The 57,671-nt window shown below is 46.2% G+C and carries 48 protein-coding genes and 1 pseudogene (1 of these 49 running past the window's edge); 19 read left to right on the plus strand and 30 right to left on the minus strand.

All coding sequences use genetic code 11. The features are described 5' to 3' along the window. Positions 1-1,003: 1,003 nt before the first annotated feature. Together R7P35_RS19465 and R7P35_RS19470 are read left to right on the plus strand one after the other, a co-directional pair. Positions 1,004-2,575: an ABC-F family ATP-binding cassette domain-containing protein gene (locus tag R7P35_RS19465; RefSeq protein WP_203346148.1), complete on the plus strand. Its 1,572-nt coding sequence runs from the start codon at positions 1,004-1,006 to the stop codon at positions 2,573-2,575. Beyond that, positions 2,572-3,719: pseudogene (locus R7P35_RS19470) on the plus strand (MFS transporter). Before R7P35_RS19465 ends, R7P35_RS19470 begins: the two are co-directional and overlap by 4 nt. A gap of 74 nt (positions 3,720-3,793) precedes the next feature. On the opposite strand, the gene fis reads toward R7P35_RS19470, so the two are convergent. The 9 genes from fis to R7P35_RS19515 form a co-directional block, all read right to left on the minus strand. Further along, a complete protein-coding gene (gene fis / locus R7P35_RS19475) occupies positions 3,794-4,090 on the minus strand; it encodes a DNA-binding transcriptional regulator Fis (RefSeq protein ID WP_000462885.1) in 297 nt (98 codons plus the stop codon). Positions 4,091-4,113: 23 nt separating this feature from the next. After that, positions 4,114-5,082 (minus strand): tRNA dihydrouridine synthase DusB, encoded by a 969-nt coding sequence (gene dusB / locus R7P35_RS19480; protein ID WP_005382505.1) that lies wholly within the window; start codon positions 5,080-5,082, stop codon positions 4,114-4,116. 139 nt (positions 5,083-5,221) lie between these two features. Further along, the gene (gene prmA / locus R7P35_RS19485) at positions 5,222-6,109 is read right to left on the minus strand and encodes a 50S ribosomal protein L11 methyltransferase (RefSeq protein WP_047010245.1); all 888 of its coding nucleotides are present in this window, start codon (positions 6,107-6,109) and stop codon (positions 5,222-5,224) included. A gap of 165 nt (positions 6,110-6,274) precedes the next feature. Beyond that, a complete protein-coding gene (gene accC / locus R7P35_RS19490; protein WP_005382509.1) occupies positions 6,275-7,618 on the minus strand; it encodes an acetyl-CoA carboxylase biotin carboxylase subunit in 1,344 nt (447 codons plus the stop codon). A 14-nt stretch (positions 7,619-7,632) separates the two neighbouring features. After that, positions 7,633-8,094 carry an acetyl-CoA carboxylase biotin carboxyl carrier protein gene (accB, locus tag R7P35_RS19495; RefSeq protein ID WP_005386355.1) on the minus strand — a complete coding sequence of 154 codons (462 nt, stop codon included), beginning with the start codon at positions 8,092-8,094 and terminating at the stop codon, positions 7,633-7,635. A 61-nt stretch (positions 8,095-8,155) separates the two neighbouring features. Further along, on the minus strand, positions 8,156-8,605 hold the full coding sequence (aroQ, locus tag R7P35_RS19500; RefSeq protein ID WP_005382360.1) for a type II 3-dehydroquinate dehydratase: 450 nt from the start codon (positions 8,603-8,605) through the stop codon (positions 8,156-8,158). 303 nt (positions 8,606-8,908) lie between these two features. Further along, positions 8,909-10,861, minus strand: a complete 1,953-nt coding sequence (acs, locus tag R7P35_RS19505) for an acetate--CoA ligase (protein WP_054575311.1) — start codon at positions 10,859-10,861, stop codon at positions 8,909-8,911. A 237-nt stretch (positions 10,862-11,098) separates the two neighbouring features. Continuing rightward, positions 11,099-11,728, minus strand: coding sequence for a 3'-5' exonuclease (locus R7P35_RS19510; protein WP_213905014.1), 630 nt, complete (start codon positions 11,726-11,728; stop codon positions 11,099-11,101). A gap of 33 nt (positions 11,729-11,761) precedes the next feature. Continuing rightward, a complete protein-coding gene (locus tag R7P35_RS19515) occupies positions 11,762-13,588 on the minus strand; it encodes a DUF294 nucleotidyltransferase-like domain-containing protein (RefSeq protein ID WP_258458396.1) in 1,827 nt (608 codons plus the stop codon). A 233-nt stretch (positions 13,589-13,821) separates the two neighbouring features. Between R7P35_RS19515 and R7P35_RS19520 the strand changes: the two genes are divergently transcribed. Together R7P35_RS19520 and R7P35_RS19525 are read left to right on the plus strand one after the other, a co-directional pair. Further along, positions 13,822-15,009: a 3-phenylpropionate MFS transporter gene (locus R7P35_RS19520; RefSeq protein WP_053307400.1), complete on the plus strand. Its 1,188-nt coding sequence runs from the start codon at positions 13,822-13,824 to the stop codon at positions 15,007-15,009. A 135-nt stretch (positions 15,010-15,144) separates the two neighbouring features. Then, positions 15,145-18,576 carry a PAS-domain containing protein gene (locus R7P35_RS19525; RefSeq protein ID WP_171343369.1) on the plus strand — a complete coding sequence of 1,144 codons (3,432 nt, stop codon included), beginning with the start codon at positions 15,145-15,147 and terminating at the stop codon, positions 18,574-18,576. Between the two features lie 91 nt (positions 18,577-18,667). Here the strand turns inward: R7P35_RS19525 and R7P35_RS19530 are convergent, their stop codons facing one another. From R7P35_RS19530 to R7P35_RS19550, 5 genes are all read right to left on the minus strand, one after another. Continuing rightward, on the minus strand, positions 18,668-20,053 hold the full coding sequence (locus R7P35_RS19530; protein ID WP_171343370.1) for a class II fumarate hydratase: 1,386 nt from the start codon (positions 20,051-20,053) through the stop codon (positions 18,668-18,670). Positions 20,054-20,070: 17 nt separating this feature from the next. After that, positions 20,071-20,448, minus strand: coding sequence for a hypothetical protein (locus tag R7P35_RS19535; protein WP_005382370.1), 378 nt, complete (start codon positions 20,446-20,448; stop codon positions 20,071-20,073). 199 nt (positions 20,449-20,647) lie between these two features. Further along, positions 20,648-21,130, minus strand: coding sequence for a hypothetical protein (locus R7P35_RS19540; protein ID WP_005382371.1), 483 nt, complete (start codon positions 21,128-21,130; stop codon positions 20,648-20,650). A gap of 108 nt (positions 21,131-21,238) precedes the next feature. After that, the gene (locus tag R7P35_RS19545; RefSeq protein WP_005382372.1) at positions 21,239-22,966 is read right to left on the minus strand and encodes a sodium:solute symporter family protein; all 1,728 of its coding nucleotides are present in this window, start codon (positions 22,964-22,966) and stop codon (positions 21,239-21,241) included. 12 nt (positions 22,967-22,978) lie between these two features. Continuing rightward, positions 22,979-23,242: a DUF4212 domain-containing protein gene (locus R7P35_RS19550; RefSeq protein WP_005382373.1), complete on the minus strand. Its 264-nt coding sequence runs from the start codon at positions 23,240-23,242 to the stop codon at positions 22,979-22,981. A 520-nt stretch (positions 23,243-23,762) separates the two neighbouring features. On the opposite strand from R7P35_RS19550, the gene R7P35_RS19555 reads away from it, so the two are divergent. Next, positions 23,763-25,514, plus strand: coding sequence for a potassium/proton antiporter (locus R7P35_RS19555; protein ID WP_005382374.1), 1,752 nt, complete (start codon positions 23,763-23,765; stop codon positions 25,512-25,514). On the opposite strand, the gene R7P35_RS19560 is transcribed toward R7P35_RS19555, so the two are convergent. The 4 genes from R7P35_RS19560 to aspA form a co-directional block, all read right to left on the minus strand. Further along, positions 25,511-26,140 carry a response regulator gene (locus R7P35_RS19560; RefSeq protein ID WP_005382375.1) on the minus strand — a complete coding sequence of 210 codons (630 nt, stop codon included), beginning with the start codon at positions 26,138-26,140 and terminating at the stop codon, positions 25,511-25,513. The two genes, R7P35_RS19555 and R7P35_RS19560, sit on opposite strands and share 4 nt — an antisense overlap. A gap of 194 nt (positions 26,141-26,334) precedes the next feature. After that, complete coding sequence (locus tag R7P35_RS19565) at positions 26,335-28,164, minus strand: protein-disulfide reductase DsbD (protein WP_171343371.1); 1,830 nt, start codon at positions 28,162-28,164, stop codon at positions 26,335-26,337. 161 nt (positions 28,165-28,325) lie between these two features. Further along, the gene (locus R7P35_RS19570; protein WP_005382378.1) at positions 28,326-29,633 is read right to left on the minus strand and encodes an anaerobic C4-dicarboxylate transporter; all 1,308 of its coding nucleotides are present in this window, start codon (positions 29,631-29,633) and stop codon (positions 28,326-28,328) included. 176 nt (positions 29,634-29,809) lie between these two features. Continuing rightward, positions 29,810-31,261, minus strand: coding sequence for an aspartate ammonia-lyase (gene aspA, locus R7P35_RS19575; RefSeq protein ID WP_005382379.1), 1,452 nt, complete (start codon positions 31,259-31,261; stop codon positions 29,810-29,812). Positions 31,262-31,692: 431 nt separating this feature from the next. On the opposite strand from aspA, the gene R7P35_RS19580 reads away from it, so the two are divergent. Then, the gene (locus tag R7P35_RS19580; protein WP_005386383.1) at positions 31,693-32,211 is read left to right on the plus strand and encodes an FxsA family protein; all 519 of its coding nucleotides are present in this window, start codon (positions 31,693-31,695) and stop codon (positions 32,209-32,211) included. 70 nt (positions 32,212-32,281) lie between these two features. Here R7P35_RS19580 and trmL read toward each other — a convergent pair whose 3' ends face one another. From trmL to R7P35_RS19600, 4 genes are all read right to left on the minus strand, one after another. Then, a complete protein-coding gene (gene trmL, locus R7P35_RS19585; RefSeq protein ID WP_025768811.1) occupies positions 32,282-32,761 on the minus strand; it encodes a tRNA (uridine(34)/cytosine(34)/5-carboxymethylaminomethyluridine(34)-2'-O)-methyltransferase TrmL in 480 nt (159 codons plus the stop codon). A gap of 136 nt (positions 32,762-32,897) precedes the next feature. Further along, a complete protein-coding gene (locus R7P35_RS19590) occupies positions 32,898-33,506 on the minus strand; it encodes a superoxide dismutase (RefSeq protein WP_005382382.1) in 609 nt (202 codons plus the stop codon). Between the two features lie 174 nt (positions 33,507-33,680). After that, entirely contained in the window at positions 33,681-35,075 is a 1,395-nt protein-coding gene (cpxA, locus tag R7P35_RS19595; protein WP_005382383.1) for an envelope stress sensor histidine kinase CpxA, read from the minus strand. Beyond that, complete coding sequence (locus R7P35_RS19600) at positions 35,075-35,764, minus strand: response regulator (protein WP_005382384.1); 690 nt, start codon at positions 35,762-35,764, stop codon at positions 35,075-35,077. The genes cpxA and R7P35_RS19600 overlap by 1 nt, the downstream gene beginning before the upstream one ends. A gap of 190 nt (positions 35,765-35,954) precedes the next feature. Between R7P35_RS19600 and R7P35_RS19605 the strand changes: the two genes are divergently transcribed. From R7P35_RS19605 to pfkA, 3 genes are all read left to right on the plus strand, one after another. After that, positions 35,955-36,467 (plus strand): CpxP family protein, encoded by a 513-nt coding sequence (locus R7P35_RS19605; protein WP_005386388.1) that lies wholly within the window; start codon positions 35,955-35,957, stop codon positions 36,465-36,467. 111 nt (positions 36,468-36,578) lie between these two features. Further along, entirely contained in the window at positions 36,579-37,487 is a 909-nt protein-coding gene (fieF, locus tag R7P35_RS19610; protein ID WP_025768809.1) for a CDF family cation-efflux transporter FieF, read from the plus strand. 283 nt (positions 37,488-37,770) lie between these two features. Further along, positions 37,771-38,733, plus strand: a complete 963-nt coding sequence (gene pfkA, locus R7P35_RS19615; protein ID WP_005381521.1) for a 6-phosphofructokinase — start codon at positions 37,771-37,773, stop codon at positions 38,731-38,733. 90 nt (positions 38,734-38,823) lie between these two features. On the opposite strand, the gene R7P35_RS19620 is transcribed toward pfkA, so the two are convergent. Continuing rightward, positions 38,824-40,206: an MATE family efflux transporter gene (locus tag R7P35_RS19620; protein WP_053307396.1), complete on the minus strand. Its 1,383-nt coding sequence runs from the start codon at positions 40,204-40,206 to the stop codon at positions 38,824-38,826. A gap of 240 nt (positions 40,207-40,446) precedes the next feature. On the opposite strand from R7P35_RS19620, the gene R7P35_RS19625 reads away from it, so the two are divergent. From R7P35_RS19625 to R7P35_RS19640, 4 genes are all read left to right on the plus strand, one after another. Next, a complete protein-coding gene (locus tag R7P35_RS19625) occupies positions 40,447-40,737 on the plus strand; it encodes a co-chaperone GroES (protein WP_005381516.1) in 291 nt (96 codons plus the stop codon). A 77-nt stretch (positions 40,738-40,814) separates the two neighbouring features. Beyond that, positions 40,815-42,461: a chaperonin GroEL gene (gene groL, locus R7P35_RS19630; RefSeq protein ID WP_005381509.1), complete on the plus strand. Its 1,647-nt coding sequence runs from the start codon at positions 40,815-40,817 to the stop codon at positions 42,459-42,461. Positions 42,462-43,583: 1,122 nt separating this feature from the next. Next, positions 43,584-45,248 carry a group II intron reverse transcriptase/maturase gene (gene ltrA / locus R7P35_RS19635; protein WP_144361825.1) on the plus strand — a complete coding sequence of 555 codons (1,665 nt, stop codon included), beginning with the start codon at positions 43,584-43,586 and terminating at the stop codon, positions 45,246-45,248. A 732-nt stretch (positions 45,249-45,980) separates the two neighbouring features. Beyond that, positions 45,981-46,544, plus strand: coding sequence for a VC2662 family protein (locus R7P35_RS19640; protein ID WP_005381507.1), 564 nt, complete (start codon positions 45,981-45,983; stop codon positions 46,542-46,544). Between the two features lie 100 nt (positions 46,545-46,644). Here the strand turns inward: R7P35_RS19640 and R7P35_RS19645 are convergent, their stop codons facing one another. After that, positions 46,645-47,142 (minus strand): MgtC/SapB family protein, encoded by a 498-nt coding sequence (locus R7P35_RS19645; protein WP_005381504.1) that lies wholly within the window; start codon positions 47,140-47,142, stop codon positions 46,645-46,647. A gap of 95 nt (positions 47,143-47,237) precedes the next feature. Beyond that, positions 47,238-48,260 carry an EF-P beta-lysylation protein EpmB gene (gene epmB, locus R7P35_RS19650; RefSeq protein WP_005381502.1) on the minus strand — a complete coding sequence of 341 codons (1,023 nt, stop codon included), beginning with the start codon at positions 48,258-48,260 and terminating at the stop codon, positions 47,238-47,240. A gap of 32 nt (positions 48,261-48,292) precedes the next feature. Here epmB and efp point away from each other — a divergent pair, with 32 nt between their 5' ends. Together efp and R7P35_RS19660 are read left to right on the plus strand one after the other, a co-directional pair. Next, on the plus strand, positions 48,293-48,859 hold the full coding sequence (efp, locus tag R7P35_RS19655; RefSeq protein WP_005381500.1) for an elongation factor P: 567 nt from the start codon (positions 48,293-48,295) through the stop codon (positions 48,857-48,859). Positions 48,860-49,125: 266 nt separating this feature from the next. Beyond that, entirely contained in the window at positions 49,126-50,529 is a 1,404-nt protein-coding gene (locus tag R7P35_RS19660; protein ID WP_005386397.1) for an SPFH domain-containing protein, read from the plus strand. A gap of 102 nt (positions 50,530-50,631) precedes the next feature. On the opposite strand, the gene frdD is transcribed toward R7P35_RS19660, so the two are convergent. The 4 genes from frdD to frdA are packed head-to-tail and all read right to left on the minus strand — an operon-like array spanning position 50,632 to position 53,964. Then, positions 50,632-51,009, minus strand: a complete 378-nt coding sequence (gene frdD, locus R7P35_RS19665; RefSeq protein WP_005381493.1) for a fumarate reductase subunit FrdD — start codon at positions 51,007-51,009, stop codon at positions 50,632-50,634. Positions 51,010-51,020: 11 nt separating this feature from the next. Then, complete coding sequence (frdC, locus tag R7P35_RS19670; RefSeq protein ID WP_005381491.1) at positions 51,021-51,404, minus strand: fumarate reductase subunit FrdC; 384 nt, start codon at positions 51,402-51,404, stop codon at positions 51,021-51,023. A 2-nt stretch (positions 51,405-51,406) separates the two neighbouring features. Then, complete coding sequence (locus R7P35_RS19675) at positions 51,407-52,165, minus strand: succinate dehydrogenase/fumarate reductase iron-sulfur subunit (protein WP_005381489.1); 759 nt, start codon at positions 52,163-52,165, stop codon at positions 51,407-51,409. Beyond that, a complete protein-coding gene (frdA, locus tag R7P35_RS19680; RefSeq protein ID WP_005381487.1) occupies positions 52,165-53,964 on the minus strand; it encodes a fumarate reductase (quinol) flavoprotein subunit in 1,800 nt (599 codons plus the stop codon). Before frdA ends, R7P35_RS19675 begins: the two co-directional genes overlap by 1 nt. Positions 53,965-54,399: 435 nt before the next feature. Between frdA and epmA the strand changes: the two genes are divergently transcribed. The 4 genes from epmA (at position 54,400) to R7P35_RS19700 (ending at position 57,513) form a co-directional block, all read left to right on the plus strand. Further along, the gene (gene epmA / locus R7P35_RS19685; RefSeq protein WP_042523714.1) at positions 54,400-55,371 is read left to right on the plus strand and encodes an elongation factor P--(R)-beta-lysine ligase; all 972 of its coding nucleotides are present in this window, start codon (positions 54,400-54,402) and stop codon (positions 55,369-55,371) included. 9 nt (positions 55,372-55,380) lie between these two features. Then, the gene (locus R7P35_RS19690; protein ID WP_017635567.1) at positions 55,381-55,755 is read left to right on the plus strand and encodes a VanZ family protein; all 375 of its coding nucleotides are present in this window, start codon (positions 55,381-55,383) and stop codon (positions 55,753-55,755) included. Between the two features lie 21 nt (positions 55,756-55,776). Then, a complete protein-coding gene (locus R7P35_RS19695) occupies positions 55,777-56,412 on the plus strand; it encodes a TetR/AcrR family transcriptional regulator (RefSeq protein ID WP_005381480.1) in 636 nt (211 codons plus the stop codon). A 144-nt stretch (positions 56,413-56,556) separates the two neighbouring features. Beyond that, entirely contained in the window at positions 56,557-57,513 is a 957-nt protein-coding gene (locus R7P35_RS19700; RefSeq protein WP_033907181.1) for an acetyltransferase, read from the plus strand. A 75-nt stretch (positions 57,514-57,588) separates the two neighbouring features. On the opposite strand, the gene R7P35_RS19705 is transcribed toward R7P35_RS19700, so the two are convergent. Beyond that, positions 57,589-57,671 carry the 3' end of a murein hydrolase activator EnvC family protein gene (locus tag R7P35_RS19705; RefSeq protein ID WP_005381476.1) on the minus strand. It continues 1,063 nt past the right edge of the window, so only the last 83 of its 1,146 coding nucleotides appear in the window; its start codon lies off the right edge, out of view; its stop codon occupies positions 57,589-57,591.

Below are 57,671 nucleotides of genomic sequence, written 5' to 3' on the forward strand. Positions count from 1 at the left end.
AGTTGGTTAGAATACCGGCCTGTCACGCCGGGGGTCGCGGGTTCGAGTCCCGTCCACTCCGCCACTTATATTAAGCCCCAGTCGAAAGACTGGGGCTTTTTTCGTTTTGGTTCCCCGACTTACCTTAAACCCACTTTCGTATTGAAACCTTGCATCGAGAGGCCGGCTTCCCTCTGGCGATGCTTTCTAAGCCCTATATGAGTGAAGTGGAACTCAGTTTTGTGTGGTTTCTACTGAACCGGGTCCTAGTATCGAGCGCTAGTTCTCAGCCCTTGTGCTTACTTACCAAAGCTTCCTTTATTATTACCTGGAAAATTTATTCACTAGGTTATGTTATTTTCGGGGGAGATTTCTCTGCTTTAGATGTTTTGATTTAGCCATAGGCGCTTATTAATATAAACTCAGCGCATTTAAAACTTTCCAAACATGGATTTTGTTTTGTCGACCTATTTAAGCCAGTGTCTTAAAGTATATTCGCTACTTCTTCCCTCTAACCCTCTCCAACCTTCAAAGCCACCACTACGTACGTATAACGTGAGCGGTATAGGTGCTTTCATAGCTGTGTTTGCTGAGTAAGCAGTTCACCTGGCACATTGACTGAGGAAAAGTCTTCTTTCTGTGGACCTTCGTGTAAGTCACGATAGTTTTAATAATTATCTGGTACTTTTTATTCTAAAGGTGTACGCTTCACATCGAATATTTTTTCGACAGTAAATCATGTTATATCTCTTGTTTAAAAGCTTTGTAAGAAGGCTGAACTCCATGCAAAAAACGCGATGAAGTGTTGCTCGGAGTCTTAAATTAATCTTCATCAGGTGTTTTATGTGTGGGTAGCTTCGCTGAAGTTATACGCAGGAGCTTGTACACCTGATAAAAGAGAAGAGATGGCCGGTGATATTTCATCATCGGCCTTTTTGTATCTGTTAAGCAGCTACAAAGCATTACCCAGTATTGAAATAAGGGCCGGTATTGATCACCGGCCCTTTTTTATTTGGTTGAAAACATGAGTATTTTACAAGTTAAAAATTTGTCTTATCAGATAGCTGATAAGACGTTATACAACAACGTAACCTTTCGTATTAACGTGGGAGAGAAAATAGGTATCACCGGAGCGAATGGTGTTGGAAAAAGCACCTTATTAAAATTGCTTATTGGTGAATTATCTGCAGATAAGGGCTGCATTGACTGGTTACCAAACCTTGAGGTGGGGTATTTAGAGCAACATTTTAAGATGGATAATGCGCTGACGGTTTATGAATGCTTAAAGAGTGCTTTTGAGAACTTATACGCTGCCGAGCAGAAGCTTTGGACTTTGTATCAGGCGATGACCGAGTCTCACTCTACATCTCTTTTAAGCCAAGTCGCTCGGCTACAGGCATATTTAGAAGATGAAGACTTCTATGCAATTAATACCAAAATTGAACGAGTTGCTGTAGGTCTTGGTATTTATCAATTTGGCTTAGATACACCGCTTGTCTCGCTAAGTGGTGGTCAAAGACACAAAGTCCTTTTAGGCAAGTTGTTACTTCGCAACCCCGATGTGTTAATTCTTGATGAGCCGACAAACTATCTTGATGCTCCGCACATTGAATGGCTAGTCGCGTTTCTCAATGATTACATTGGCACCGTTTTACTGGTTTCTCATGATATTGATTTCCTTAATCAAGTAGCGACCAGTGTTTGTGATATTGATTATCAAACGGTTCGAAAATACAGCGGTACTTATGTCAAAGCAATGCAGCAAAAGCAGCACGACGGTGCTTTATTAGAAAAGCAATATAAGGCTCAGCAAAGTGAAATTCGAAAGTTAGAGAAATTTATTGCCCAAAATGGTGCAGGAGTTAACGCCAGTCTTGCTAAAGGGCGTAAGAAGAGACTGGATAAAATCGAACGTATTCAACTGAATCATGTAGAGAAAGTATCGACGTTTGACTTTGCTTACCAGCCCATTGAGCAACCGAATGTGGTTGAGGCAAAAGCGTTGATGATCGGTTATCAGCAGCCTCTGCTTCCAGTATTTGATATCACGTTAGCGCGCGGGGAAAAGTTGGTTGTTGCTGGCTTTAACGGCGTGGGTAAGTCGACCTTACTTAAAACCCTGATGGGGAAGATCGAGCCACTCTCTGGTGAGGTGGTATTGGCAAAAGGTGCAATGATTGGTTATTTTTCTCAAGATTTGTCTTGGCGCCATCCTCAGAACACGCCTGAACAGGAGCTGTGCTCTTGTGCGCCAACAATCTCAAGCAAAGAGTCACGCAAGCTATTAGCTCGCTTTGGGATTACGGGGGATAAGACGCAGCGCCACTTAGATACATTGAGCGGTGGTGAGCAAACTCGGGTGAAGTTGTGTTGTTTATCGGTTCAGAAATGCAATGTTTTGCTGTTGGACGAACCAACAACACATTTGGATAGCAGCAGCAAAAATGCGCTTAAAGAGGCTCTCCAGCGCTTTTCCGGTAGCGTGATTGTGGTATCTCATGAGAAGGCATTTTTGCAATCTTGGCCTGATAGAGTTTTAGATATTTCGTTGCTCACTTGTGCTGAATCGAAAACAGAACAGGAGGTGGAGCTATGATGCAGTCCATGATCCTATTTCTCGTTGCTTTTCTTGTTGGTGCTGATGAGTTGATGCTTGGATCTATTCTTGAACCTATCGGAAATGATTTAAGTGTTCAACCGAGTCAGGTGACCTTATTTATTACGGCATATAGTTTAGCCATAGCAATTTTCGCTCCTTACTTGGGCCGTTTATCAGACCGAGTTGGGCGTATTCGAATCATGGTGCCTGCTCGCTTTGTATTTGGGGTTGCGTCTATTACGACGGGCATAGTTCATGATTTTGAACTTGCTATTGCAACTCGAGTGATCACTGGTATTGCAAGTGCAGGCATGTTGCCAATTGCATTCGCGTTAGCGGGAGACGCGAAGGGTAATAGAGCGATGCGTCAAATTGTGATGGTTCAGGCGGGATTAACGCTAGGTATGATAACCAGCCCGGCGCTCGGAGCATTGTTGACCCAGCTTTTATCATGGCGTGCCGCTTTTATTATTTTGGGCGTTGCGGCTCTTCTTGTCAGTGCCATGAGCGTAGTGTTCATGAACAACAAGCATAATGAGTCCAAGAAGTCAGATACTCTGCCACCTATCGCAGACGTCATTCATCTTCCAGGCGCGTTGAGAGCGATTCTAGCGATGTGTTTAGGCCTAGGGGGAGGTATTACCTGATAGGCCTCCATATTCGAGATACCAGCGAGTTGGCGCTCGGTTGGGTGGGCGCTATTTATGCTGCTCTAGGGATCGTGAGTGTGGTTGGAAATATGTGCGTGGGGAGAGCTTGCCGTTGGCTTGGTAGCTCTCGAGCTGTTATGCGAGTGGCTTTAATGGTGTGCATACCTTGCAGTGCATGGGTGTTCTCAAGTGAGATGAGTACGGTTACCGCTTATCTTCCAGCTCTAGTGCTCTGGTCTCTTGCTGGAGGGGTTGGTTCTTCGGCATTACAAGCACATATCGCAAGCTTATCTGATGAATATCGAGGTGTGTTAATGTCTTTTGGAATGAGTATGATGCACTTTGGTGTCGCGATTTGGTCTGCCTTGGCGGGCTTCGCGTATTCTGTAGGCAATGAATGGGTCGCTTTCGTGGCTTTGCTATTGTTTGGCTCAGCAGTAGTTATCTTAAAGCCAGTTGGTAATACTGAACAAAGTGAGCGTTATTCGTAGTGTTTTAGTAGATAAAGAAAAGCCGTTACCTAAAAAGGTAACGGCTTGTTCCAAATACTTTTTGAAAAACGGTCTTAGTTCATGCCGTATTTCTTAAGTTTCTTGCGAAGAGTACCGCGGTTGATACCCATCATAGTTGCTGCGCGAGTTTGGTTACCGCGAGTGTACTGCATGATAGTATCTAGTAGTGGCTGTTCAACTTCAGCTAGAACTAATTCGTATAGTTCTGTTACTTCCTGGCCGTTTAGTTGAGCAAGGTAGTTTTTAAGAGACGCTTTAACAGAGTCACGTAAAGGCTTCTGAGTAATCTGGTCTTGTGACGTTACTGTAGTTACTGTTAATGCTTCTGAAGTCAGATTTTGTTCGAACATATTCGGTCTAGCTCTTCTCTTAATTATGATGCAACGTTATCAAAATAACCTTCTAACGCCTCAATTTGCAGCGGAGCTGCGTCGATAGCGTTGAAGGTACGGCGAAACTCACTTGCCTGTTCATGCTCTTTCAGGTACCACCCAACGTGCTTGCGCGCGATACGTGGACCTAAGAACTCCCCATAAAACTCATGCAGAGCATTTACATGACCAAGCATAATGGTTTTCACTTCCTCAGTTGGAAGTTCCTCCATTGTGGTGCCGTTTTCCAAATAGTGATGGATTTCCTGGAAAATCCAAGGACGACCCTGGGCAGGGCGTCCAATCATTAAAGCGTCCGCACCGGTGTACTCCAGTACAAATTTGGCTTTCTCCGGGCTATCGATATCACCGTTCGCGATAACCGGAATTGAAATCGCCTCTTTTACCGCTTTAATGCTGTCATATTCGGCCTCACCTTTGTACATACATGCTTTCGTTCTGCCATGCAGAGCAAGAGCTTGTATGCCGCAGTTTTCGGCTAATTTAGCGATCTGGACACAGTTCTTGTTGTCTGTATCCCAGCCAGTTCGAGTCTTTAACGTTACAGGAACGTCCACTGCATTCACGACCGCTTTCAAAATCTCTTCGATAATGTTTGGGTATTGAAGCAGAGCAGAGCCCGCTAGCTTCTTATTCACTTTTTTTGCCGGGCAGCCCATGTTGATGTCGATGATTTGTGCACCGTTCTCAACACTGAATTGAGCTGCGTCCGCCATAAGCTGTGGATCGGAACCTGCAATCTGTACAGAGCGAATGCCCGATTCGCCCTCGTGTACCATGCGCTGTTTCGACTTTGACGTTCCCCATAGTTTTGGGTTAGCGGACATCATTTCACTGACGGCCATTCCCGCACCATAGCGAAGACACAACTCGCGAAACGGTCTATCCGTTACACCAGCCATAGGGGCTACGATTAGATTGTTCTTAAGTTGATAGTTTCCGATTTTCAAAACGTCATCACAGTTCTGTACCAGCAAGGGCGCGCATTTTACGCATTTTTTCACTGCGTGAAAAGACTAATATTTGAGCATTTACAAATTGTTTTTGTAAATTGTATGAATTTCAAACAATTAGCTCTGAAAACCTTGTCTAGCCTTGCTTACGACCAGAGATGCGACACCATTCACTTTGCTCAACAATCGGGTCAATGTGAAGCTCGTCACGGTAATAGTTCGCAACATCTTCAGCTTGAGTGTCTAATACGCCGGACATAGCGAGGTCGCCATTTGGCTTAACTAGCCCTTTGATGATAGGTGCAAGTTCACGTAAAGGTCCCGCAAGGATGTTGGCCACAACGACGTCAGCGACGAGACCTTCAGGTTGATTTTGCGGTAAGTAAACTTCTAGTTTGTCTGCAACGCCATTACGCTCAGCATTGTCTTTTGAAGCAAGCAGGGCTTGAGGATCAATGTCGATCCCTATCACTTTTTCAGCGCCCAGTTTGATCGCTGCGATCGCAAGAATACCTGAGCCACAACCGAAGTCGATAACGGTCTTACCGCTTAAGTCCATGCTTTCTAGCCACTCAAGACAAAGTGCTGTTGTAGGGTGAGTACCCGTACCGAATGCAAGGCCTGGATCCAACATAACATTAACAGCGTCAGGATCTGGAATGTCGCGCCAGCTTGGACAAATCCATAAGCGTTCACCAAATTTCATTGGGTGGAAGTTTTCCATCCATTCGCGTTCCCAGTCTTTATCTTCAAGCTGTTCTACTTTGTAAGCAAAATTGTCAGCCAGCATGTTGCTCGCTTTAACTTGGTCGATGATGAAGTTAGTGTCTGCTTCTGCATCATACAGTGCCAGAATATCAGTATCGCCCCATAAGCGAGTTTCGCCAGGTAGAGGTTCGAATACAGGTGTATCCTGCGCGTCTAAGAATGTAACAGACAGCGCGCCAGTCTCTTCCATTAGCATATCGCCGATTTGCTCAGCGTTTTCATTGGTCGCGTTGAGTTTGATTTGAATCCAAGGCATTGGTTTTTGCTCTTAAAGTGAATGAAGTGGCGCAGAGTTTACCAGAACTCTACGATTTGTTTGAGTATATACCCAAATAAGCCGATTTATATGTTGAGCCGTTCGCGTACATATAAAACAAAAATGCCCACGGGAGTGGGCATTTTTTAAGACGTTTGCTTAGGCTTATTGTAAGCCAAGCTTCTTCTCTAGGTAGTGGATGTTTGCACCACCGTGTTGGAAGTTTTCGTCATTCATAATGGAGAATTGCAGTGGCACGTTAGTTTTGATGCCTTCGATGATCATCTCACCCAGTGCGTTTTTCATACGTGCAATCGCTACATCACGGTTCTCACCGTAAGTGATCAGTTTACCAATCATTGAATCGTAATGAGGTGGTACTGTGTAGCCTGTGTAGATATGAGATTCCCAACGTACACCCATACCGCCAGGAGCGTGGAAACGCTCGATCTTACCCGGAGATGGTAGGAAGCGCTCAGGGTCTTCTGCGTTGATACGACACTCAATCGCATGGCCACGGATCTTAATATCATCTTGAGTGAATGACAGAGGCTGACCCGCTGCAACACGAAGCTGCTCTTTGATTAGGTCGATGCCAGTAACCATCTCTGTTACTGGGTGCTCTACCTGAATACGAGTGTTCATTTCGATGAAGTAGAACTCACCGTTCTCGTATAGGAATTCAAACGTACCTGCGCCGCGGTAACCGATCTCGATACATGCACGAGTACAGCGTTCACCGATGTACTTACGCATTTCTTCGGTGATACCAGGTGCTGGAGCTTCTTCCACTACTTTTTGGTGACGACGTTGCATTGAACAGTCACGCTCACCAAGGTGGATTGCGCCGCCTTGACCGTCAGCAATAACCTGAACTTCAACGTGACGAGGGTTTTCTAGGAATTTCTCCATGTAAACCATGTCATTGTTGAACGCCGCTTTTGCTTCAGCACGTGTCATTGCAATAGCTTGGATAAGGTCTTTCTCTGCGCGAACAACACGCATACCACGACCGCCGCCGCCGCCAGATGCTTTGATGATTACTGGGTAACCAATGCGCTTAGCAAATGCTTTGTTTTTCTCTTCGTCATTGTCTAGAGGGCCGTCAGAACCCGGTACACAAGGAACGCCTGCTTTCTTCATTGCATTGATAGCAGATACTTTATCGCCCATTAGGCGGATAGTGTCTGCCTTTGGGCCAACGAAGATGAAACCACTGCGCTCAACTTGCTCTGCGAAGTCTGCGTTCTCAGACAGGAAGCCGTAACCTGGGTGGATAGCCACAGCACCAGTCACTTCTGCTGCAGAAATGATGCGTGGAATGTTTAGGTAGCTGTCGATACCACGAGCAGGGCCGATACATACGGTTTCGTCTGCGAGTAGTACGTGCTTAAGATCGCGGTCCGCTGTTGAGTGAACAGCGACGGTCTTAATACCTAATTCTTTACAAGCGCGAAGAATACGAAGTGCAATTTCACCTCGGTTCGCGATGACTACTTTGTCTAGCATAAGGCAAGCCCCGCTTATTCGATTACAACAAGAGGTTGGTCGAATTCAACTGGTTGGCCGTCTTCAGCTAGGATTGCTGTAACAACGCCAGATTTGTCCGCTTCGATTTGGTTCATCATTTTCATTGCTTCAACAATACATAGAGTATCGCCAGCATTTACTTTCTGACCCACTTCTACGAATGCTTTAGAGTCTGGGCTTGGAGAGCGGTAGAAAGTACCAACCATTGGAGAAAGAACTTGGTGACCTGCAGGTGTTGCTGCTGGAGCTTCTGCTGCTGGCGCTTCCGCTACTGGTGCCGCTGCTACTGGAGCAGGTGCCGCCGCTGGAGCTGCTGCGTAGTGAATTGGTGCTTGAGGAGCTGCAGTGCCATGACGGCTGATGCGCACTGACTCTTCACCTTCAGAGATCTCTAGCTCAGCAATGCCAGACTCTTCAACTAACTCAATTAGCTTCTTGATTTTACGAATATCCATCTTTTCTTTCTCTTTTATCTTGTGATTAAGACAACCCTCGTAGGGTTGCAGAGTGTTAGGGTTACTTTGCCTGTAGCTTATTGATCGCTGCAGACAGAGCAAATTCATAACCTTGTGCGCCTAAACCGCAAATCACACCCTCTGCTTTATCTGACAGATAAGAGTGATGACGGAATGGTTCACGTGCGTGCACATTTGATAAGTGCACCTCAATAAATGGGATGGCGACGCCAAGTAATGCATCTCGCAGCGCCACACTAGTATGAGTGAAAGCCGCTGGATTGATGATGATGAAGTCAATCTTGCCATAGGCAGCGTGAATGGCTTCAATCAGTTCGTACTCACGATTTGATTGTAGGTGTTCCAGTTCTACCCCAGCGTTATGGGCTTGCTCTGTAAGAGTATCCACAACTTGAGCTAAGGTACTGTGACCATAGTGTGTCGGTTCGCGCAGACCCAATAGATTAAGATTTGGTCCGTTTAGAACAAGAATCCGTGACTTTGCAGACATTGTGTTGCTATCTTCCCTTATCGTGAGTGGAACGTTTATATTCCCAAATATACGATAGTTCAGCACGATTTTTTTGTTAAAACCGAGCAAATTTTAAAAAATCGACCAAGATTATAGCTAATTCATAGCAATTAGCAGCAATTTACTGGTCTAATCTCCTAATAGCCACTCTCGTTTCTGTAACCAAGTTAACAAAAACAACATAATTGCCATATTTTTTGTGTGGCTAATTTGTGCACTAAAGCAAAAAACCGCCATGAGTGATGGCGGTTTTTAAAGTGCTTTTAAAACAGTTGGTTGAATTTATGCCAATTCTGCTTTCTCTGCGATAAGTTTATCTACAACGCTCGGATCGGCAAGCGTTGATGTGTCTCCGAGGTTGCTGGTATCACCCGTTGCAATTTTACGCAGGATTCGACGCATGATCTTACCAGAACGAGTCTTCGGTAAGGAATCCGTCCAGTGCAGTACATCTGGTGTTGCAATTGGACCAATCTCTTTACGCACCCAATCTTTCACTTCTTTGTGTAGCTCTGCTGACGGGAATTCACCATCGTTCAAGGTAATGTAAGCGTAGATAGCTTGGCCTTTGATATCATGCGGAATGCCCACAATAGCGGCCTCAGCAATTTTATGATGTGCGACAAGAGCCGATTCTATTTCAGCGGTACCCATGCGGTGACCCGACACGTTTAGTACGTCATCAACACGGCCCGTGATCCAGTAGTAACCGTCTTCGTCACGACGAGCCCCATCACTAGTAAAGTACATTCCCTTGAAGGTTGAGAAGTAGGTCTGTTCAAAGCGCTCGTGGTCGCCATAAACAGTACGCATCTGACCTGGCCATGAATCAAGGATCACCAAGTTACCTTCTGCTGCGGTTTCTTCAATGATGTTGCCCATGTTATCAACCAGTGCAGGTTGGACTCCGAAGAATGGTCGAGTTGCTGAGCCTGGTTTTAAATCTGTTGCACCTGGTAGTGGTGCAATTAAGATACCGCCGGTCTCTGTTTGCCACCAAGTATCAACGATAGGCGAGCTCTCGTTACCAATCGTTTTGTAGTACCACTCCCACGCTTCAGGGTTGATAGGCTCACCTACTGAACCCATTACACGTAAGCTTGAACGAGATGTCCCTGCTACCGCTTCGTTACCTTTTGCCATTAGTGCACGAATAGCGGTTGGCGCAGTGTAGAGAATGTTCACTTGGTGCTTATCAACCACTTCACTCATACGAGCCGTGCTTGGGTAGTTTGGAACACCTTCAAACAGAATGGTTTTGGCCCCGTTCGCTAGTGGACCATAAATTAGGTAAGTATGGCCTGTAATCCAGCCCACATCCGCGGTACACCAGAAGGTTTCTCCTGGTTGATAATCGAAGACATATTTAAAGGTCATTGCCGCGTAGACGAGGTAACCGCCTGTAGTATGTAGTACGCCTTTAGGTTTACCTGTCGAGCCAGATGTGTAGAGGATGAACAGCGGGTCTTCGGCTTTCATCTCTTCTGGTGGGCAAACGTCAGAAACGTTGGCTGTTGCTTCGTGCCACCAAACATCACGGTGTTCATGCCATTCAACATCACCACCTGTACGTTTAAGCACGACGACTTTACTGATGGTTTTCACGTCTGGGTTGGTTAGTGCTTCATCCACGTTCTTTTTCAGTGGAACAGCGCGTCCGCCACGTACGCCTTCGTCTGCGGTGATCACGACTTTAGCGTCAGAGTCGATGATACGGCCGGATAGCGCTTCTGGTGAGAAACCGCCAAATACTACGGTGTGAACCGCACCAATACGGGTACAAGCGAGCATAGCCACAGCGGCTTCTGGCACCATTGGCATGTATAGACACACCACGTCTCCCTTGCGTACGCCTTGCTCTTTCAATGCGTTGGAGAATTTACACACTTCTTTGTGCAGTTCGTTGAAAGTGAGTGTTTTGTCGTCGGCTGGATCATCGCCTTCCCAAATGATGGCGACGTCGTCCCCGTGTTCTGCAAGATGACGGTCAATACAGTTAGCCGAGACGTTCAGTGTGCCATCTTCAAACCAGCGAATATCAACATGGCCAGTGTCGAAAGAAGTGCTTTTTACTTTGGTGAAAGGTTTGATCCAATCAACGATTTTGCCGTGTTCGTTCCAGAAGCCCTCTGGATCGGTTACCGACTGCTGATACATGGCTAAGTAAGTATCATTATCCGCGTGTGTATGAGTTTTAATATTTTCTTTTACCGGATAAACGTGGGCTTCGCTCATGGCTTCTCTCCTTGTGCCTTATTTCTCGGCCTTACACCAATCTAGATAAGATTTTGAATATATTTTTGTAGGGCTGTTTTTTGGTTCTAAATAACTTGGTCGTGGTAATGACGACGTTGTGCTTATAACTGTCAGTCACCGCGCGTATTTCCACAATTAGACTTTAGGATGAGAGTGATGGAAGCGCCGGGAAATCGCTGAAACAAAAGTATTTCTGGGAGCTAGGTCAACTGATTTTTATGTATACGGCGCGGTTAGGTTGGGTAAATCGCCTTTCGTTAAGCGGACAAAGACCAAAGCGGCAGAAATCGCGTCTTGCAAGGCGTCGTGTTTGTCTTGGATAGGAAGTTCGAGGTGTTTACAAATGGCATCCAGACTTAAGTCGAAATAGGCATTCGGCAAATGTCGTTCCAACTTATCGTGATAAATCTGACTGACCTCGATGAGTGGGTTAGGAAGTGGGAAGCCAAGTTGCCGCAGACAAGCAAGGTCTAAGATCTTTTTATCGTAACGAATGTGATAGCCCACAAGTGGTCGGTTGCTGATAAAGTCGAGCAGCTCGAGCAGCGCCTCTTTTTCACTGATGCCATCGACTAAGTCTTGGTGGCGAATTCGATGGATCTTGACCGAGCCTGAGTCGAGCGATTGCGGCGCGCGTAAGCGGACTTCAAATGGTTGACTGGTGATGATGCGGTTGTCGATGATCTTGGTGGCTGCAATAGTCACCAGCTCGGCGCGATTTGGGTCAAGGCTGGTGGTTTCGCAGTCAAGAGAGACGTATTCTGTTTTATCTGGCGTGCAAAACAGCGACTGATAAGGCGAGCCTTTCAATTTGTAATGCCAATATTTGCGTTGTAACCAGTTCATTGCTTACGCCTCTGTGATTTATGAAAATCAGGGTTAATCACGAATTTGATAATGGAAGCCTAAAAATTGCTTAAATTTCTTCACCACATGTAAGCTGTGGCGAAGCAAATCACGCTCAGTTCTATCCAGTTGTTTAATATCAATGTTATTCAACGCTTCTTGCTTTTTGAGTTGCTGATTAAGACGAAGTTTAAAGAACAATTTAAGTGCTTCGTTGAGATTATCTGCCGTTTCGGATTCTAAGATGCGCTTATTTCTCAGAGCTTCAATGCGTTCAAACGTGTTCTTCTCTTCAATGGCATACTCCAAAGACAAGGCGCGAATGCCGTGTACAATTGGGAAAATACCGCCGCGTTTAATGTCCAATCCGTCTTTAGCACTTTTTACGTTGCCAAATAGAGTTAGGGGCACCGAAAACTGCAAGGCAGGGCGAGTAAAATCAGACAATATCAACATGCGATCTTTCATTGTGTCACGAAGATGCGCCGCAATTGGAGCCAGCAGCTCGCAATTCCCAGCAACAGCATGGGCGTCACTGAAAATGGCTAAGTCCATGATTTGTTCTGGTTCGGCTTTAGCTATCCAGTGGTTTAGGGTGCTTATCCATTCTTGCTGTGTTTTGACCCATTTCGGGTTGTTAACCATCACTTTACCAGGGCAAAGTGGATAACCGAGCTGTTGTAGGGTGTGTGTGAAGGATTGCATCACTTGTTCGCAATGAGGCCATTCCAGACCATCTTGAATAATCAGGGCATTGTCTTGATCGGTTTTGAGAATTTGCTCTCCTCGGCCTTCAGAGCCGAGTACGATCAAGCAACAATGGTCGTGCAAGGCTGGTGGTATCACTAACTCGAACGCTTTCTCGATAATTTGTTCGTTTACGGCTGAGATAAGCTCCATGATGAAGCGAGTGCGGATGCCGTTTTTCAATAAGCTCTCGACCAATTGACGTTGGCGGTTTGAGGCCAAAGCGAGCTCTTCCACGCTGCTTGCTCGAGCAATACTGAGCGTTAACACGTGAGAGTGGGTTGAGAACGCGCTAAGAATTTGGGTCATATCCAGCATGCCGACAGCTCTGTTGCCTTCACATACCATGAGGCGTTTCATTCTATTTCTGGTCATTGTGATCATGGCGTTGAATAGAAAGTCTCCATCATCAACGTGATAAACAGGAAAGCTCGCGATCTCACCCACTGGTGTGTCGAGCGCGCAACCATCTATCATCACAGAATGCAGCATATTAGTACGAGTCACTATTGCGTACGGGTGGGCTGATGGCCATTTTTCCAATCGTGGATCATCGCCATGGAGTTGAACCAATGCAGCGTCAATCCCATTTTCTTTTAAGGAACGTGTTACCTCGTTAATTGGTGTATTTGGTTCAAGGATCATCGGTGGGTGATAAATGCTGCGGTCAACTTTAGTGAGAATAAACTCCGCTAAGTTTTGCTGTTGATGGGCCGCTTCGATGAGCTCTTGCCGTTTCGATAAATTGTTATCGAAATAGGCTGCAAACTGGCCATTTTCGTTGTAAAGGGCAAGGAAAATTTCTTTCGGCAGTAGGTAAGAGAGCGTGTCCTCAAGCGCGATGTAGTGATGACGTACCTTGTCTTCAAGTAACGAGCGTACATCGAACATATCGTCGTTGGCATAATGTGCGAACACTTCCTGTTGATCGTTGGAGCGCTCTTCTACCGCGCCTTTGATCAGAATATGTAAGTGGGGGTTCTTCTGTCCGCAGGATAAAATAACATCTCGAGCTCGATAGTAGGCGACGTCCAGAGACGATCGCAGTCGCGTTTGTTGTGCTTCAGTTAAGCGATCGAACGGTGGAGATTGCATGTTAAATTTGTCAGGCATGAGAACACCCAATAATGATGGAAGGAACACTCTCTAAGTCTGACAAATTTCTTACCGGAAGCCAGACGACTTTGGTCTAAATTACGATGTTTTCGTTTGAAGATGCCAAATGTCGCAAAGTTAGTATTCCATCGAGGAAACGATAAGTTTCTTATTCTTCCCTTTTTATAATACGCATGGCGATACATAATTCCCGGCTCGAACGTTGGTGTTCCCGTTTTAGGATATTAGTAATGTTGAAACCTTCTCCGTATGGCTGGATTTCCCAGTACTTTCTCGGATTCTTCTTTGCGTATGGCGTGTATCTGCCATTTTGGTCACTTTGGTTTAAGGATCAGGGCGTATCTTCGACAGATATCGGTTTGCTGGTCGGGTTAGGCCTTGCGACACGTTGTGTTGCCAATATCGTGATCACCCCACGAGTACACAAAGTCGAACATCTTATGCCTGCTTTACGTTGGTTGAGTTTCGCTGCCCTCCTTTTTGTTGGATTTCACTTTTTTACGGGTGGTAGCTTTTGGTTAATGGCACTAGCGACAGTGTTGTTCAATCTTTGTTGTGGACCGATTATTCCGTTGTCGGACGCGATGGCAAATTACTACGCTCGCCTGAAAATGCTCGATTATGGCCGCACGCGGCTATGGGGTTCGATCGCCTTTATCGCAGGCTCGACGGCAGTGGGCTACCTGGTGGCTGAATTTGGCTCCGATATGATCTTGTATACTGCGATGTTCGGCGTGTTTATCTCGTTGCTGTTTGCTATGCGACCGACTAACCCAATGCCTGTAACGCACGGTGGGCAAAGCGCAGAACGTCCAAAGCTGACCGCTCTTTTGACCGACAAGCCGATACTAAAATTCTTAGTGTTGGTGTCACTAATTCAGGGCAGTCATGCGGCTTACTACGGCTTTAGTGCGATTCACTGGAAGGCCGCTGGTCACTCGGAAGATGTCATTGGCTACTTGTGGAGCTTAGGAGTAGCCGCAGAAGTGGCAGTGTTTGCACTGAGTAAGCGTTTATTCGTAGGTTGGTCAATACGCGCGCTGTTTATTGCTGCTGCCGTTGGTGTAATGATGCGTTGGGGTATTACGGCGTCGACAACATCAATTATTGCTTTGGTGGTTGTTCAACTATTGCATGGTGTGACTTTTGCTACCGCACACATTGCCGCGATCCAATATATCCAAAACTCCGAAGAAAATAAGATCGTAGCGTTGCAAGCGTTGTATAACGCGATTCCGTTGGGCGCATTTATCGCGTTAATGACCGTATTGAGTGGTTGGGGTTATGAGCACTGGGGACCGCTTGTGTTCTGGGGCATGGCCGCGATGGGGTTATTGGCTCTGTTCATCAAGCTTGATTCACAAGACCCACATCAGGTGGTTGATGTATCAGACAAGCCACTTGAAACACAGAATTAGACTTATGTAACAAAGGTTAAAAACTAAGCTTTGTCTCCGTTATCAAAGCGGTGTTAAATGAAACCTCTCCCTCATGGAGAGGTTTTTTTATTCTCTTGCTTTAAAAGTAGCAAGAAAGGCAAGAAAGGATATCGGATGCAAGGATGGCTGGTGGTTCCCGTTTCTTTAGCGTATTTGGGAGCTTTATTTATCATCGCGTGGTACGGCGACATTCAGAAAAGGTGGCTAGCGCGCTGGCGGCCTTGGATTTATAGTCTTTCCATTGCGGTGTACTGTACATCATGGACCTTCTACGGCACGGTCGGGCAGGCCAGCAGTAATCCTTGGTCTTTCTTGCCCATCTATATTGCCCCCATTTTAGTGTTTACCATCGGATGGCGCGTTTTAGCTCGGCTTATTTTGATTGCTAAACGGGAACACATCACGTCGATTGCTGACTTTATCGGAGCACGCTACGGTAAATCCCAAGGTTTGGCCGTGGTTGTTACGCTCATAGCGGTTGCGGGAATTTTGCCGTACATCGCTTTACAGCTGCGTGGTATCACTATGGGGCTTGAAATTATTGCTCCGGAGCTGGCTACTGATTTTGGTTATCAAAACGATAGCGTGTCGTGGTTTGTTGTGGTCGCATTGGCGATTTTTACGATGCTATTCGGTACCCGCCACATTGATAACACGGAACACCATCGTGGGATGATGATGGCAATTGCCTTCGAATCCATTATCAAACTGCTGGCTTTTTTAGTGGTTGGTGTCTTCATTGTTTGGTTGGCGATGAACTCCGAGAATTTGAGCTTAATTGATGTTGCCGCACAGACGTATCAGTCACCAAATATCCCGACTATATTGATTCATACTGTACTGACCATGCTGGCGATAGTTTGCCTTCCGCGACAATTCCATACGATGGTGGTAGAAAATGAACGTGCTCAAGATTTGCATGTGGCTCGTTGGTTGTTCCCCATTTATCTGATCTTAATGGGGATTTTTGTCTTACCTATTGCGTGGGTAGGGCAAGGTCTCTTGAGTGGCGCTTCGCCTGATACTTATGTCATCAGTGTGCCGATGTCGGTAGGGGCGAGTGAAATCGCCTTGCTTGCGTTTTTAGGCGGTACTTCAGCGGCAAGTGGCATGGTTATCGTATCGACGATTGCCTTAGCGATCATGGTCTCGAATGACTTGGTTATGCCATTGCTATTGCGTCGCATGCGACTGACGCAGCGTAACCATCACCATTTTTCTGAATTATTACTGCGGATCCGCCGTGGTTTGATATTAGTTTTGTTGATTGGTGCGTGGTGTTTCTATCAAGCGTTGGACACTATTCATTCACTTTCTGCTATCGGCTTTCTCTCGTTCGCGGCTATCACGCAATTCGCTCCTGCGCTGGTTGGCGGTATGTATTGGCGTCAAGGGAATAAGAAAGGTGTGTATGTTGGCCTCGCGGTGGGTTTTGCTACCTGGTTGATTACGTTAATGAGCCAAACAGACATGCTTGCCGGAGACGCCAGTAATAACTTCCTGATCTGGTTGATTACGCCACCAGAGGTATTGGCTAGCTTTGATATCGCGATTTCAGATTGGGGGATGATCCTCAGTGTGGTCGCTAATGCAGTGTGTTTTGTTGTGGTTTCTATGGCTACCCGACCAAGCTTAAGTGAGCGCTTACAATCGGCATCATTCGTTGGTACACCGTTGCCTGAAAGCGAAAATATGAGTCTGTACCAGAGCCGCGTTACGGTTGCAGAACTGGAAATGCTAGCGTCCAGATTTGTAGGACGAACGCGAGTTAAAGCGGCGTTTCAAGCCTACTGGAGCCAACAACGAGAAGAGTTAATGCCGAATCAGCAAGCGCCATCTTCTCTGATTCGGCATACGGAGCGTGTGCTGGCAGGGGTATTTGGTGCATCTTCTGCTAAGTTAGTGCTTACTTCCGCTCTGCAAGGAAGAAACATGCAGCTTGAAGAGGTGGCGACTATCGTCGATGAAGCCTCTGAACTGTACGATTTTAGTCGGGGTTTACTCCAAGGCGCGATTGAGCATATTGGACAAGGTATTGCGGTCGTCGATAAGCAACTACGCTTGGTAGCGTGGAACCAACGCTATTTAGAACTCTTTGAATTTCCGCCAGGCCTGATTCAAGTAGGTCGACCGATTGCGGATGTGATTCGGCACAATGCAGAGCAGGGGTTGTGTGGCCCTGGTGACCCTGATGACCACGTCCGTCGCCGTGTTTATCACCTTGAGCAAGGGACTCGGCACACCTCTTCTCGGGTTCGTCCCGATGGTCGCGTGATAGAGGTGCAAGGTAACCCAATGCCAGGTGGTGGCTTTGTGATGAGCTTTACCGACATCACCGTATTCCGTGATGCAGAGCAAGCACTGAAAGACGCCAACGAGACATTGGAAGAAAGGGTACGTCTGCGGACTCGAGAATTAGAACAACTTAACAAGCAACTGGTGGAAGCGACGCAGCGCTCGGATTTGGAATCGAAGTCCAAATCACGGTTCTTGGCGGCAGTAAGCCATGACTTGATGCAACCGCTCAACGCGGCGCGTCTATTCGCTTCTTCACTATCGGAAGTCGCCAAAGACAGCGAAGCCAAAAAGCTGTCAGCACACATTGAAAGTGCTTTAGAGGCTGCCGAAGACTTAATTGGAGATTTGCTGGATATCTCGCGTTTGGAATCGGGCAAGTTGGAAGTCAACGTGCATGGCTTTGCGTTAAATGATGTGTTATCGAATTTGAATGCTGAGTTTAGTGCGTTAGCCAAACAGCAAGGTATAGAGTTCACCATGATTCCGTCCTCACTCATGGTTAAGTCGGATCCCAAACTGCTGCGCCGTGTGGTGCAAAACTTCCTGACCAATGCGTTTCGTTATAACCCGAATGGCAAAGTCGCACTCGGTGTTCGCCGCGTGAAAGGGCGAGTGCGTATTGATGTATGGGATAATGGAGTGGGGATTGAAGAAGAGAAGCAGCAAGAGATTTTTGAAGAGTTTAATCGCGGAACTCAAGTTCGTTCCGACCAAGGTCTCGGACTTGGTTTGGCGATTTCGAAAGGAATTGCTCAGGTACTTGGGCATGAAATTTCGATGCGCTCTTGGGTTGGAAAAGGCAGTGTTTTTTCCATCACCCTAGATAAAGCTGATCATGTTCAGCCTCATCCAGTTCACGTGGCGATGAATAAGCAATCTGAACTTGGTCATCTGAGAATCCTATGTGTCGATAATGAGCCTGACATTCTAGTCGGCATGGAAACCTTACTTTCCCGATGGGGTTGCGATACACGAGTTGCGATTGATTTAGTTGAAAGTCTACAAGCGCTTGAGGATGGTTGGATTCCGGATGTAATTTTCTCCGATTACCGACTTGATGATGGTCGTACTGGTTTAGAAGTGCTACAGCAATGCCGCCTGAGATTAGGCCACAGCTTTGAAGGCGTCATCATCAGTGCAGATCGTACCGATGATATGCTTGATGGCATCAAAGCAAATGGGTTCAGCTTTATTGCTAAGCCAGTTAAGCCGCTTAAGCTGCGTTCGGTGCTCAATCGAGTCGCTTAGGATTGGAGTGTTTGAAAAATCGCTATAAAAAGAGACCTCCGAATGGAGGTCTCGATGTTTGTAATCTTAGTTGATAGGCTGAGTTTGCCGCTTATTCTGCGACGCCGCCTTGAGTCAGTTTGGCTGGATTAAGCAATCGCTCTAGTGTGGCTCTATCCAAATCAGTTTCTTCTTCCGCGACATCAATAATCGCGCGTCCCTGTTTGTAGGCTTTTTTCGCGACTTCTGCCGCTTTTAGGTAACCAATGACCGGGTTGAGAGCCGTGACCAAAATAGGGTTTTTGGCGAGTGCTACATCCAAGTTATCTTGGCGAACTTCAAACGTCGCAATGGCTTTGTCAGCTAAAGCGGTTGCGCTGTTAGAGAGTAACTCGATGCTCTCCAATACGTTATGAGCAATAACTGGCAGCATGACGTTAAGCTGGAAGTTGCCCGCTTGGCCTGCGACGGTAATGGTGGTGTCATTACCAATGACTTGCGCTGATGCCATAGCTGCGGCTTCTGGGATCACAGGATTTACTTTGCCAGGCATGATGGAAGAACCCGGTTGCAAGCCTTGTAATTCAATCTCACCTAAACCAGCCAATGGGCCTGAATTCATCCAACGAAGATCATTTGCGATCTTCATGATCGCAACTGCTGCTGTTTTGAGCTGTCCCGACAGAGCGACGATCGCATCTTGACTGCTTAAATTGAAAAAGAAGTTATCACTGGCCGTGAACTGAATACGAGTTGACTGGGTTAGGTTGCTAGCGAATAAGTCTGCAAAGCGTGGATCGGCATTGATCCCCGTTCCAACTGCCGTACCACCTTGGGCTAAGGCTTTTACAGCAGGAAGAGCTTGTTCAATCGCTTGTTTTGCATGCTCGATTTGGAACTGCCAACTGCCAAGTTCTTGAGCAAAGGTAATTGGCATCGCATCCATTAAGTGGGTGCGACCGGTTTTTACAACATCTTTCAATGCTTGTTGCTTAGACTCTAGTGTTTGGCTTAGGTGTGACAGGGCCGGGAAGAGCTGTTTTTCAATGGCTAATGCTGCGCTAACTTGAATGGCCGTCGGTACCACATCGTTGCTGCTTTGTCCCATGTTGACGTGATCATTAGGGCTGACAGTGCCGCCTAGATGCTGGGAGGCCAGTGTTGCAATTACTTCATTCGCATTCATATTTGAGCTAGTGCCTGATCCCGTTTGGAACACGTCAATTGGGAATTGCTCAATATGATTGCCTTCGATAATTGCTTGAGCTGCGTCAGCGATCGCGTTGGCAATATCTCCCTCAAGCAGCCCTAGCTGTGCGTTGGTGAGTGCCGCAGTCTGCTTGATGTGTGCTAACGCTTTGATAAAACCAGACGGCATTTTATGTTGACTGAATGAGAAGTTATCGACGGCGCGTTGAGTTTGGGCTTGGTAGAGAGCATCTGCAGGGACCGTTACTTCGCCCATACTGTCAGTTTCTATGCGGAATTCGGTGCTCATGGTAGGGATCCTTTTGGTTAATCGAGTGAGATTTGAATCAGGCGTAATTGTTGTTGTAGTGCGAGAAATTTCACGTCGCCTTGTTCAAACTGGTAGTAATAGCGTTTGAGGCAAAATAATGGCGTATGGATAGAATCGAGACAGACACGACGGAAGATACGACTGCGAGTTGAGTCTTGAATTGCGTCTAGTAAATGGAAATAAACCTGACGTAAAAACAGCTCACACAACAATAGATTTTCTTCATCGGCATCGTGTTCATAACAAGAAGACAACACCATTCCCCAATGAATATAGTCATGAATCACGTCTGGCTCAAAGCCATGTGGTGCGGCGAGAAGGAATCTATCTTGGGCTTTAAAAAATGCGTTAAAGATGTCCCGTTTGTTGTCCATAACCACCTCTCATTAAATGTAATGATAATTATTATCAATTAACTTGTGAGTTGGCAACCCTTTTTAGAGTAAGAGGTTGTTGAAGAAAGACTTACTGAAACAAAAGCCGACGCAAAGGCGTCGGCTGAGTAGGAATTCATTTATGCTGAGTGAAACTAAGTCACTGTCGTTTGAATACCGGTGAATTAGCTTGTCACCGTTATTCAGTAAATAAGGTTTCGTACTTCACAAATGCGGTTTGTGTTTCACCATAATACAGTGTACCGCCTGATTGAATGACGACTCTTAACCAGCTTTCTGCAGATGCAGGCTTTGGTAAGGTGATGTACCAGCTTTGGCCTGCTTGATCGGCGGGCTTCATATCAATCGGTTGAGCGTTTTTCTCTTTGTCACTCACAATAGAAACTTTAACACCTTCGAGTGGGTAAGCGGCGTTGAGTGATAATTCTAAGTTATTTTTAGTGAGTTTTTCCGAGCGAAATTTCACTTTAAAATCGCCATTTTCCATATCACACAGACCACTGGTGTAACGACAATTAGACTTACTCGCGAGTTTGTAAGTTTCCCCTTCTTGCGCCGCGTGGGGCTTCTCGCTGAGGGCCATATCGGTACCGAAGTAAGCGATCAAAGAGAGAACTGGCGCAATCAGTAGAGCGAGAATAAAGTGCTTGTTTTTGAACATCTTGGCTTCCTTGCAACGACATACTGCGAATATGGTAACTGAAAAGTGAGAATAAAAAAGCCCCGGACGGCTGGTTCCAAACGGGGCTTTTGTGGTTTTGATTAGTTTTTAGTGATCCACTGCACTACCAGCACCTACTGGCACGCGAACGTGTTCGACTAGGTCTTTTACTTCTTGTGGCGTTTCTGCTGTTACTTTGGAGACAGCGAATGCGACGATGAAGTTAAATAGTGCGCCAATAGCACCAAACGCGTTTGGCTCAATACCCAGGAACCAGTTTGTTCCCCAGCTTTCTAGATATTTCCAATCAGCAACGAAAAGGATGCCTTTGTGTTGGAATACGTAGAACAGCGTAATACTGATACCCGCAATCATACCGGCGATTGCGCCTTCTTTGTTGATGCTCTTGCTGAAGATGCCCATCATCAATGCAGGGAAGATGGATGAAGCGGCAAGACCAAAGGCGAGTGCTACCGTACCTGCGGCAAATCCAGGCGGATTTAAACCGAGATAGCCTGCGGCTGCTATCGCTACTGCCATTGATATTCGACTAGCAAGTAGCTCTTTTTTCTCGGATATGTTCGGATTGATAACCCCTTTGATTAAGTCATGGGAAATAGCTGAAGAAATGGCGAGTAGTAAACCTGCTGCGGTAGATAGTGCAGCTGCAAGACCACCTGCTGCCACAAGTGCAATCACCCAGTTTGGTAGTTTAGCGATCTCTGGGTTAGCCAATACCATGATGTCGTTATCAACGCGCAGTTCGTTGGTGGACGCATCTGAAGTGTATTGGATATTGCCATCGCCATTTTTATCGTCAAAACCGAGTAGTCCAGTTGTTTCCCAGTTTTTGAACCACGCAGGACGCTCGTCATACGCTAGGTGCTGACCCGGAGCTGGATTTACCGTATTCATTAGGTTGAGACGAGCCATCGCTGATACCGCTGGTGCAGTAGTGTAAAGGATTGCGATGAAGATCAGAGCCCAGCCTGCTGATGTACGTGCGTCGCGAACCTTCGGCACGGTAAAGAAACGGATAATTACGTGTGGTAGACCGGCAGTACCAATCATCAGTGACATGGTGTAGACAAACATATTAAGTGTGTCGCCACGTACTTGGGTCGTGTATTCACTGAATCCGAGTTCGGTCACCACTTGGTCAAGCCGATCGAGTAGATAGACATCGGTACCAGCCATGGTACTCCCTAGACCAATTTGTGGGATTGGGTTACCAGTGAGTTGCAGAGAGATAAAGATTGCAGGGATAGTGTAAGCAAGAATGAGTACGCAATATTGAGCAATCTGCGTGTAAGTGATGCCTTTCATGCCGCCAAGAACCGCGTACATGAAAACGATACACATACCAATTAATAGGCCAGTGGAGTAATCCACTTCTAAGAAGCGACCAAACGCAACGCCCACGCCTTTCATCTGACCGATAACATAAGTCACTGATGCGATGATAAGACAAACAACCGCTACGATACGTGCTGTGTTGGAGTAAAAGCGTTCACCAACAAACTCTGGCACCGTAAACTTACCAAATTTGCGTAGGTAAGGCGCTAGCAACAGCGCAAGCAGAACGTAGCCACCAGTCCAACCCATTAGAAATACTGAGCCGCCATAGCCCATGAAGGCAATTAAGCCTGCCATTGAGATAAACGACGCTGCGGACATCCAATCGGCTGCGGTTGCCATACCGTTTGCAATCGGGTTTACACCGCCACCAGCAACATAAAACTCTTTGGTTGATCCGGCGCGAGCCCAAATAGCAATCCCGATGTACAGGATGAACGTGGCGCCAACGACCAGGTAGGTAATAGTTTTCAAATCCATCTGAGTGACTCCTTATTCGTCCACGCCGAATTCACGGTCAATTTGGCGCATCTTCCATGCGTAATAGAAAATAATTCCTAGGAAGGCATAGATGGAGCCTTGTTGAGCAAACCAGAAACCGAGTTTGTAGCCGCCTAGTTGAAATTGATTTAGTACGTCGACAAATAAGATGCCGCAGCCGAAAGACACGACGAACCAGATGACCATTAGGCCGATCATGAGCTTCACGTTTTTGTCCCAATAGGCTTTGGCTCTTTCTTCGCTTTCAAATGCCATTGCCGTCTCCTTACGATTGGTATTGTTGTTAATGAAATGTTTCAATATGTACATTAGCAAGGTGTTGGCAATAACTCTTTTCAACTTTAGTCGGGGTGTTAAAAATGAAGAATCTCCATGCTATGGGCTTTTGCAGCGAATAAAGGGGTAAAATGTTATGTTAATAAACTGTTAAGTTAGCCAAAGGTCTAAAGGTTGATTGGATAAACAAGCATGATTAAGACGGGCCATTAATCTTTTCTTCATTGAATTTGGAGATGCTGTGTAAATATTGGTGGTGATCTTGTGGCTCTTAAAGAGATAAGGCGTAGATAAGAAAGCTCACAAGTAATTTATTTACATAAAGTTTTCGCATCAAATCACCGTTTTAACGCACAATAAAGTAATATAACTGAGTCATTCTCGTACAACCTCGCATTTTGAGACGGTGTAAAGGGGAGGCAGATTAGGGCATTACCTCATTAACGAAGTAGCCTTGCTCATCACAATTATTATCGTTTTTCATTAAGGGAGGGTGAGAATGGACGCAGACACCATTAACAGTTTTTTTCTAATAGGTGCGTTGTTAATCGCACTTAGCGTTCTTTTAAGCCCAGTGTCTTCTAAGTTGGGAATCCCAATTCTTTTGGTATTTTTAGCCGTTGGAATGCTGGCGGGGGAAGATGGCTTAGGCGGCATTTTATTCGATAACTTTTCCATCGCTTATTTGGTTAGTAACCTCGCATTAGCCATCATTTTGCTTGATGGTGGGATGAGAACGCGGGTCGCCAGCTTTAGGGTTGCGTTATGGCCCTCGGTCTCTTTGGCGACATTTGGCGTTGCGATCACCACCATTTTGACCGGGCTGATGGCAACGTGGTTATTCGACTTAGATTTATTGCAAGGCATATTGGTTGGTGCGATTGTTGGTTCCACCGATGCTGCCGCGGTCTTCTCTCTACTCAAAGGTCGTAGCCTGAACGAACGTGTTGGTTCAACGCTGGAAATTGAATCCGGCACCAATGACCCAATGGCGGTGTTTCTGACCGTAACTCTGATTGCTATTTTAGCGAACCCTGGCGCAGATTTAAGTGCGGGCTTTTTGGCGTTCAGTTTTCTTAAGCAGTTTGGTATTGGCGCGTTACTTGGCTTCGCTGGTGGCTGGATCTTATGGAAAGTTATCAATCGCAATCAATTACCAGATGGGCTGTATTCTATTTTAACGGTCAGTGGTGGCTTGCTTATTTTCGCTTTATCTAACACTTTGGGTGGCAGTGGTATTTTGTCGATTTACCTTGTTGGTCTTTTATTAGGTAACCGTCCAACACGCAGCCGCCACTCTATTCTTCATGTTTTAGATGGTATGACGTGGCTAGCTCAAATTGGTATGTTCTTGGTGCTTGGTTTGTTGGTTACACCATCCAATTTACTCTCTATTGCGTTGCCAGGTCTTGCGCTTGCTTTCGGGATGATTTTGTTTGCCCGACCAATCTCAGTTTGGATTGGTTTACTGCCATTCAAGAGTTTCACGCCACGTGAAAAGTGGTTTGTCTCTTGGGTAGGATTGCGTGGTGCTGTACCTATCATCCTCGCGGTATTTCCGATGATGGCAGGGTTGCCAGATGCTCAACTGTACTTCAATTTGGCATTCTTTGTAGTAATGGTGTCTTTGATAGTACAAGGGGGCACGTTGACTAAGGCGATGTCTCTTGCAAAGGTCGAGCTACCTTCTAAGCCTGAGCCAATTTCGCGTACGGGTGTAGAGATTTACCCGACCAGTGAGTGGGAGCTGTTTATCTATAGACTTAAAGCAGATAAATGGTGCATTGGTGAGCCATTACGTAGTCTTTCGATGCCGGAAGGAACGCGTATCGCCGCTGTATTTCGCAGTAAAGAGCTATTGCACCCATCCGGCAGTACGCGTCTTGAGGAAGATGATACCTTGTGTGTATTAGCACAAGAAAAGGATTTAGATGCACTGAGCTTACTGTTTAGTGAAGCCCCAGAGAAAGCGTCGCTAGCGCGATTCTTCGGTGACTTCTTCCTCGATATTGAAGTGAAGCTTGCCGATATTGCCGTGATGTATGGTTTGAATCTGGGGGATGAACCGCTGGATAAAAGTTTGAGAAACCTTGTCGAAGAGCAATTAGGTAGCACGCCAGTATTGGGAGACCATTTCGAGTGGCAAGGTTTGCATTGGATCGTCGCTGATGTTGTTGATCAGCAGGTCACTAAAGTCGGTATCCGATTGCCAAACGAAAAAAGTAAGTCTGACGATAAGACGTCAATCTAGTCGCTCATTTCCGTCAGCATAATCACGGCTTGCGTGCGGTTCTTTACACCGAGCTTACGGAAAATCGCTGTCATGTGCGCTTTTATGGTGGCTTCTGAAACATTCAATTCGTAAGCGATTTGCTTGTTCAGCAAGCCATCGGACAACATTCCCAACACTTTATATTGCTGCGGTGTTAGCGCAGCAATCTTTTCCGCTAAGTCATTACATGCCGCGTTATTGGTGATCAACCCTTCAGGGAAGTATGGGTCGCCATTCAGCACTTGATTGAGCGCGTTCACTAATTCGCGCATGTCGCTGGACTTGGGAATAAAACCAAATGCACCATGGCTTTTCACCTGCGTCACGATCGCCGGCTCTTCACTCGCTGAAACGACGACGATAGGTAAATCTGGATGCTCTGCTCGCAAATGAATCAAGCCAGACATACCATTTGCTCCTGGCATTTTGAGATCCAATAGCACTAAATCTGGCTCTTCCTCTCGCTCCAACAAAGCCAGAAGTGCGTCGAGTGAGTCCGCTTCCAGCAAATTTGCACCACTAATAGCCATGTGGATAGATTGAAACAAGGCGTTCCGGAAGAGTGGGTGATCATCTGCAATAATGATGGTGTAGGTCGAATCCATGACGTTAAACACTTTTGACTATTTCGTTAAATTTATTATTGTCCAGCTTTGAGAGAGTGGACAATATTTATTCGCTAAAAGTCTGAACCAAATCGACTTTTATTAGGAAAATTGCATATAAACGCAATGTTCTTATTCAAATCTGAGCAATAAAAAACGCCAGTGGACATCACTGGCGTTTGAATATCTGGTTATCAGAACTGCTTGATATGCTCTAAGAAAGGCTCAGCTTGCATGAATCCCGTCAAACGAGCGTTTGAAACGTGTTCGCCACTGGCATCCCAAAACTCAATTGTTGGTAAACCAAGTACATTCATGTGCTTCAGTAGTTCGATGTCTTGCACTTGGTTTTTGGTCACGTCCGCTTGCAGAAGAACGAAGTCTTGCAGTTTTGCTTCGACGCTTGGGTCATGGAAGGTGTACTTTTCAAACTCTTTACATGCTACACACCAATCGGCGTAGAAATCGAGCATGACGGGTTTACCTGCCGCTTTCGCAAGTGCCAGTTGTTCTTCAAGCTCCGCCACGTTAGCAATGCGAGTAAAGCTAACAGTGGCTTGCTGAGTTTGTGTTGTGCTGTTGCCAAACCAGTAATTTAAGATAGGTTGTGCTGCGGCTAGCAAACCTAAGACGGCGATTATGCCCACGGCACTTTGTTTCCAGCCACCAAACTCTAGACTGTTTTTGATGTGGTATAGCCAACCAAAAGCAGCAATACCCAGTGCTGACCACAGAATCGTTGACCACATTTCTGGCATGATGCGTTCTAGTAAGAAGATAGGTGCGGCAAGCAGAATAAAGCCGAACAGCGTTTTCACGCGGTCCATCCAACCGCCGGCTTTTGGTAGCAACTTGTTGCCAAATACCGCTACAAGGATCAGCGGAATACCCATGCCCATCGCCAGCGCGTATAACGCGATACCACCGGTAAGCAAATCGCCGCTTTGTGCCACGTAAAGTAGCGCACCAGACAGAGGTGCCGTGGTACATGGTGAGCACACCAGTCCAGAAATCGCCCCCATGGCGAATACGCCTGCACTGCTGCCGCCCTGTTGCTTATTACTTAAGTTATTCAACCATGTTTGAACGTTGCTTGGTAGCTGTAATGAGTACAGACCAAACATAGACAAAGCGAGTGCGATGAACAGTACGCTCAAGCCAATCAGCACATAAGGGTGTTGCATTGCTGCTTGGAACTGCATACCTGCAGATGCCACCACAAGGCCGAGTAGGGTGTAAGTCAGCGCCATGCCTTGTACATAGACAAACGACAAGCCTAGCGCACGGCGCTGACTCAGTTTGCCACTGCCAAGCACGATGCTGGTCAGAATTGGGTACATCGGCAGCACACAAGGTGTAAACGCCAAGCCCACACCAAGCGCCAAGAACAGAAGTGGTGTCCACCAGTTATCAGCAAGGTTGGCTGCAAGGCTATCTTGCTGTGTTACTGGCGCTGATGATGTGTCATCAGACGTAGATGATTGCGCCGCTGGTGGCGTTGCTGTTGGTGCTTGTTCTGCTTTTGGTATTGTCGTCGCCGCTGTTGAATCTGAGTTCGACGAAGTAAACGCGCTGATAGGAATCACGCGAGTTTCTGGCGGGTAACAGAAGCCTGCTTTCGCACAACCTTGGTATTGCACCACCACGCGCGCACCGTCTTGCCAATCATGCATTGGTACATTAACGAAGAGAGGTTGAGTATAGATATGCACGTCACCAAAGAATTCATCTTTATGCGGTGTGCCGTCTTCCATTTGCAGTTCGCCTAGCGATACTTTCTCACCAGCTACAGACAAGCGCTCTTGATATAGGTAGTACCCGTCACGTACCTGCCAATCGAGCATCAATTTGTCATCTTGCTGGTAGAAGTTAAATGGAAACGCCTGATCAACCGGAACAAAGCTGTCGCTGCTACCAAAACTGTTGTTCTGGCTACTGTTAAACTGGTCTTTGCCAAATAAAGCTAAAGACGGAGTGGAAAAGGTAATGAGCCCTAAGAGTAAAACGGAAAGTAATGCGCGCATAAAAGAGTCAATTCATCTTAGATAATTGCCGTTAGTGTAACTCAATCAGACCCGGAGGCGAGTCAATAAGTTTCATGAAAATGAAGATTTATTGAGCATAAATCAAGACAACAGGCAATAAAAAAGGGAGCCGAAGCTCCCCGAGTAAGACTCTGTTTCTACTAGATCAGTAGACCACCGAATGCGAAGCCAAGTGCTACCGCAGAAGCGATGGTTACCACACCAGGTACAAAGAATGGGTGGTTGAATACGTACTTACCGATACGAGTTGAACCCGTGTCGTCCATCTCAACCGCGGCAAGTAGCGTTGGGTAAGTTGGCAGCACGAATAGCGCACTTACTGCGGCGAAAGATGCAACTGCGGTAAGTGGTGCGACACCGATTGCTAGTGCTGCTGGCATCAGCGCAACAGTGGTTGCACCTTGTGAGTAAAGCAGCATTGAAGCGAAGAATAGAACGAGTGCTAGCATCCATGGGTAGTCTGCTAGTAGCGCACCCGCAACTTCTTTGATGCCGTCAACGTGCGCGTTAACGAACGTAGAACCTAGCCATGCCACACCAAGAACACACACACATGCTGTCATACCAGAGCGGAATGTTGCTGCTGCTGGGATTTTGCCAGCATCGATTTTACAGCTCATTACGATAGCTGCCGCAGCTGCTAGCATTACCGTCATGATAGCTTCGTTACGACCTAGAGCAGGGTTCTCGATAAGGCCAACAGAGCCAGAAATTGCTGCTGCGTAACACACGACAAATGCGATTGCGCCTAGGAAGATGAATGTTGCTTTCTTCGCTGTTGGTAGGATTTCGCGTTTTGCTTCTGTATTTAGCTTGATTAAGCCTTTTTCTAGACGCTCTTGGTATTCAGCATCGTCTTTTAGCTCACAGCCCATGAAGTTCGCCACGAACGCACCGATCATGCACGCGATGAACGTCGTTGGGATACAGATTGCTAGTAGTGTTAGGTAGTCAACGCCAAATGGGTGCAGCATTGCCGCGAACGCTACAACAGCCGCTGAGATTGGTGATGCGGTGATAGCGATTTGCGATGCTACGACCGCGATAGACAGTGGACGAGAAGGGCGTACGCCTTGGCCTTTCGCTACTTCTGCAATCACTGGCAAAGTAGAGAATGCCGTGTGGCCAGTACCCGCCATTAATGTCATTAGGTAAGTTACGATAGGCGCATAAAAGGTGATGCGCTCAGGATGCTTGCGCAAAAAGTTTTCAGCAACTTGCACCATCCAGTCTAAACCACCCGCTACCTGCATTGCTGCGATAGCGGTGATTACAGACATGATGATCAAAATTACGTCAACGGGAATGTAAGCTTGGCTTGTTGGTACGCCCAAGATCAAAGACAACGCAATGACCCCAGCACCACCGGCAAAACCAATGCCGATACCACCGATTCTTGCCCCCAAATAGATGAAGAGCAGAACCACGAAGAGTTCGACCATGACCATATTGATACCTCTTTAGTTTTTTATTTGATTCTGATTTTTTGAACACTCAGGAACAGGAGTAAATGCTCAGAGAATGAGAACCTAGTGGTTTAGCGGCAATAAAAGCATATAAAAAATGTGGTTAACCGTATGAGAGCCTAAAAAAGGGGCCTGAGTGGCCCCCTTCGGATTCGTTATTACTCGTAACGTTTTGCTTTGTAAGTAGGATGCATGAAGTTTTCTACTGACAAGATTTCATCAAGCTCCTCTGCTGTAAGCAGACCGCGCTCTAGCACGACTTCACGAACACTCTTACCAGTTTCTGCACAAATTTTACCTACGATGTCACCTTCGTGGTGGCCGATGTATGGGTTTAGGTAAGTGACGATACCGATAGAGTTGTAAACGTAGTTTTCGCAAACTTCTTTGTTCACAGTGATGCCGTCGATACATTTATCACGTAGGTTCACACACGCGTTGTGTAGTAGAGAGATAGACTCAAACACACTTTGTGCGATCACAGGTTCCATAACGTTTAGCTGTAGCTGACCGCCTTCTGCTGCGAAAGAAACCGTGTTGTCGTTACCGAGAACTTTGAAGCAAACTTGGTTTACTACTTCTGGGATAACTGGGTTTACTTTAGCTGGCATGATTGAAGAGCCTGCTTGCATTTCAGGTAGGTTCAATTCATTTAGACCCGCACGAGGACCAGAAGAAAGTAGACGAAGGTCGTTACAGATCTTCGATAGTTTCACTGCTAGGCGTTTTAGCGCGCCGTGAGTCATTACGTATGCACCACAGTCAGACGTTGCTTCGATAAGGTCTTCTGCTGCAACAACGTCAAGGCCTGTTACTTCCGCTAGGTGTTTTACTGCAAGCGCTTGGTAGCCAGTTGGTGTATTTAGACCAGTACCGATTGCGGTTGCGCCTAGGTTGATTTCTAGGAGGAGTTTAGATGTGTAATCTAGAGCACGAATCTCTTCGTTTAGTGTTACCGCCCACGCATGGAACTCTTGACCTACTGTCATTGGTACTGCGTCTTGAAGCTGAGTACGGCCCATTTTCAGTACATCTTTAAACTCAACGGCTTTAAGTTCGAATGCGCCTTTTAGGTACTCAATTGCTTCCATTAGCTTGTGTACGCTGTTGTATACTGCAATACGGAAACCTGTTGGGTACGCACAGTTGGTTGATTGGCTCTTGTTTACATGGTCATTTGGGTTAACAAATTCGTATTGGCCTTTCTCTTTACCCATCAACTCAAGCGCGACGTTTGCGATCACTTCGTTCGTGTTCATGTTAACTGAAGTGCCTGCACCGCCTTGGAATACGTCTGATGGGAACTGATCCATACACTTGCCAGTTTCTAGGATCAAATCACACGCTTCGATGATGTAGTTTGCAACGTCTTTTGGAATAGCGCCAAGTTCTTTGTTTGCTAACGCTGCTGCTTTTTTGGTCATTACCATGCCGCGTACAAATTCTGGTACGTCAGAGATGGTCATATTAGAGATGTTGAAGTTCTCGATCGCACGTAGCGTATGAATACCGTAGTACGCATCTGCAGGGACATGACGTTGACCTAATAGATCTTCTTCAATACGAGTGGCTGGGTTTGCTGTTTTTGGAGCATCAGATAGGGTAGCCATAGCAGGATCCTTAGATGATAATTCTGATAATAAAGTTATTTATTAGCCATTTCTGCAATCTAGAATCCATTCATCAGAATTTTTGGCTGGAAAATCCGTCCTGACTTATGTGGCACATGATACTGCACCTAGCGCATAAAAATAGTAACTAGATCACCTTTTTCGTTTTTCATGAGTCAATAATTTGCAAAGTATGAACGGGTTATTAATAACCCTTTATGGGTACTCGATTTTCCTCGACAAACATGAGTTTTTAGAGTTCGAAATTAGCACTTTAAAAGCACGAAAAAATCGGTATGCAATTGAATGAAACGCGCTCCCGCTACTTTGTCTAAAAAAGAAGGAGACCAGTATGAACACGCTTTTTTACAACGATTCGTTTGAGCTTAGTCTGCTTTTACCATTACACTGAATTAAACAAAGGAGGGCGTGTGTTTCCTATCTTATTATTAGCGTTTATTTTTGTTCCGATCATTGAAATCGGCTTATTTATTCAGGTGGGCGGCTTTTTAGGTTTATGGCCGACCATTGCACTAGTCTTAATCACTGCATTTGTTGGTGCGTCGTTGGTTCGTAGCCAAGGTATACAAACACTGATGTCAGTACAGGGGCGTCTTGAACAAGGTGAAATTCCAGCCCAGCAAATTTTTGAAGGCGTAATGCTAGCGGTGGCTGGCGTGCTACTGTTAACCCCGGGCTTTATGACCGATGCCCTTGGTATGTTGGTGTTGCTTCCTGCGCCACGCGCCGCGATAGCTAAATACTTGATGAGCAAAATGGTGGTGAAAACCATGCATGGCGGTGGCTTCCAAGGTGGTTTCTCTAACCAGGGGCCATTTGAGCAAGACCCGTTCCGTCGTGACCCATTTGATTCCCAGTCAGATAATGGCAAGACCTTCGAAGGGGAATACGAGCGTAAAGACGATGATGATCGCAACAAGCTCAACTGATTGAGTTAGACAGTAAAGAAAACAAAAGGGCGCACCAAGCGCCCTTTTCTGTATTTGGAATTCGTGCTGCTTACAATGCGCCTTCAAAGCCCATTTGACGCCATGCTTCAAAAGCAATGATCGCAACGGCATTCGAAAGGTTTAGGCTGCGCGCATCTGGCATCATTGGAATACGAATACGCTGCTCCATTGGCAAGCTATCGATGATTTCAGCAGGCAAACCACGAGTTTCTGGACCAAACATCAAAACATCACCCGTTTGGTATTGTGCGTCAACGTGGTGACCTGTGGTTTTGGTGGTGCAGGCAAACAATCGGTAGTTACCTTGCTTCTCTTTCTCTAAATATTCTAAGAACGCTTGATAGTTTTTATGACGCGTTACGCGAGCTAAATCATGGTAATCCAAACCAGCGCGGCGGACTTTTTTCTCTTCAAGATCGAAACCCAGAGGTTCAATTAAGTGAAGGTTTGCACCGCAGTTGGCGCATAGTCGAATGATGTTGCCGGTGTTCGGCGCGATTTCTGGTTCGTATAAAGCGATATCAAACATGGTATTGAAATAGAGTTGGTCAAAGAGAGGGGCAGTATATACCCAAGTCACCGAGAGATGCGAGATTCAGCAAAATTGACCTGGGTATGAAAGCAGGCATTAGCGCGGATGTTAATACCGTAAGTATCGATGCTCTTTATAAGAGAGCGTGAGCATAATTTTCTTCAACTGCTCGCCAGTTGACGACGTTCCACCACGCATCAATATATTCTGGGCGACGGTTTTGGTAACTGATGTAATACGCGTGCTCCCATACGTCTAATGCGAGGATTGGTTCACCGCGCACATCCACTACGTCCATCAGAGGGTTGTCTTGATTACTGGTGGACGTAATGTGAATCTCACCATCTTTTACGATCAGCCATGCAAAGCCAGACCCAAAGGTATTGATGGCAGCTTGGGCAAACGCCTCTTTAAATTGCGCAAAGCTACCAAATTTATCGTTAATTGCTTGAGCAAGCGCGCCTTGAGGCTCTCCGCCACCGTTTGGTGACATGCAATTCCAATAAATGATGTGGTTGTAATAGCCGCCACCATTATTACGTACTGCTGGACTGAGCTTAGAGATATTGTCAAAGATCTCGTCTAATGACTGAGTTTCGAGCTCGCTCCCTTCAACGGCATTTACAAACTTATCAAAGTACGTCTTGTGGTGTTTGCTGTAATGCACTTCCATGGTTTTCGCGTCGATGTACGGCTCTAGTGAATCGTACGGGTAAGGCAGAGCGGGAAATGTATGTGACATAGTAAATCCTCCTTAATTGGAAAATTTACTTTAATGCTAACGATAATTATTATCAACTTTGATCTTTGTAAGGGTATTCTAAGAAGCCTCACCAATTTCTAAAGTGAGGGTGGGGCTGTTAATCACTCACTCTAGAAATATGGTGCGAATTATTGTTAGTTCATCAAATTGAGACTAACAATTGATCGGTAAGGTGATACTCATACGCAATCCGCCTAAAGGACTTCGGCTGGCTGCGATCGTGCCACTGTGCTGGCGAATGGCACTTTCGGTAATGGTTAGGCCGAGACCTGTGCCGCCAGAGTGGCGATCGCGTGCCGTGGAAACGCGATAGAACGGGCGAAAAATCGCGGCCAGTTCCTCTTCTGGTACACCTTCTCCATTATCGTCAACCGTGATACGAAGCGTATCGTCATCGGCTTTGATGTCGATTTGTACCTCATCTTTTCCGTAGTAAATGGCGTTACGAACGATATTTTCCACCGCACTCATCAGCAGTTTAGGGTTACCGGAAATATTGCGCTTAGGTAATTCTGAATAGTGTAGCTGTTTGCCCATTTGCTCTGCTTCAAACTGCGCATCTTTAATGATTTCTTCCCATAAACTTTCTAGTGGCTGTGTTTCGCGAGTCATATGACTGTTCGCCTGCATGCGAGAAAGCTCTAATAGTTCGCTGATCATCTGTTCCAAGCGCTGCGCTTCGGTATCGATACGAGTCAGTTCTGGGCTTTCGCCTTGTTTACGCGTCGCTAATGCGCTTGCCATGCGCAGACGAGTTAAAGGTGAGCGCAGCTCGTGAGAGATATCGGATAGCAAACGTTGTTGTCCTGAAATCATTTGATTAACCGCTTCGACCATCTGGTTGAAGCTGCTGCCTGCTTGACGAAATTCCGCCGTACCTTTTTCTAAATTTGGGTCTGTGACAAATTCACCTTTCGCTACACGTTGAGCAGCGGCTTCAAGACGACGTGCAGGCTGACTCAAAGCCCAAGCAAGCCATAACAGCAATGGTGTACTAACCAACATGACCGCAAGCAAGAGCTGGAATGGGTGATCAAACAGACGCAGGAGTAGAGGTGGTGGCTCATTCCATTTGAAACCCACGTACATCAAGATATCGGAACCTGCCAAAGTGATAGGAATTGGACCCGCAATCATGTATCGACCATACAGCTTCTGCTTTGGATTATTGTAATCTTCGATACTGGTGACAAAGTTTTGCATGGCACGCAATTGAAAATTGCTGCGTTTTTCTGTCGTAAGAACATTACCGCTGTAGTCAGAAAAAAACACTCGAGGGCGAGGGTCGTGCTTGCCGTGGCGGTTGCCCTCGATACGAAAAAGTATGCGGCCTAAATCAGTTTGCTGGCTGTATTTTTGTTGGATTGAGTCACGCGTTTCTACCATACGTTTGTAGTGTTCTTCTGGAATATCGCGAGCTTTGCGTGGGTCCAAATGTGGCAGTGATAGCACGGCTATCAATACTAATAACATGGTGAACCAAAAAATGGCAAAGATGCGTCCATACAGGCTATTGATGTTTGGCAGTTTGATGCGTGATAGGCGCATTAATCCTCCTCAAGCAGCATGTAGCCACGACCACGCAGGGTTTTAATTCGCGGCTTGCCATTGCTTTGATCTGGTAATTTTTTACGTAAGTTCGAGACATGCATATCGATAGCGCGATCAAAAGCAGCGAGTCGTTTACCAAGCACATCTAAGCTCAGTGTCTCTTTGGTCAGCACTTGTCCTGGGTTTTGTACGAAGTGGGTGAGTAGCGCAAACTCGGTTGCCGTGAGGTCGAGCAACTGTTGCTCACAATACGCTTCTTGCTTACCGGGATAGAGGCGGATTTCTTGATACTCAATGCAATCGCTGTTTTTGGTATTTTTTTGTGTGCTGCTAGTGCGGCGTAAAATCGCGCGGATTCGCGCTAACAGCTCTCGGTCACTAAAAGGTTTTGGTAAATAATCATCCGCGCCCAGTTCCAAGCCGATCACGCGATCAATTTCTTCCCCTTTAGCGGTCAGCATCAAGACGGGAGTTTCCCAATTTTCACGTAAGCGTTTCAGCGTTTCCATGCCATTGAGTTTTGGCATCATGACATCCAACAAAATCAAATCAATCTTATCATTGATCGCGGCTAAGCCGGCTTCACCGTCATTTGCTTCGCTGACGTCAAACCCTTCGAAACTGAGTACTTCTTTTAATAAGCTGGTTAGCTCGATATCGTCATCGATTAAAAGAATGTTTGCCATGGGGGCACCTATAGTAAGTTACCGATAGCCTAATATTACATTGGAATGATGCGCAACGAAGAGGAGAAAAATCACTCTTTACGATTCTTTACGCTCCCTATACGTCGCTTTACCTAGCGGGTCGTATTCTATACTCAAGCGCTGTGAGAACAGCTCAGAAGAACCACTCACCTGTGTAAGGAATCGTATTATGAAGTCTGCAAAAAAACTTGTGTTAGCTGCTGTTGTTCTACCTCTTACTCTTGGCGCCGCAAGCGCATTCGCTTACGGTGGTAAAAACCATCATAAAGGTCCTCGTGACGAATGCGGCATGGGTATGGACCGAGGTGTCATGCGTCAACTAGACCTGACTGATGCACAAAAAGATCAGCTAAAAGAAATGCGTGAAGCAAACAAAGCAGAAATGAAAGCAAAATTCGCTGATGGCAAAGAAGCACGTATGGCTGAGCGTCAAGCGCATCACGCAAAAGTGCAATCGCTTTTGCTGGCGGATAATTTTGATGAAGCTCAAGCTAGCGAATTAGCAAAAGAGATGGTTGAGCGCCAAACGGAACGTCGCGTGCAAATGCTAGAAAGAAAGCACCAAATGCTTAGCGTATTAACACCTGAGCAGAAAGCGAAATTTGTTGAGCTACAAAATGAACGTATGCAAGAGTGTGGCGACAGAATGCACAAGCGCATGGAAAAGTCGCGCAATAATTAAGTCATGAATTGATGTTATATAAAGAGGCAGCCATTGGTTGCCTCTTTTTGATCTGGTTATTTCATGGTCATTCAATATACTCAACGTATGGTTTTAGTTAACTCTTTGATTATGAAACAGCAATACGCACGTTTAGTTACGACCGCCGCTTGGACTGCAACCATTGTGGCGACGCTTCTTCTGATAGTAAAAGTCATCACGTGGTGGGTAACCGGCTCAGTGAGCTTATTGGCGTCATTGATTGACTCCATGTTAGATATCGCGGCTTCGGTTGTGAATCTTGTGGTGGTTCGTTACGCCTTACAACCGGCAGACCGCGAACATACGTTTGGACATGGTAAAGCTGAGTCCTTAGCGGCCCTAGCCCAAGCAATGTTTATTTCGGGCTCGGCAGTATTTTTGATTCTTAACGGGATTGACCGATTTTTCCGCCCACATGCTTTACACGCACCGGAGTTAGGTGTGTATGTATCGCTGTTTGCGATTGTGGTCACACTTGGCTTGGTGATGTTCCAAAAACATGTGGTTCGCGTGACGGGGAGCCAAGCAATAGCGGCGGATTCTCTGCATTATCAGACTGACTTGTATATGAATGCTGCGATCATGGTTGCTCTGGGGCTCAGTTATTTTGGAGTGACTCAAGCGGATGCTGTGTTTGCGATTGGTATTGGTGTCTTCATTCTTTATAGCGCTTTCAAAATGGTAAGCGAAGCGATTCAAACCTTACTTGATAGAAAGTTGCCCGATGAAGAGCTTGAGCAAATTAACCAAGCTTGTTTGAGCGTAAAAGGGGTATTGGGCGTGCATCAGTTACGCACGCGAATGTCCGGACCGACGCGCTTTATACAGTTGCATTTAGAGCTAGACGATAACTTACGATTAATTGAGGCGCATTACATCGCTGATAAAGTGGAAGATAATTTATTGGCTCTTTTTCCTGATGCGGACGTATTGATCCATCAAGATCCATTGTCTGTCGTTTTCGGACCAGAGAAAGAGCAGAAAGCGCAAGATTGGTAGGCTTGAAAAATCCATCAGTGCCCGACGACAAACAGGTACTTATTGACTATCTTTCCATCAATACTTATTAAGATTCGTGATCCTGATATGAATCAACAAAGTTTTATAGAGAAACTGTAATACTCTTACATAAGTAGAAAAGTTACATAAAAAAGTGCGTTTTCATTGGTAATCCTGTAGAGGAAATGTAACATAACGCACAGTTCTGGATTATGCAGGTTGCTTGGTAACAAGGGGCCTAAAAGAAAATTAAATAATTGATTGCCAAAGATCGAGGGTGAGCATGATTAAGAAGATCGGTGTTTTAACAAGTGGCGGTGACGCACCTGGTATGAACGCTGCGATACGCGGCGTAGTACGTACAGCACTATCCGAAGGATTGGAAGTATTCGGTGTGTACGACGGCTACCTAGGCCTATACGAAGGCCGCATCGAGAAGCTAGATCGTTCTAGCGTTTCAGATGTGATCAACAAAGGTGGTACGTTCCTAGGTTCTGCACGTTTCCCTGAATTTAAACAAGTGGAAGTTCGTGAAAAAGCGATTGAGAACCTGAAAAAACATGGTATCGATGCACTAGTGGTAATCGGTGGTGATGGTTCGTACATGGGTGCGAAGAAACTGACTGAAATGGGTTACCCATGTATCGGTCTTCCGGGCACAATCGACAACGATATCGCAGGTACGGATTACACTGTGGGCTACCTAAGTGCACTAAACACCGTTATCGATGCAATCGACCGTTTACGTGATACTTCTTCATCTCACCAACGCATTTCAATTGTAGAAATCATGGGCCGTCACTGTGGTGATTTGACTCTGATGTCTGCAATTGCGGGCGGTTGTGAATACATCATCACTCCGGAAACTGGTCTAGACAAAGACAAGCTGATCAGCAACATCCAAGATGGTATCGCTAAAGGTAAGAAACACGCGATCATCGCGCTTACTGAGCTAATGATGGATGCTAATGAACTAGCACGTGACATCGAAGCCGCGACAGGTCGTGAAACTCGTGCAACAGTACTTGGTCACATCCAACGTGGTGGTCGTCCAACTGCATTTGACCGCGTACTAGCATCTCGTATGGGTAACTACGCTGTTCACCTATTGATCGAAGGTCATGGTGGTCGTTGTGTAGGTATCGTGAAAGAGCAACTTGTTCACCACGATATCATCGACGCAATCGAAAACATGAAGCGTCCAGTACGCAACGATCTATACAAAGTTGCTGAAGAGTTGTTCTAAGCAAGCTTGAAATAGATAAACAAAACCGCGGCTTTCCGCGGTTTTTTTGTATTTGATAATCAACAAAAAGAAACTAGTGATAGACGAGTGTTAAGACACGCTGCTCTGCTCTATGAGCGTTAATTTGCGCTCGCGCAGCGCAAACAAGTAGCCCAGTAGCCCACCCAACGTATTCCCAACCGCGATACCGATAAACAAGCCTTCAATGCTGTAGATTTGGCTCCCGACCCACGCCGATGGCAAGGTAAAAATGAACAGCCGCATAAAGCTCCACTGGAATGCACGCAATGGCTTGTGCATCGCATTCAAACCACTGACTAACATCATCACGATGCCTTGGAAGCCATAACTAAATGGCACCACCAGTAAATAATGCCAAAGCAGGTTTTTCACCGCATCTTCCTGAGAAAACAGCGCAGCCAGAGGAATGCTCAGCGGTACCATCATCAAGAAGATAAACCCTTGGAATACCACTGCAAAACGCATGCTAATAAATAAACCGGAAAAGGCTCGTTGCGGTTGTTTGGCTCCTAAATTTTGTGCCATAAACGGTGTGAGGGCAGAGGTCAGCGACATCAATACTAGAATCAATATGGACTCAATACGCTGCGCTGCGCCGTAAGCAGCAACCGCCGCTGTACCGTGGTTGGATAACAGCATCATCAGAATGGCACCGGACAACGGATTCATCGCGTTTGATAGCGCAGCAGGGGTACCAATTTTTAGTGTCTGTTGCCAGTCTTGTTTCAGCAAAGCCCATTGGGGTTGAGCAAGCAATTTTTCCCGTTTAATTAGCACATAGAATGAGCCACACAAAGCACCTAACCAGCTAAAGGCACTTGCTATGGCTGCGCCTTGAATGCCAAGTTCCGGAAAAGGGCCATAACCGAAAATCAACAATGGATCGAGCATGCCATTAATCAAACCAGCCAACATCATTACTTTTGCTGGTGTTTTTGTGTCGCCAGTAGCTCGGATAGCACTGTTGCCCGCCATTGGGATCACTAGCAGAGGAATGGTGAGATACCAGACCTGCATATACTGCTCAATAAGAGGGATGAGATCATCAGACGCACCAAGAAAACGAAACAATGGCGAAATGGTGGTAAAGCCAATAGAAGACGCGATAGCCACAAGTAACACGGCTAATAACAAACCGTGGGTGGTGAACCGTGCAGCTTGTGGTGCATGACCTTGCCCAAGCAAGCGACCAATATTGGTCGATAGTCCCATCCCAATCCCCATCGTAATGCAGTTAACCGCAAAGGTGACAGGGAAGGTATAGCTGATAGCTGCTAGCGCTTGAGTGCCAAGCAACGAGATAAAAAACGTGTCCACCAAGTTAAACATCAAAATTGCGATCATGCCCATGGTCATGGGTACGGTCATTTTCCGCAGCGTTTCAGGAATGGGTGCGGTCAACAAACCATGCTTATCGGTCGCTTGGGGTTCCAGCTTGTTATTTTCCTGCATGTGTGACAACTATCTGGTGAGCAAAATGCAAGGATACAAGAAAGCGAGATGCCGAGCGAGTGAGCATTTCTAACGCAAACCGTTGCCTAGTTGTTCGTTATTTTAACTAAGTCACAAAAATTTTGTGCCACCCCCTTGGGATCGCTGCTTCGACCCCTTATATAGGGATCACGTGTCTGGGGCTACAGTCCCTAAGGACAATTATCAAATAAACATGGAAATTTTCAGGAGAGACGACCGATGAACATTCGTCCATTACATGACCGAGTTATCGTTGAACGTAAAGAAGTTGAATCTAAGTCTGCTGGTGGCATCGTTCTGACTGGTTCTGCTGCAGAAAAATCGACTCGCGGTGTTGTTCTAGCTGTGGGTAAAGGCCGCATCCTAGAAAACGGCACCGTACTGCCACTAGACGTTAAAGTCGGTGATACCGTTATCTTCGCTGAAGGTTACGGTACAAAAACTGAAAAAATCGACGGTAAAGAAGTGCTTGTCATGTCTGAAAACGACATCATGGCGATCGTTGAATAATAGCAATCATTGAGTAATTTTTTGCTCAGATTCAATTACGAAATTACACACAAAGAATTTTAGAAAGGAAATCAAAGATGGCTGCTAAAGACGTTAAATTTGGTAATGACGCACGAGTTAAAATGCTGGAAGGTGTAAACGTTCTGGCTGACGCAGTAAAAGTAACACTGGGTCCTAAAGGACGTAATGTCGTTCTAGACAAATCTTTTGGTGCACCAACTATCACTAAAGATGGTGTATCAGTAGCGCGTGAAATCGAGCTGGAAGATAAATTCCAGAACATGGGCGCACAAATGGTTAAAGAAGTTGCGTCTAAAGCAAACGACGCAGCGGGTGACGGTACAACAACAGCAACGGTACTAGCGCAATCTATCGTTAACGAAGGTCTAAAAGCAGTCGCTGCGGGCATGAACCCAATGGATCTTAAGCGTGGTATCGACAAAGCTGTTGCCGCGGCAGTTGAGCAACTAAAAGAGCTTTCTGTTGAATGTAACGACACAAAAGCGATCGCGCAGGTTGGTACTATCTCTGCAAACTCAGACGCAAGCGTAGGTAATATCATTGCAGAAGCAATGGAGCGTGTGGGTCGTGATGGCGTTATCACGGTTGAAGAAGGTCAGGCGCTACAAGACGAGTTAGACGTAGTAGAAGGTATGCAGTTCGACCGCGGTTACCTGTCTCCTTACTTCATCAACAACCAAGAATCAGGCAGTGTTGATCTAGAAAACCCATTCATTCTTCTAGTAGACAAGAAGATCTCAAACATTCGTGAGCTTCTTCCAACGCTAGAAGCTGTCGCGAAAGCATCTCGTCCACTGCTTATCATTGCAGAAGATGTAGAAGGCGAAGCGCTAGCAACATTGGTTGTGAACAACATGCGTGGCATCGTAAAAGTTGCAGCTGTGAAAGCACCTGGCTTCGGTGACCGTCGTAAAGCAATGCTACAAGACATCGCTATCCTAACTGGCGGTACTGTGATTTCTGAAGAGATCGGTCTAGAGCTAGAAAAAGTTGCACTAGAAGATCTAGGTCAAGCGAAGCGTGTTTCTATCACGAAAGAAAACACGACTATCATCGATGGTATCGGTGAAGAAGAGATGATCTCTGGCCGTGTTGCTCAGATTCGTCAACAAATCGAAGATGCAACTTCAGACTACGACAAAGAGAAACTACAAGAGCGTGTTGCTAAACTGGCTGGCGGTGTTGCAGTAATCAAAGTCGGTGCAGCGACTGAAGTTGAAATGAAAGAGAAGAAAGACCGTGTAGAAGATGCGCTAGCCGCAACTCGTGCAGCGGTTGAAGAAGGTGTTGTTGCTGGTGGTGGTGTTGCACTTATCCGCGCGGCATCTAAGATTGCTCACCTAACGGGTGACAACGAAGAACAAAACGTTGGTATCCGCGTTGCACTACGTGCAATGGAAGCGCCAATCCGTCAAATCACGAAGAACGCAGGTGAGGAAGACTCAGTTGTTGCGAACAACGTGAAAGCGGGTGAAGGTAGCTACGGCTACAACGCGGCAACAGGAGAATACGGCGACATGCTAGAAATGGGTATCCTAGATCCAACTAAAGTTACTCGTTCTGCACTACAATTCGCAGCATCGGTTGCAGGTCTGATGATCACAACTGAAGCGATGGTTACTGACCTACCGCAAAAAGACGCGCCAGCGATGCCTGATATGGGCGGCATGGGTGGCATGGGCGGTATGGGCGGCATGATGTAGTGCGACGAGAGTCGCGTAGGTAGCTAGCCGAGCGGGCTACGTCCATAGTAACCACATAATTTTATGTCGTGGTTACTATCCCACCCGCCGAAATAGCAAATAAATAAAACCCGATATTCGGGCTGAACCCAAGCCCGAATATCGGTCCTCGTAAGAGGTCCGATTTTAGGCATGGGCGAAAGTCTGTGTCCCTCGCTTTAGGCGAATGATATACGTTGAAGCAGCGCTACTAGTGTCTGTGAAGTAACGGGAATATTCGTGTCTTATTTAAGCTTGAGCCACCTGCACGGTGCGAAGCTGTTTTCATTATTGTCTTAGCCAATCTCTTACTCGGACGGGTAGGTGATTGGATAGTAAGACCTGTTGTTCAGCCAATAGTAGCCTAGGGATAGTGCATCTGCGGTAACGCTGTGTTCGGAGCTTCCTGACAATGTACCCCCACGCAAGTGGTTAATTTTCGCTGTGAAGTGAAGGTTAAGACAACCGCCAATAGCAGGCGGTTTAGGGGCTAGGCTGAGTTATATGGTTAACGTAAGTGAACTACTGATAAACACCGTCAGCCGCGACGAGCGTAACGCTATTGTCGTGTCGATTAATTGTCCCCTTGGGAGGATTAGCCGTCACCAACGCTCTGACCAAAAGGTATATGGCCGGTTATCTCTTTTACATCTGGGGATACGCTGACTCATGCGCCATCGGTGAATAGGTAGAACCTAAGTAACTCGTGTAATGAAAACGGAACTCGGAAACCCCGTATCTTTGCCCCAATAGGGCAGGCAACTCGTAAGAGGCGCTGTTGAGGATGCGGGCACAGGAGAGCAGAAAAAGCGAAAGTCAGCTTGTAATGAGCTGGATAGAAAGCCAACGTGCTTTCACCGGAAACGGGGCCCACGTCTGCTTGGTCTTTAATTGCGTGAAAATCAGTAAAGCCGTCAAGTTTTACGGTAGTCGAAACTGTCAGAGTCCAATTGTGGGCGTTACCTTTCCTATTTGAGGATCTAGGGTACTGTCAGCAACAAGTTCAAGCCTCATAGGGTAAATCTCTGCCCTATGGGGCACAGATGCGCCTTGTGTTGCTTGTTTAACTTATCGTTAATGGAGGAAAGCAAGGTGCATACTTCAATGCAAATTGACGTATCTGCATCCTCCCACCAGACACAGCAGTGGCACAGCATCGACTGGTCACTAATGTATCGTACGGTGAGAGGGCTACAGGTACGGATCGCAAAGGCAACGAAAAAGTCTGACTGGCGACAGGTCAAAAGACTGCAACGCATGTTAACTCGTTCGTTTGCTGCCAAGGTGATAGCCATTCGGCGCGTCACTGAAAACAGAGGGAAAAACACACCGGGTGTTGATGGAGAAATCTGGAACACTCCTGCCTTGAAATGGGGAGCTATAGACCAACTAATGCGTAAAGGCTATAAGCCAAGTCCGTTGAGGCGAGTCTATATTCCTAAAGCTAATGGCAAGCGTAGGCCGCTGGGAATACCAACCATGCGTGATAGAGCAATGCAGGCACTATACCTGTTAGCTCTTGAACCCATATCGGAAACCACGGCGGATCGAAACAGCTATGGCTTTCGCCCGAATCGCTCTTGTGCTGATGCTATCGAACAATGTTTCGTGAACCTCAGTCGCAAGGCCAGTGCCCGTTGGGTACTGGAGGGTGATATCAAAGGGTGTTTTGACTTTATCAGCCATGACTGGCTTATCGCCAATATTCCTATGGATAAGGCGATACTTAAGAAGTGGCTGAAAGCCGGATTCATGGAATCTGGGAAGTTTAACTCGACGGAGGCGGGTACACCGCAAGGTGGGATTATCTCACCTGTACTCGCCAATATGGCCTTAGACGGACTGGAAACGGTGCTCGAATCCCACTTCGGGAAGAAGAACACAAAAGCCAGTTACAAAACTAAGGTCAACTATGTGCGTTATGCAGATGACTTCATCGTCACTGGGATCTCGAAAGAGCTACTAGAAGATAAGGTCTTACCAATAGTTGAAGCCTTTATGGCAGAACGTGGGTTGCAATTGTCAGCAGAAAAAACGCTGATCACGCATATAGACGACGGGTTCGATTTTCTCGGGCAGAATTTGCGTAAATACGACGGCAAGATGTTGATTAAGCCGTCAAAGAAAAACGTGAAGAATTTTCTGCGCGGTATACGAGATTATCTCAACAGCCATAAAACGGTGCCAGCTTCAGTTGTGATAGCGAAGTTGAATCCGATGATCAGAGGATGGTGCAACTACCACCGCTGGGTATGTGCGAGTGAGACATTCAAGTATATCGACTACCGTATCTGGAAAATGTTATGGCAGTGGTGTCGCCGAATCCATTTGAATCGCCGTAAACGCTGGATTAAAGAAAAATACTTTAAAACAGTGGGTGATAGAAACTGGGTATTCAGCGCACCGAAACCGAAAGGGGAAGATGGTCACTATCGCTTGTTGAGTGCAGCGAAAGTGAAAGTCGATAAACATGTGAAAATTCGGGCAACAGTGAACTGTTACCTACCGGAGGACGAACAATACTTTGAGCGTCTGAAGATGCAAAGATTGAAGAAATCTTTGTCGGGTAACTGGAAGCTATGGAAGATTGTCGAGAGACAAGACTACAAATGTGCGGTGTGTCACCAGCAGTTTCACTCAGAAGATGAATGGGATATTCACCATATCGTCAGAAGAGTGGATGGCGGCACGGACATAAGCTCGAATTTGATGATGTTGCATATTAACTGTCATCGGCAATTACACTCGAAATCACTTGAGTGCAATTAGTTTTATAAGGTAAAGTTATGTTCGTCACCCAGAGAGATTCAGGAGGTTTCCCTTGGAAGCATTTTTGAATGTCTCCAATTCATATATGTGCTAGCACATGTAGTCTTGGCCGAGAGGGGACAAACAAGAAGGTAGCAGGAAGGAGTGGGCTGCGCCCGGCGTGGATAACCTTGTGGGTTTGAAGCTGCCCCGACTCTGACTGCCAGTGCTAGATGGCAGTTTTGACTGGGATGGTTGTGAGGTAGGCCAGGTGAAAATTGAATCCGATCAACCCCTTCACTTACTTTATAACTCATAGACATTAGTTGCTGGTTTGCTTTCTTAAGCAAGCTTATAAAGGCTTGAGCCGTATGCGGGGAAACTCGCACGTACGGTTCTTAGGGGGCGGTGGCGCAGTAATGCGTCTCTGCTACCCGACAGCCAGCTTATCTCATCGCTCTAGGGAAACCTTATAGCGGAAAGATAACCGACCAAACCCTTAAAAGTCGAGGCAGATGCCTCGACTTTTTTATGCGTGTCACCTGAGAAACATGACGTTCTGGTGTGGCTTATCATGAAATTTTTGAGCGTAAAAAGCGCCATTTCAGAAGCAAAAAATCGAAGAGAAATATTTTTTCTTTTGAGTCAGATGGTTAAATCTGACCTATTGCTAACACTTTTTGAACGGGGACAGAGCAAAATCTGAACATTACACTATGTTGTAAATTGTTGCTTCCCATCATGGAGATGAAAATGAAAAAGCTTATGACGTCATTGGCGGTTGCAGCCGCTATCGCATCACCTGTTGCTTTTGCCGACAGTACACCTGTGATGTTCTCTACTATCGATAACACAAACGCACCCTCTAATTCTTCAGTAGGTGGCGTTCGTTTAGCTGTGTTGCATGGGCAGGTAAATGAGGTTAAAGGTGTCGACTTTTCACTGCTTGGTATGTCAGAAACGGATCGTACGACAGGTGTGAACTTCGGTCTGTTTTTTGGTGCAGCAAAAGTAAATCAAGAAATGAAAGGCGCGTCTTTAGGCTTAGTTAACTGGAACCAAGGTCAGACGACGGGTGTTAACTTGGGTGCTGTTAACATTACGAACAACGTAAAAGGCTTGAACTGGAGCGCGGTGAACTATTCTGAAGGCTACACCATGGCGGATGTGGGCTTAGCGAGTATCTCTAAGAAGTCTAATTTCCAGTTTGGTTTCTTCAACATGACCGATCAAATCGATGGCGTGCAAATTGGTCTTTTGAACTGTGCGGATAACGGTTTCTTCAAGTGTTTCCCACTCATCAACTTTGCTAAGTAATCCCTGAGAAAGTCAGAATCTTTATATACAGAAAGCCCTCGATGTTCGTCGAGGGCTCTTTAATTACTGATGAGATGAAGCGAGTTTCTCGGAGCGTTAACTATTTAATTAATCGTGATGAAGTTTTGCGTTGTTGAATTCTTTGATGAACACCGCGGCGTAATGCTTTGATGTGGTTTTCTGCTTTATCCACACCTAACAACACGGTTAGTGTCAGGAGAGTAATAACCACCGACTGCGTTAAATAACCCAAACCTATCATCAAACCTAAACCTGCTAGCACCCATATTACAGCCGCGGATGTTACGCCATGGATTTTTCCATCAAGTGTCATCATAACGCCAGCGCCTAAGAAGCCGACGCCAGTAATGATCTGACCAAGCACTCGTGCTTGATCAAGAGTATTTGGCGATAACGACACTGCCATCGACATAAACAGGTAGGTGCCTGAAATAATTAATATTGCTGTGCGAATGCCAACCGGTTTACCACGAGTTTGGCGCTCTATACCGATCATGAGCCCATTAATGGCGCAGCATAGTAGGGCAGGCCAACTGAATGGGCCAAGATCGAAAATTTGTTCGAATGCTGTATGCATCTTGACCTCCAAAAGTGCGGAGTATGCATAGACTTACCGTGCAAAGCGAACAAAAATAATCAATCTAGACGACAAATTTAATTGAGCGTCAGAGCTTATTCTAAATGCAAATCCAACGGCGTTTTACTTGGCCTGCCACCAATTTCTCGTGTGAGTTTTGGTACCAGATAACCCGATACACGCGTGATGAGTCCGCGCATAATAGCTTTCGCTTCTTCGTCCGAAATAAAGTAGTGCGCTGCGCCTTGCACCTTATCAAGAACGTGGAGGTAATAAGGCAAGATACCCGCGTCAAATAAGGCCTCACTTAACGCCACTTGAGCTTCTACCGAATCATTCACGCCTTTCAGCAGAACGCCTTGGTTTAGAAGCGTAACGCCCGCTCTTTTGAGCTTGAACATCTGTTCAGCAAATTCGTCATTGATTTCGTTGGCATGGTTGATGTGAGTGACGAGGATGATTTGTAACCTTGATGCTTGCAAAAGTTGGCATAGTTCATCAGTGACTCGAGCAGGAATCACCACAGGTAAACGGCTATGAATACGCAGACGTTTGATGTGAGGAATGTGAGCAATGTGCTCTAAAAGCCAATGAATCTCATCGTCTTTTGCCATTAATGGATCACCACCTGAGAAGATGACTTCGTTCAACTCTGGTTGTTGTGCCATGTACTCTAAGCACTTGGTCCAGGCTTGTTTCCCGCTTTTGTTCTCTTGATAAGGGAAGTGACGACGAAAACAGTAACGGCAATTTACCGCGCAGCCACCTTTGACAATCATCAGGGCGCGGTTGCGATACTTGTGTAGCAGGCCAGGGACTTCATTGTCCTGCTCTTCCAATGGATCATTGGAGTAACCCGGATGCACCTCAAATTCGTCGCTCAGTGGTAAAACCTGACGTAAAAGAGGGTCTTTAGGGTTGCCTTTCTCCATCCTATCGACAAAACTTTGCGGTACACGCTGTGCAAACAGCTTGCGCGCGGCAAACCCGTCTTGCCACGGTGAAGGATCAATTTCCAGTATTTCGAGCAATTTTGCAGGATCAGAGATCCCATTCGCCAACTGTTTGAGCCAGTTTTGCTCAACAGATTCGACTTTTCGGGTTATTATGTGCGGCATTGAATTTAGCTCTAAGAATGTAAGAGGAAAAAATGGCTACAGTTAGCACCAATGAATTTAAAGGCGGTCTTAAGTTAATGCTTGATAACGAGCCTTGTGTAATTCTGGAAAACGAATACGTTAAACCAGGTAAAGGCCAAGCGTTCAACCGTGTTAAAATTCGTAAACTTCTTTCTGGTAAAGTGCTAGAGAAAACATTCAAGTCTGGTGACACTTGTGAAGTGGCAGACGTAATGGATATCGACCTAGATTATCTATATTCAGACGGCGAATTCTACCACTTTATGAACAGTGAAACGTTTGAACAGATCGCAGCGGATGCAAAAGCGGTAGGTGAAAACGCTAAGTGGTTGGTAGAAAACAACACTTGTATGATAACTCTTTGGAACGGTAACCCAATTACTGTTACTCCACCAAACTTCGTTGAGCTAGAAGTTGTAGACACAGACCCAGGCCTGAAAGGTGATACTCAAGGTACTGGCGGTAAACCAGCGACGCTATCAACTGGCGCTGTTGTTCGTGTTCCTCTGTTCATCTCAATTGGTGAAGTGATTCGCGTAGATACTCGTACTGCTGAATACGTAGGTCGTGTGAAGTAAGCACTTTATATGATTGTTAGAAAGGTCGCTTCGGCGGCCTTTTTTATTGCCTGTGATTCTTCTCTTTTAATCCCTCTGCGTAAAACATCGATATCCTCCGCAAATTTTTGATGATTTTGTATTATTCGTAAAAATCTTATTTATTCCATGAATCTGTCGATTATTCCTTAATGTAACATTTTGATACATTAGTACTTGTCGCTGAGTTGCATAGCAATCTGATTTTTATCGATTTAACTCAGTAACAATCCAAAAAGGAGAACAAAATGGAAAGCAGAGGTTTAGGAAGGGGTTTAAAGGTGGAAGAAAGACGTCAGTTACTACATAAAGGATTAAAAGCAGCCGTATTTGGCGTACCGCTGTTGGCAATAGGCTTAACGATTAATAGCTCGGTGCTGATGACCGATGCGGGTTACAGCTACGTGCATCAGAATAATATTACTGGTGAGTTGGATGTGTTTACTGAACCTGGCATTCATTTTCGCATGCCATTTCTGTCCAAAATCACCAAGTATGACCAAGTGATCACCGTGTCATTCGGTAACAGCAAGGGCGAAGATTTTTATCAACGCCTTGATGCGATTCAGGTTCGATTTGCCGACACCTATATTGGTCAGATCCCCGTAACATTCCGCTTTAAGCTCAGTAATGATCCTGAAGCGGTGAAGAAGATGCACAAAGAGTTCCGCAACAACAGTAACTTGATCGATGCGCTGCTTGTAAAGAACGCACGTAACGTAACGGTGATTACCGCGACCCAATACACGGGTGAAGAGTTTTTCCAAGGTGGTTTGAACCAGTTCAAATCGAAACTTGGCGATCAGTTACGAGAGGGGATTTATCTGACAGAGCGACGTCAGGTTGAAGTGGAAGAGTTGGATCTTGCGCCTGTTGGGGCGAATCAAGCCAATCCGAACCAATTACAGCGCACCAATCAACTGGTATGGAAAACTGTGCCAGTCGTAGACAAAACCGGGCAACCAATTCGTCAAGACAATCCGTTACAACAATACGGTATTCAAGTGACGCAGGTGACCATTGGTGACCCGCAGCCAGAAAAGCAATTAGATCAGTTATTGGCAGATAAAAAGCGTCTAGTGGCGGATCGTATTCGCGCGATTCAGGAACAAGAAACGTCGAAAGCACAGGCAGAGACCGAGCAGTTACGCAAAGAGATTCAACGAACACGTGAGGTGCAAGACGCTCAGCGTGGTAAAGAACTCGCAATTATTGCTCAGCAAAAAGAAGTGGAAGTTGCACGTCAGATTGCAGAGCGTGAAATCGTTGAAGTGGAAAAAACCAAACGACTTGCTGAAGTCGAGAAGGAGAAAGAGCTAGCTATCGCAGAGGCTAACTTAGCGATTCAAAAAGCGAACGCACTTTCTGCTGAGTTTGAAGCGAAAGCGATATTAGCGAAAGGTCGCGCAGAATCTGAAGTCCTAAAAGGTAAGTATGCGGCGTTAGGAGCAAATCGTGAAGTTTACTTGGCAGAATTGAATCGAGACGTAGCGAACTCGCTGTACAACAATTTGCAAAACTTCCAAGTTCAGATGCCACAAAATTACATTGGTGGAAGTGACGAAACGGGCTTGAAAACAAACCTAGATGTGATTACTGGCTTTGGTGCTCTGGGTCTTATGGACCAGACAAAGAAGGTCGCACAGCAATAAGATCATGGGTGGTCAAAAGCTTAAAAAGCAAAAAGATCATAGGTAACCCAAAGCAATAAAAAAGCTGGCATTTAGCCAGCTTTTTCTTTTTTGGTCAGTCTCTTAAATCATGAAGATAAAGATAACTGCTAGTGCAGTGATGAGGCCTGCAAATGCATAGCATGCAATTTTACCAATCACACCAGTGTGGAATTTAAGGTCGTGCATGCCGTGGTGTACACGGTGCATTGCATGCCACATTGGCAATGCTAGCGTGCCAATGATGAATAGCGCACCGATGATGCTGGTTGCGAAGGCAGAGACACGCTCGTAGCTCATCGCTTCTGCGTCAATCACGCCTAGTGGTACCAAGATACCTAGCACAAGAACGGTGATTGGCGTGATCATCGCGAACCAAGTACCACCTGCGCCAAACAGACCCCACCAGATTGGCTCATCAGAACGTTTTGGTGATGTGTTTACACTATAATTCGGTTTCATTGCTCAGCTCCTTACACCACGATGAGAACGATCAGTGAGATGAACGCAACAGCGGCCCACTGAGTCAATACGATGATCTTCTTGTCCACTGGTTTGCCTTTCAAACGAATTGGCATTACTTGTGGCATCATGCTGAAGAAAGTTTGAGCGTGGAATAGGCTACCGAGTAGTGCAACGATGTTGATTGCGACTACGATTGGGTTCGCCATGAACGCTAACCAACCTTGCCATGCTTCAGGACCTTTCACCAAGCAACCTAAACCGAAAGTTAGGAACAGAGTGAATAGAATTAACGGAAGCACCGTCGCTTCACGTAGCATGTAGAAGCGGTAGAAAGGATGGTTCTTCCACCAAGTGCGTTTTACTTCACGAACGTAAGGTTTACGATTGCTCATCCTTATGCCTCCACTTTCTTTGGTGAACCATCAGGTTTCAACATAGCAATCACGAAGTCCATAGAAGACTCCACTTTGCCTTGGTTTACTGCCGCTGCTGGGTCAACGTTCTTCGGACAAACTTCAGAACAGTAACCAACAAACGTACAACCCCAAGCACCGTTTTCACCGTTGATAAGCTTCATGCGCTCATCTTTACCGTTGTCACGGCTGTCTAGGTTGTAGCGGTGGGCTAGCGTTAGTGCAGCAGGACCGATGAACTCTGGGTTAAGACCAAACTGAGGACATGCGGCATAGCACAGACCACAGTTGATACAGCCAGCGAACTGCTTGTATTTCGCCATCTGTTCTGGCGTTTGCAAGTTCGTACCGTCTTCTGGTTTACGGTCGTTACCAATGATGTATGGTTTGATTGCTTCAAGACGTTCGATAAACGGTGTCATATCAACAATCAAGTCTTTCTCGATTGGGAAGTTTGCTAGAGGCTCGATAGTCACGCCGTCAGGGTAGTCACGTAGGAAGCTCTTACAAGCAAGTTTCGGTACGTTGTTCACCATGATGCCGCAAGAACCACAGATCGCCATACGGCAAGACCAACGGTAAGACAGATCTTTGTCTAGGTGATCTTTGATGTAGCCAAGTGCGTCAAGCACAGACATGGTTTCATCGAATGGTACTTCGAATGTTTGCTTGTATGGTTCTGCATCTTTTTCTGGGTCGTAACGCAGGATGTCTACTTTTTGAATGCGATTTGCTGACATTATGCTTGCTCCTCTGCGTTCTTCTCTTCAGCCGCTGCTTTTTCTGCTGCTTCACCGTATAGACGAGCTTTTGGTTGTGACTTAGTGATGGTCACATTGCTGTAATCGATACTTGGTGCTGACTCTGGCTTGTAGAAAGCAAGTGAGTGTTTTAGGAAGTTCACGTCATCACGCTCTGTACAACCATCGTCTAGACGTTGGTGCGCGCCGCGCGACTCTTTACGTAGAATCGCAGAGTGAACCATCGCTTCTGCGACTTCTAGGCCGTAACCCACTTCGATTGCGTATAGAAGGTCTGTGTTGAACACTTTACCTTTGTCTTTGATGCTGATGCGTTTGTAGCGTTCTTTCAACTCAGTGATTTTGTCGATAGTCGCTTGCATCAAATCTTCTTGGCGGTATATACCACAGCCCGCTTCCATGGTGTGGCCCATTTCTGTGCGTATTTCTGCCCAGTTTTCGTCGCCTTCTTGGTTCATCAGTTTCGCGATGCGCTCTTCAACGGCTTTGACTTGCGCGTCAATTGCCGCGTCGTTCCAGCCTTTGAATTCTGCTGCGCGTTTCACTGCATTTTCACCCGCTACGCGGCCAAATACCACGAACTCAGCCAGTGAGTTAGAACCTAGACGGTTTGCACCGTGAAGACCAACAGACGCACATTCACCCACCGCGAATAGGCCTTTAATGCGAGTTTCACAACCGCCGTCCGTTTCAATACCACCCATGGTGTAGTGAACGGTTGGACGAATTGGAATTGGCTCTTTTGCAGGGTCCACGTTTACGTAAGCTTTTGCTAGCTCACAGATGAACGGTAGACGCTCTTGTAGGTACTCTTCACCAAGATGGCGAAGGTCTAGGTGCACCACGTCACCCAGTGGGTGTTTGATGGTGTTGCCTTTCTGTTGTTCGTGCCAGAAAGCTTGAGAAACTTTGTCACGAGGACCCAGTTCCATGTATTTGTTCTTCGGTTGGCCAACTGGAGTTTCAGGACCCATGCCGTAATCTTGTAGGTAACGGTAGCCATTCTTGTTAACGATGATACCGCCTTCACCACGACAACCTTCCGTCATCAGGATACCTGTACCAGGAAGACCGGTTGGGTGGTATTGAACGAATTCCATATCACGTAGAGGAACGCCGTGACGGTAAGCCATTGCCATACCATCGCCCGTTACGATACCGCCGTTGGTGTTACAGTGGTAAACACGGCCCGCGCCACCTGTTGCTAGAACAACCGATTTTGCTTTGATAGTAACAAGCTCGCCTTCAGACATGTGAATAGCAATCAGACCTTGAACTTCGCCTTCATCAACAAGCAGATCCACCACAAAGTACTCATCAAAACGTTTGATGTTGCTGTACTTCATTGATGTCTGGAATAGCGTATGAAGCATGTGGAAGCCAGTTTTGTCTGCAGCGAACCAAGTACGTTCAACCTTCATACCACCAAAGCGGCGTACGTTGACTTCACCGTTCTCTTTACGACTCCATGGGCAACCCCATTGCTCCATTTGGATCATTTCGCGAGTCGCGTTCTCTACAAAGTATTCAACAACATCCTGTTCACATAGCCAGTCACCACCGCCAACAGTGTCGTTGAAGTGGTTGTCTAAGCTATCTTCATCCTTGATAACTGCTGCTGAGCCACCCTCTGCAGCGACCGTGTGGGAGCGCATTGGATAAACTTTAGAAATCAGAGCGACTTCTAAGTCTGGGTTTGCTTCAGCCGCTGCAATAGCAGTACGAAGACCAGCGCCGCCTGCGCCGATGACTGCGATATCTGTGGTGATAATTTGCACAGTTATCCTCCAGTGTGTGATTGCGGAAATCCGCTTGTTATTGTCATTACGAGGCGCTCTTTAAAAAGAACTCCCCAAAAGTAGTAGGGTTAGTGTAGATGAGCCACATGGCAGAAAAATTGATGTAATTGGGTTTTTGCTTCGGTAATGCACTTAAGGGCATAGAATTTATAGGTTATGTGACTGCTATCACGGCATCGAGGTTTTGGCCCTCAAGCATTAACATTAGGGATGTTAAGCCTGTGTTGCGTGACATTAACCGCATGGATAATAGGATTTTAACTGAGTGTTTTTTGTTCTGCGGCACGAGTAATGCTTGCCTCAGATTGGCGAGCTCATTAGTAAAAAGAAGAAGGGATATTCCTCTCTTCTTGAAGAGTAAAAAGCATGTAGAATGAGACTTTCCTCGCTGAATTAAAGTTTGAGAGATTTGTTATGCAAACCAACTGGCAACCTACTGCTTCCATTGACCAACTTCGTCAACGTGCGACGTTAGTCGCGTCGATTCGACAATTCTTCGCTGACCGACAGGTGATGGAAGTCGATACGCCAGCCATGAGTCACGCAACCGTGACTGACATCCATTTGCATACTTTCCAAACCGAGTTTGTTGGCCCAGGCTATGCCGATGGCAGTAAGCTGTTTTTTATGACCAGCCCAGAATTCCATATGAAGCGCCTTTTGGCTGCGGGTAGCGGTTGTATTTATCAAATCAACAAAGCATTTCGTAATGAAGAGAATGGTCGCTACCACAACCCTGAATTCACGATGTTGGAGTGGTATCGCGTTGGCTTTGACCATCATAAATTGATGGATGAAATGGATGACCTGTTGCAGCTGGTATTGAAGTGTGGCGCAGCGCAGCGCATGACGTATAAGCAAGCCTTCATTGATGTGTTGGGTGTGTGTCCACTGGAAGGCTCGATGACTGAGCTGAAAGCGGCGGCAAGCAAGCTGGGTTTGAGTGACATTGCTGAGCCAGAAGAAGATCGCGATACGCTGCTGCAACTACTATTTAGCGTGGGAGTAGAAAACAAAATTGGTCAGGACGTGCCGGCTTTTGTGTACGACTTCCCTGCATCACAGTCGGCGCTTGCGAAAATCAATCCTCAAGATCATCGCGTCGCGGATCGTTTTGAAGTGTACTTTAAGGGGATAGAGCTGGCGAACGGATTTCATGAACTGGATAACCCGAAAGAGCAATTAGCGCGCTTTGAACAAGATAACGCAAAGCGTATCGAAATGGGTTTAAAACCACAGCCGATCGATTATCATCTGATCTCTGCACTGGAAGCAGGGTTGCCAGATTGTGCAGGGGTCGCGTTGGGTATCGATCGTTTGATCATGCTGGCGCTAGGCTGTGACCACATTGATCAAGTGACGGCCTTTCCATTTCCAATTGCATAAGGACGTCCAATGAACCTGACGGCTGCACGTTTCGTCATCTTTAGCTACGCCATATTGATCGCTTTTTTATCTCTGAGTTCAGGTGAACTGCAAGACTGGGGCAATATCGCGTATCTCGACAAAATGCAGCACGCTATGGCGTATAGCGGCTTTGCGTTTTTAGGTTGTTTTTGTGTGTGGCGTTGGCGTCAACGTTGGGCGGTGGCGATTAGTATTTTGCTATTCAGCGCCGTTATTGAGTGGTTGCAAGGGTATGTAGGGCGACAAACTTCTTGGTTAGACCTTGTCGCCAACTCAACTGGCATCTTAACTGGTCTGTTATGTTACCGTATTTGGAGCCTCTATCGACCTAGGTTGGTGAAGTCGCTATACTCGATTCGTTAATGAAGAGGGAACACGATAACAATGAAAACGCGCGACAAAATCGTCTACGCGGCACTGGAGTTGTTCAACCAACATGGTGAGCGCAACATCACCACCAATCACATTGCCGATCACATCGAAATTAGCCCTGGTAATCTGTATTACCACTTCCGCAATAAGCAAGAAATCGTTCGTGAGATCTTTGCGCTTTATTCAGCAGAACTTTTAGAAAGATTTACCCCTATTCAAGGTTCGCAAGAGAGCCTGACTATGCTGAAGAGCTACCTAGACTCTATTTTTACCTTGATGTGGAAATACCGCTTTTTCTACGCAAACTTACCAGAAATCTTGTCACGAGATGAACAGCTACACGAACAGTACATCGATGTGCAAGAGAAGCTGCAAGCGAACCTCATTGCTATTATGCAAGAGTTCGTAACGATGAAGCTGTTGAATGTCGATCAACAACAGTTGAAGTCATTGGTATGTACATTGCACTTGATTGCGTGTAGTTGGTTGGCGTATCAATCCGCGATGGCTTCAAAAACCAACATTACCGAACAAATGGTGAAGCAAGGGATGTTGCAGATGCTTAATGTCGTTAAGCCATTAGCAACTGAGCAGGGCTTAGAGCAGCTACTGTTATTAGAAGATGCGGTTAGCAATCTACACAGTTAAACGTCAAACTGCTTAATATTTCGAGAGTCACTCTCATTTTCGAGTCGTGGCTCGAGTTGACTTGTCAAATATGCCACGCACAATAGTCCCATACGCTAAAAACCCTTGCAGGGATAATATTCTCGATAAAGGAACTATCGCCCCATGAATTACGACATTTTTAATGGTGATGCTGATGGCATTATTGCTCTTCTGCAATTACGTTTGGCTGATCCTGTCGATGCCCAGTTAATAACCGGTGTAAAGCGCGACATCAAACTGGTGGAAAAAGTAGACGTGCAAGCGGGTGATGAGCTGACTGTGTTAGACATTTCGATGGAAAAGAACATGGCAGGTCTAGAGCAAGCTTTGGCTCAAGGCGCGCACGTCTTTTACGCCGACCATCACAAAGCTGGTGACATTCCTCAGCATGGTAATTTGGATGCGCACATCGATCTCGATGCCAACATGTGCACGGCGTTGATTGTCGATAAGTTGCTTGATGGGCGTTTTCATGACTGGGCGATTACGGCGGCTTATGGCGATAACATGATTGCTAAAGCCAATGAGTTAGCGAATAACGCGGGCTTGTCGCAGCAACAGAAAGAGCAGCTAAAAGAGCTGGGTACTTTAATTAACTACAACGGCTACGGCTCGAAAGTCGAAGATTTACACTTTCATCCTGCGGAGCTGTACCGAGCTTTGCTGAAGTACATGTCACCATTTGAAGCTATTGAAGATACGGCCTCGCCATACTACCAATTGCAATCGGCTTACCAACAAGACATGGAGGCGGCTCTCGCAGTGCCTGCCATGCATGAGGGCGGTAAGCTAAAGTTGTTTGAGTTACCAAACACGGCGGCATCACGCCGAATCAGTGGTGTTTATGGCAACTGGCTGGCAAACCAAAACCCTGACTCTGCGCATGCGGTACTTACTGAAAATGCAGATGGGACTTATACGGTTTCACTTCGTGCCCCGTTAAACAATAAACAAGGTGCCGTGGCCGTGTGTGGTCAGTTCCCGACAGGTGGGGGCCGAGAGGCGGCGGCAGGAATCAACGCGTTAAGCAAAGATGATGTGCATGCTTTTATTGATGCGGTAGAAACCTACTACGCATAGCATTTTCCAAAATATGAATGCAAAAAAAAGGAGCCGAGTGGCTCCTTTTTTATTATAAGTCGATGAGTCAGATAATCAGCGTTTTAACCAAGATTTCGGATTCTGCGCTTCACTATTACGACGAATTTCAAAGTACAGCGATGGCCTGTCTTGACCAC

Source organism: Vibrio sp. Vb0304, assembly GCF_033338995.1.
GTDB lineage: Bacteria > Pseudomonadota > Gammaproteobacteria > Enterobacterales > Vibrionaceae > Vibrio > Vibrio alginolyticus.

What these genes read in the sequence shown, in the direction of transcription:
- ltrA (WP_144361825.1), top strand. Translation starts at nt 43,584, where the DNA reads ATGCAAATTGACGTATCTGCATCCTCCCACCAGACACAGCAGTGGCAC.
- R7P35_RS19545 (WP_005382372.1), bottom strand. Translation starts at nt 22,966, where the DNA reads ATGGATTTGAAAACTATTACCTACCTGGTCGTTGGCGCCACGTTCATC.
- accB (WP_005386355.1), bottom strand. Translation starts at nt 8,094, where the DNA reads ATGGATATTCGTAAAATCAAGAAGCTAATTGAGTTAGTTGAAGAGTCT.
- R7P35_RS19510 (WP_213905014.1), bottom strand. Translation starts at nt 11,728, where the DNA reads ATGAACTGGTTACAACGCAAATATTGGCATTACAAATTGAAAGGCTCG.
- efp (WP_005381500.1), top strand. Translation starts at nt 48,293, where the DNA reads ATGGCTACAGTTAGCACCAATGAATTTAAAGGCGGTCTTAAGTTAATG.
- fieF (WP_025768809.1), top strand. Translation starts at nt 36,579, where the DNA reads ATGAAACAGCAATACGCACGTTTAGTTACGACCGCCGCTTGGACTGCA.
- groL (WP_005381509.1), top strand. Translation starts at nt 40,815, where the DNA reads ATGGCTGCTAAAGACGTTAAATTTGGTAATGACGCACGAGTTAAAATG.
- frdD (WP_005381493.1), bottom strand. Translation starts at nt 51,009, where the DNA reads ATGAAACCGAATTATAGTGTAAACACATCACCAAAACGTTCTGATGAG.
- R7P35_RS19555 (WP_005382374.1), top strand. Translation starts at nt 23,763, where the DNA reads ATGGACGCAGACACCATTAACAGTTTTTTTCTAATAGGTGCGTTGTTA.
- aspA (WP_005382379.1), bottom strand. Translation starts at nt 31,261, where the DNA reads ATGGCTACCCTATCTGATGCTCCAAAAACAGCAAACCCAGCCACTCGT.
- epmA (WP_042523714.1), top strand. Translation starts at nt 54,400, where the DNA reads ATGCAAACCAACTGGCAACCTACTGCTTCCATTGACCAACTTCGTCAA.
- accC (WP_005382509.1), bottom strand. Translation starts at nt 7,618, where the DNA reads ATGCTAGACAAAGTAGTCATCGCGAACCGAGGTGAAATTGCACTTCGT.
- R7P35_RS19600 (WP_005382384.1), bottom strand. Translation starts at nt 35,764, where the DNA reads ATGGCAAACATTCTTTTAATCGATGACGATATCGAGCTAACCAGCTTA.
- R7P35_RS19515 (WP_258458396.1), bottom strand. Translation starts at nt 13,588, where the DNA reads ATGCCTGACAAATTTAACATGCAATCTCCACCGTTCGATCGCTTAACT.
- pfkA (WP_005381521.1), top strand. Translation starts at nt 37,771, where the DNA reads ATGATTAAGAAGATCGGTGTTTTAACAAGTGGCGGTGACGCACCTGGT.
- R7P35_RS19520 (WP_053307400.1), top strand. Translation starts at nt 13,822, where the DNA reads ATGTTGAAACCTTCTCCGTATGGCTGGATTTCCCAGTACTTTCTCGGA.
- R7P35_RS19675 (WP_005381489.1), bottom strand. Translation starts at nt 52,165, where the DNA reads ATGTCAGCAAATCGCATTCAAAAAGTAGACATCCTGCGTTACGACCCA.
- R7P35_RS19640 (WP_005381507.1), top strand. Translation starts at nt 45,981, where the DNA reads ATGAAAAAGCTTATGACGTCATTGGCGGTTGCAGCCGCTATCGCATCA.
- R7P35_RS19560 (WP_005382375.1), bottom strand. Translation starts at nt 26,140, where the DNA reads ATGGATTCGACCTACACCATCATTATTGCAGATGATCACCCACTCTTC.
- R7P35_RS19690 (WP_017635567.1), top strand. Translation starts at nt 55,381, where the DNA reads ATGAACCTGACGGCTGCACGTTTCGTCATCTTTAGCTACGCCATATTG.
- R7P35_RS19550 (WP_005382373.1), bottom strand. Translation starts at nt 23,242, where the DNA reads ATGGCATTTGAAAGCGAAGAAAGAGCCAAAGCCTATTGGGACAAAAAC.
- R7P35_RS19570 (WP_005382378.1), bottom strand. Translation starts at nt 29,633, where the DNA reads ATGGTCATGGTCGAACTCTTCGTGGTTCTGCTCTTCATCTATTTGGGG.
- R7P35_RS19535 (WP_005382370.1), bottom strand. Translation starts at nt 20,448, where the DNA reads ATGGACAACAAACGGGACATCTTTAACGCATTTTTTAAAGCCCAAGAT.
- R7P35_RS19525 (WP_171343369.1), top strand. Translation starts at nt 15,145, where the DNA reads ATGCAAGGATGGCTGGTGGTTCCCGTTTCTTTAGCGTATTTGGGAGCT.
- R7P35_RS19465 (WP_203346148.1), top strand. Translation starts at nt 1,004, where the DNA reads ATGAGTATTTTACAAGTTAAAAATTTGTCTTATCAGATAGCTGATAAG.
- prmA (WP_047010245.1), bottom strand. Translation starts at nt 6,109, where the DNA reads ATGCCTTGGATTCAAATCAAACTCAACGCGACCAATGAAAACGCTGAG.
- R7P35_RS19645 (WP_005381504.1), bottom strand. Translation starts at nt 47,142, where the DNA reads ATGCATACAGCATTCGAACAAATTTTCGATCTTGGCCCATTCAGTTGG.
- trmL (WP_025768811.1), bottom strand. Translation starts at nt 32,761, where the DNA reads ATGTTTGATATCGCTTTATACGAACCAGAAATCGCGCCGAACACCGGC.
- R7P35_RS19530 (WP_171343370.1), bottom strand. Translation starts at nt 20,053, where the DNA reads ATGAGCACCGAATTCCGCATAGAAACTGACAGTATGGGCGAAGTAACG.
- R7P35_RS19625 (WP_005381516.1), top strand. Translation starts at nt 40,447, where the DNA reads ATGAACATTCGTCCATTACATGACCGAGTTATCGTTGAACGTAAAGAA.
- R7P35_RS19540 (WP_005382371.1), bottom strand. Translation starts at nt 21,130, where the DNA reads ATGTTCAAAAACAAGCACTTTATTCTCGCTCTACTGATTGCGCCAGTT.
- R7P35_RS19700 (WP_033907181.1), top strand. Translation starts at nt 56,557, where the DNA reads ATGAATTACGACATTTTTAATGGTGATGCTGATGGCATTATTGCTCTT.
- R7P35_RS19590 (WP_005382382.1), bottom strand. Translation starts at nt 33,506, where the DNA reads ATGTCACATACATTTCCCGCTCTGCCTTACCCGTACGATTCACTAGAG.
- acs (WP_054575311.1), bottom strand. Translation starts at nt 10,861, where the DNA reads ATGAGCGAAGCCCACGTTTATCCGGTAAAAGAAAATATTAAAACTCAT.
- R7P35_RS19605 (WP_005386388.1), top strand. Translation starts at nt 35,955, where the DNA reads ATGAAGTCTGCAAAAAAACTTGTGTTAGCTGCTGTTGTTCTACCTCTT.
- cpxA (WP_005382383.1), bottom strand. Translation starts at nt 35,075, where the DNA reads ATGCGCCTATCACGCATCAAACTGCCAAACATCAATAGCCTGTATGGA.
- fis (WP_000462885.1), bottom strand. Translation starts at nt 4,090, where the DNA reads ATGTTCGAACAAAATCTGACTTCAGAAGCATTAACAGTAACTACAGTA.
- R7P35_RS19660 (WP_005386397.1), top strand. Translation starts at nt 49,126, where the DNA reads ATGGAAAGCAGAGGTTTAGGAAGGGGTTTAAAGGTGGAAGAAAGACGT.
- R7P35_RS19565 (WP_171343371.1), bottom strand. Translation starts at nt 28,164, where the DNA reads ATGCGCGCATTACTTTCCGTTTTACTCTTAGGGCTCATTACCTTTTCC.
- R7P35_RS19695 (WP_005381480.1), top strand. Translation starts at nt 55,777, where the DNA reads ATGAAAACGCGCGACAAAATCGTCTACGCGGCACTGGAGTTGTTCAAC.
- R7P35_RS19620 (WP_053307396.1), bottom strand. Translation starts at nt 40,206, where the DNA reads ATGCAGGAAAATAACAAGCTGGAACCCCAAGCGACCGATAAGCATGGT.
- aroQ (WP_005382360.1), bottom strand. Translation starts at nt 8,605, where the DNA reads ATGTCTGCAAAGTCACGGATTCTTGTTCTAAACGGACCAAATCTTAAT.
- frdC (WP_005381491.1), bottom strand. Translation starts at nt 51,404, where the DNA reads ATGAGCAATCGTAAACCTTACGTTCGTGAAGTAAAACGCACTTGGTGG.
- epmB (WP_005381502.1), bottom strand. Translation starts at nt 48,260, where the DNA reads ATGCCGCACATAATAACCCGAAAAGTCGAATCTGTTGAGCAAAACTGG.